Here is a 56,159-nt window from a genome sequence, read left to right as displayed (position 1 = left end):
GCGCGGCTACCTCACGCTGAACCCGGCGAAGTACGCCAGCCCACTGCTGTCACTCGGCCTGCCCGCGCTGTTCATCGCCCTCGGCGGCATCGGCCTGCCCGGCGGCGCGGTGTACGTGCGCACCGAGTACATGACGCCGCGCCAGCGCACCCTGGTCAGCCTGGCCGGCCCGTTCGCGAACCTGGTGCTGGCCGTCGTCCTGCTGGTCGGCACCGCGGCGCTGTTCGACAGCGACCATCCGGTGTTCTGGGCGGGCCTGGCCTTCCTGGGGTTCTTGCAGGTCACGGCGCTGCTGCTGAACATGCTGCCGATCCCAGGCCTGGACGGCTACGGCGCGCTGGAACCGCACCTGAGCCCCGCCACGCAGCGCGCCCTGCTCCCCGCCCGGCAGTGGGGCTTCCTGCTGCTGATGCTGCTGCTGATCGTCCCGGAACTGAACCGGCTGTTCTTCAACGTCGTCTACTCCGCCGTCAGCCTGACCGGGGTGCCGCCGCGCCTTGCGATGATCGGCAGCGCGCTGACCAGGTTCTGGTCCGCCTGGTAGCACCCCCGCGAGGCATAGGCCTTGCGACATATGCGTAGTTCTGCATATATTTCTGGCATGGGTGCCGGACACGACCACAACCATGGCGCGAACACGCGTGCCAGTCGGATGATCATCGCCGCGGCAGTACTCGGCGTCTTCTTCGTCATCGAGCTGACCACCGCGTTGATGATCAACTCGATCGCGCTGCTGGCCGACGCCGGCCACATGCTCACCGACCTGGTCGCGATGTTCATGGGCCTGGGCGCCGTCCTGCTCGCCCGCCGCGGATCGACCTCAGCCGCCCGTACCTACGGCTGGCACCGCGCCGAAGTGTTCACCGCGGTGGCCAACGCAGCGCTGTTGATGGGCGTCGCGGCGTTCATCCTCTACGAGGCGTTCGAGCGCCTCGGGAACGCGCCGGAGATTCCCGGTGTGCCGATGATCGTCGTCGCGCTCGCGGGGCTGCTCGCCAACCTCGTCGTCGTCCTACTGCTGCGCTCCGATGCCGACAGCAGCCTCGCGGTCAGAGGCGCCTACATGGAGGTCGTCGCGGACACCGTCGGCAGCGTCGGCGTCCTGATCGCGGGCATCGTCAACGTCACCACCGGCTGGCCGTACGCCGACGTCGTCGTCGCCGTCCTGGTCGCGCTGTGGGTGCTGCCGCGGGCCATCGCGCTGGCCCGCGCCGCCCTGCGCATCCTGTCGGAGTCCTCACCCAGCCACATCGACGTCGACGAACTGCGCTCCGCGCTGGCCGCCGTCGACGGCGTCACCGATGTGCACGATCTGCACGTGTGGACCCTGGTGCCCGGCAAGGACATGGCCACCGCGCACCTGACATCCGCCGAGGATTCGGCGCGCGTCCTGGAGTCGGCCCGCGCCGTGCTGGCCGCCCGCGGGCTGGACCACGCCACCGTTCAGGTGGAACCGCCGGCTGACGGCGCCTGCCACTGCGAGATGGACTAGCTAGAGACCCAGCTCGCCACGGGCCGCCGGATCGCAGTCGTCCAGCAGGTCCAGGCAGCGCAGGTGCTCGTCCTGCTCACCGATCGCCCCCGCGGCCTTGGACAGCACGGCCACACACCGCAGGAAACCCTGGTTCGGTTCGTGCGCGAACGGCACCGGGCCGAAGCCCTTCCAGCCGTTGCGGCGGAGCTGGTCCAGGCCGCGGTGGTAGCCCGTGCGGGCGTAGGCGTACGCGGTGATGGTCTGGCCGTCGGCCAGCGCGGCCTCCGCCAGGGCGGCCCAGGCGATCGACGCGGTCGGGTGCGCCGCAGCAACGTCGGTCGCGGACGTACCCGCGGCCAGAGCGTCCTCAGCCTCGAAGTTGGCAGGCAGCAGCACCGGCTCCGGACCCAGCAGATCACCCATTCGCGTCATGGCGCCATTGTGCCGTGCGGCCGCTCGCTGAGATCCCGCAGGCGGGCGATTAAGCTCCAGGTAGGACGTCGCGGCCGGCAACGGGCGCATCGGCCCCAGTGCGCGACTTTGATCGGGAGGACAGACACCCCCATGTCGAACCCAGCCGCCATGTCGAATCCGACGGGACCGGACGACCGTCGTGACGCGAATCCGCGCGCTGCCTCGACAGCCGACGACGACGGCGCGGCGGCAACCGAAATCTTCGAGCCCGCCGATCCGGCGACCGACCCGACCATCCCGGTGCGGCGCTTCACCGCGCCGTCGAGCTTCGACGGCAAGACGCAGATCATCACCCCGCTTCCGGACCCGGAAACCGAGCTGATGCCGCCGGCCGCACCGCAGCTGATCCCCGGCGCCGTCAAGGCCCCGAAGGACCGGCGCAGCTGGGGCTGGGTCATCGCGCTCGTGCTGGTGATCGCGGCCATCGCGGCCGTGGCGGTGCTGGGGACGGTGCTCCTGACCCGCGGCCATTCGGCCATGAACGCCGAATGGCCAGCTATGACACGGAATCTCGCGATTTTCGTGTCGTAACTGGCCAGTCGGCGGTGTCGGTCTAGCTGGACAGGCCCGCCGAGACGCTGCGCCCGGTGCTGTGCAGGTCGTTGCACGCTTCGATGACGCGCTGGGTCATCGAGGCCTCGGCCTTTTTCAGGTAGCTGCGCGGGTCGTAGACCTTCTTGTTGCCGACCTCGCCGTCGATCTTCAGAACGCCGTCGTAGTTGGTGAACATGTGCGCCGCCACCGGACGGGTGAATGCGTACTGGGTGTCGGTGTCGACGTTCATCTTCACCACGCCGTAGCGCAGCGAGTCCTCGATCTCGGACTTCAGCGAGCCCGAACCACCGTGGAAGACGAAGTCGAACGGCTTGGAGCCCTCGGCCAGTCCGAGCTTGGCGGCGGCCACCCGCTGGCCCTCGGCCAGCACCTCGGGCTTGAGCTTGACGTTGCCCGGCTTGTAGACGCCGTGCACGTTGCCGAAGGTGGCGGCCAGCAGGTACTTGCCGTTCTCGCCGGAGCCCAGCGCGTCGAGGGTCTTCTCGAAGTCCTCGGAGCTGGTGTACAGCTTCTCGTTGATCTCGGCCTCGACGCCGTCCTCTTCACCGCCGACGACACCGATCTCGACCTCGAGGATGATGTTCGCGGCCGACGTCAGCTTCAGCAGTTCCTGCGCGATCTGCAGGTTCTCGTCGATGGGCACCGCGGAGCCGTCCCACATGTGCGACTGGAACAGTGGGTTCTCACCGCGGGCGACGCGCTCGGCCGAGATGGCCAGCAGCGGCCGGACGAAGCCGTCGAGCTTGTCCTTGGGGCAGTGGTCGGTGTGCAGCGCGACGGTGATGTCGTACTTGGCGGCGACGACGTGGGCGAACTCGGCCAGCGCCACCGACCCGGTGACCATGTCCTTGATCCCGAGTCCGGAGGCGAATTCGGCCCCGCCGGTGGAGAATTGGATGATGCCGTCGCTACCCGCGTCGGCGAAGCCCTTGATCGCCGCGTTGACGGTTTCCGACGACGTGCAGTTGATGGCCGGGAACGCAAAGGAGTGCTCCTTGGCGCGGGCCAGCATCTCCGCGTAGACCTCGGGGGTGGCGATGGGCATGTTTTTCCTCTCGGGCGAACCTGCAGTCTGGGCCAGTATGTCAGTCAATCTCAGCTCAAGTGCGACACCGGGTCAGGCAGCTGTCTAGGTCAAACAGTCAGGACCATCCGGTAGTGCGCGTGGCCGCTGTTCATGCGCTCGAAGGCCTCGGCGGCTTGCGAGAGAGGTCGTTCCTCGATGACGGCCCGTACGCCCGTGAGCGCGGCGAAGTGCAGCGTCTCCTCCACGTCGCGCGAGGTGCCCGACGGATGCCCGGTGATCGAGAAGCCGCCGTTGATCAGGTCGAGTGGACTGACCGGCAGGGGCTCGGGAGTGACGCCGACGGTCACGAGCTCCCCCTCGGGCCCGAGCCCTGCGACGGTGTCGGCCATCGCCTTCGAGCTCGCCGCGGTCGCGAGTACGACCGCCGCCCCGCCGAGCCGCTGCAGTTCGGCGGCGACATCCGAGGCGTTCGAATCGATGTAGTAATGGGCACCGAGTTCCTTCGCTGCGGCCTCCCGCTCGGGGCCGCGAGCGATCGCGACCGTCTCGAAACCCATCGCCCGGGAGAACTGCACCCCAAGGTGCCCGAGTCCGCCGATGCCGATCACCGCGACCAGATCACCGGCCTTGGCTCGCGTCTTGCGCAATCCGTTGAACGTCGTCACGCCCGCGCACCCCATCGGGGCAGCCTCGGCGAACGAGAATTCGTCCGGAATCCGAGCCAGCGCCGTTGTCGGCACGACGACCGATTCGGCGTAGCCGCCCGGGTAATGCCAGCTCGGCACCTCCATGCGGACGCACTGCATGAAGTAGCCCCGGCGGCACGGCACACAGCGGTTGCAATTGCCGCCGAACCAGCCGACCGCGACCCGATCGCCGACGAAGAAATCGTCGACACCGTCGCCGAGTTCGGCGATGGTGCCCGCGATCTCGTGACCGAGGGTGATCGGCCACGAAAGTCCGGGGAAGTGCCCCGCGTAGAACTCACGGTCGGTCCCGCACACGCCGCAGGCGGCGACGGCGATCCGAACGTGATCGCGCGGCGGAGAGACAGTGTCGACTTCTACGAGAGTGAGCGGCGCGTTGGCTTCCGCCACGTGAATTGCCTTGTGAGTCGCCATGGCCTTGACCCTATGAGGGATGAGCAGTTAATGGAACGGCCAGCAAGCACCGGTATGTTGACCCCATGATCAGCACCTTGTCCCTCATGCCGGACTTCATGGATCCGGTCAAGCTCATCGCCTATTTCGGCACCTGGGCCCTGGTCGGGTTGTTGGTCGTCATCTTCGTCGAGTCGGGCGTGCTGTTCCCGATCCTGCCCGGCGACACCCTGCTGTTCGTCGCGGGCATGCTGGCCGCCGGCACCGCCGCGCAGGCCGAGGTCGCCGCCGAGGCCAACTTCAACATCTGGCTGCTGATGGTGACCATTCCGCTCGCGGCCATCCTGGGCGGGCAGGCCGGGTATCTCATCGGACGCTTCCTCGGCACTTCGATGTTCAAGCCCGATGCGCGCGTCCTGAAGCAGAAGTACCTGGACGAGGCGCACACCTTCTTCGAAGAACGCGGGCCGTTCGCGATCCTGCTGGCCCGCTTCGTGCCGATCGTGCGCACCCTGGCCCCGATCACCGCCGGCGCCGCCAAGATGGGCTACGCCGCCTTCACGCTGTACAACGTCATCGGCGCGATCGTGTGGGGCTGCGGCATCACCCTGCTGGGCTACTGGCTGGGGGGGTTCCCCATCGTCCAGAAGCTGCTCGAGCCGATCTTCATCCTGATCCTGGTCGCGTCCATCACGCCGATGATCTGGCACTGGTACCAGCGCCGCAAGGCTGCCGCCGAGGGCTGAGCCTTGTGCGCGTTGATCGTGCGCTGACGCCGAAAACGCCCGAGTGCATCGCTGCGTAGACGCACACTCAACCGCAAGCCGGCGCGCGCGGGTTACAGCCCCAGGACTGCGGCCAACTCCCGCAGGCCTGGCCGCGGGTCGGCCGTCGGGTGCTCGCCGAGTACCTGCACGACCACGTGGTCGGCACCTGCCTCCAGATGCGCCTGCACCTTGGCCGCGGCGTTGTCGACGCTGCCCATGCCGACGACCGCACGCGCCAGCCGGTCGGAACCGCCGCGCACCAAGTCGCTCTCGTCGAAGCCCTGGCGCAGCCAAGAGTTCCGGTAGTTGGGCAGGCCGCTGTAGACGTTCAGATGATCGTGGGCGCGGCGCAGCTGTTCAGCGTCATCACCGCCGACGACCACGGCCTGCTCGGAGACGATCCACTTGTCCGGCCCGAGGATGTCCCGCGTCGTCTGCGTCGCGGCCGGCAACACCAGATACGGATGCGCGCCGTCGGCGTGACTGCCCGACAACTCGATCATCTTGGGACCCAACGCCGCGAGCAGTCGAGGCGGTCGGCCGACCCCAGGTTCGATGGCCTCCGGCACGGCGGCCATGCGCTCCAGGTAGCTCCGCATGGTGGCGAGCGGCTTTTCGTAGGTGCCGCCCATCCCGCGCTCCACCAGCGGGCCGTGACTGACACCGAGGCCCAGCACGAATCGTCCTGGGTACAGCGCGGTCAGTGTGCGAGCACCGGCTTCGGCGGCCGACGGAAGGCGCACGTGAATGTTGGCGATGCCCGTGCCGACCACCAGTCGCTGCGTCGCCGCCAAGAACGCGGCCGACTCGGTGAGGCACTCCTTGCCGACGGTCTCGGGCAGGAACAGCGATCCATAGCCCATGGCTTCGATGTCGCGGGCCACGGCCTGCGCGTCGGGCATGGCCCAGCTGTCGCTGGCCCACCAGACACCGATGCGGGACGGGAAGTCGATACGCGCGCGCTGAGTGGTCACCAGTCCACGATCTCCTACCGCCACCCGCACGGCGACGCGGGGTCACCCCTGCAGCCGGCCCGACAACTCGTGGGCCTGCTCGAGCAGCAACCGTCCCAGTTCGCGTCGGCGGCCGGCCCGGAACCGGGTTTCGACGCCGGTGAGGCTCAACGCCCACCCGGGTAGGCCACGCCGGTCGAACACCGCGGCCGCCATCCCCCAACTGCCTTCGACCAGCAACGCGGGATTGACCGCATAGCCCGCGCGCCTCGTCTGCTCGATGCGCTTGCGGATGGCCGCTTCGGAATGCGCAGGCCCCCAACTGGTTTCGGGCTGCTCGCGGGAGAAGTAGTCGTCGACGTCCGCGGCAGGCAGATGGCTGAGGATGGCCAGGCCTGCGCTGGCCACGCCGAGCGGAAACCGGATACCGACCTGCAACACGTGCGAGCGCAGCGGGAAGCTGCCCTCCTCACTGAGCACGCAGACGGTCTGATCGCCGCGGCGGGCGGAGAAGAACGCGCTCTCGCCCGTCTCGCGGGCCAGCCGGGTCACCACCGCCCGCGCCTGATCGGTGACGTCGTGGTGTTGGGCCGCACCGACGCCGAGCAGGTACAGCTCGGGGCCCAGCGACCAGCGCCCGGTCTTCTGATCCCGGCTGACCAGATGTTCGTCGGCGAGTGCGGTCAGCAGCCGGTGCGCCGTGGGCCGGGCCAGACCCGCCAACTTGCCGAGTTCGGTGGTGGAGGCGCCGTCGGGTTCGGCCGTCGCCACCGCCCGCAGCATCGCCCCCACGCGGGCGACGACATTCGGACCGGTCATCACCACATGGTAGGCGTTCATTGAATGAACGCCCATGGCATCACTGCTCATCCTGTGAACACTTTTGACCTGCTTCGAGCAGAGACTTGCCATGTCAGCGGCCTGGAGTGAAAAGTGGGTCCCGCGTTTACTGAATGAACGGCGCGTTTGACTGGATGGAGTGCCATGACCTCGAAGGTGTACGCCTCGGCCGCCGCAGCGGTCGCCGACATCGGTGACGGCGCCACGCTGGCCGTCGGTGGATTCGGCTTGTGCGGAATCCCCGACCAACTCATCGATGCCATCGCAGCGTCGAGTGCCACCGACCTCGAGGTGTTCTCGAACAACTGCGGTGTCGACGGTGTCGGCCTCGGTGTGCTGCTCGGCCTCGGCAAGGTCCGCCGGGTCACCGCGTCGTACGTCGGCGAGAACAAGGAGTTCGCCCGCCAGTACCTGTCCGGCGAACTGGAGGTGGAACTCACCCCACAGGGCACGCTGGCCGAGCGGATGCGCGCCGGCGGCGCCGGCATCCCGGCTTTCTACACCCCGGCCGGCGTCGGCACGCCCGTCTCCGACGGCGGTCTGCCGTGGCGGTACGCGGCCGACGGTTCGATCGCGGTGGCCTCGCCACCCAAGGAGATTCGCGAATTCGGCGGCAAGCGGTACGTGCTGGAGGAGTCGATCAACGCCGACTTCGCCCTGGTGCACGCACTGCGTGCCGACACCGCAGGCAACCTGGTCTTCAACAAGACCGCCCGCAACTTCAACCCGTTGGCCGCGATGGCCGGGCGGATCACCATCGTCCAGGTCGAGGAGCTGGTGCAGCCCGGCGAGATCGACCCCGACGATGTCCACCTCGCCGGCGTGTTCGTGCAGCGCATCGTGCACACCGGCCCGCAGGACAAGCAGATCGAGAAGCGCACCATCAGCGAGGGAGCCGCAAAGTGACCGCACCAGCCGGTTGGAATCGTGACCAGATGGCCGCCCGTGCCGCCGCCGACATGATCGACGGCGAGTACGTCAACCTCGGCATCGGCCTGCCCACCCTGATCCCCGGCTTCCTGACCGGCGACGTGCACGTCACGCTGCACTCGGAGAACGGCATCCTGGGCACCGGCCCCTACCCCACCGACGACGCCGTCGACCCCGACCTCATCAACGCCGGGAAGGAGACCGTGACGGTGAATCCCGGTGCGGCGTACTTCGATTCGTCGCTGTCGTTCGGGATGATCCGCGGTGGCCACATCGACACCGCGGTGCTGGGCGGCATGGAGGTGGCACGCAACGGCGACCTGGCCAACTGGATGGTGCCGGGCAAGATGGTCAAGGGCATGGGTGGCGCCATGGACCTGGTGCACGGCGCGTCGCGCGTCATCGTGCTGATGGAGCACACCGACAAGGCCGGCAACCCGAAGATCGTCGAGGCGTGCACGCTGCCGCTGACCGGTCAGGGTGTGGTCGATCGGATCATCACCAACCTGGCCGTCATCGACGTGCCCGGGGACGGCACCCTGATCCTGCGCGAGACCGCCCCCGGCGTCACCGTCGACGACGTCATCGCGGCCACCGGTGCCGAACTGACGGTGGCATTGAGCTAGCTCAGATTCACGGCGGGTTCAGCCCGGAACACCCGACGCCCGGCGGGACGGCGCGGCGTCCGTTCCCCACGCGTGAAGGTCCGGGCCAGCACGCCGCGCACCAACGGCACCGGCGACCACCAGAACCACCGGCCGAGCAGCCCGGCGATGCCCGGCACCACGAAGGTCCGCACGATCAGGGTGTCGATCAGCAGGCCGACGCCGATGGTGGTGCCGACCTGTTCGATGCTCAGCACGTCGCTGGAGAGCATCGCAAACATGGTGATGCCGAAGACAATTCCGGCGGTGGTGACCACGCCGCCGGTGCCGCCGAACGTCCGGATCATGCCGGTCTTCAAGCCCGCGTCCGGCCGGGTCACCTCCTCGCGCAGCCGCATGGTCAGCAGCAGGTTGTAGTCCGCGCCGACGGCCACCAACGCGATCAACGCGATCGACGGCACCGCCCAGTGCAGGTCCTTGCCCAACAGGTCCTGCCAGATGAAGGCACTCACCCCGAGCGCCGACGCGTACGACACCACGACGGTGCCGATCACCACCGCGGCCGCGACCGGACTACGCAGCATGACGAGGATGATCAGGAAAACCAGCGCCAGCGCTACCCCGGCGAGCAGCAGGAAGTCATCGGACACATAGCCACGAAGCTCTGCGGTGCCGGTGCCAAAGCCAGTGACATACACCGTATTTCGGACCAGCGTGCCCTCTTTCGTCGACTCCCGCACGGCAGCCAGAATCTCGGGTGACCGTAGCGCCCCGTCGGTGCCGAACACCTTGCCGTCGCCGTAGACCAGCAGCCGCGTCGACCGGCCGTCGGGCGCGAAGTACAAACCGGCCGCGCGCTGGAAGCGCGGGTCCTGCCACGCGCGTTGCGGCAGATAGAAGCCACCCGCGCCACTGTCCTGGAAATCCGCCCGCACCCCGCGCAGATAGTCGGTCAGCCCGGTGAACATGCCGCGGGTCTCGCCGACGGTCTTGGTCAATTGCGTTGTCACCGCACCGAGTTGGTCGACGGCAGCCCGCATCGAACGCACCGACGCCTGCGCACCGGTCAGTGACCGCGCCATCTCTGTGGTGCCCGCGCCGAAACCCACCGTGCTGTCGGTCAGCGTGCCGGTGGCCGCCACCACGGAATCCATCGGCTCGACGACCCTGAGTACCAGTGAGCAGATGGCGTCGCCCGCGCAATTCGGGTTGGCATTGGTGAAGCCGCGCAACGGATCCAGGTACTGCGACACCGAGGTGACGTTGTCCCGCAACTGCTGCATGCCGCCGTGCATCGCCTCGATTCCGGAGCCGAGCTGCCCGAGCCCGCGGACGCTGCCGCCGAGCCCGTTCTGCAATTGCGTTATCGCCGAAGAGAACTGGTCCAGCGTCGCGGACAGCTGATTGACGGAACCGAGCCGCTTGCTCAGCTGGGCCACCCCGTCATCGAGCTGGTCGGCGATGGTGCCGGCCTGATCGGTCAGCGCGGCCTGCTCGGGCAGCGAGCCCGACGGCCGCGACGCCGACTGCACCATACGAATACCGGGAATCTCCATGATCTTTCGGGTCATCCGTTCGACGGCGATGACGCCCGCCGGGTTGCGCAGATCGTGATCGGTCTCGATGGACACGATCTCGGGCAACAGCCGGTTGGGCGGGAAGTGCCGATCCATGGCCTGATACCCGCGGTTGGCATGCGTGGTATCCGGTTGCGCGGCAAGCTCATCGAAGCCCAGGCGCACGCCGGCCACCGGGATGGCGCACACCACCAGAACCAGCGCCGAGGCCACCAGCACCGGCCCCGGCCACCGCGCGACGACGGTCCCGACCCGGCGCCAGCTCCGCCCGGGCACCTTGGCGGCGGCGCGCGCTCGCGGCTGTGCCAGGCCATGCCGGCCGGCCAGCCCGATGAACGCCGGCAACAAGGTGAGCGATGCGAACATCCCGGTGAGAATGCCGATCGCACAGGGTAATCCGGCGCTGCGGAGCATGCCGACCTGAGCGAACAGCAGACAGGACAACGCCGCCGCGATGGTCAGACCGGATGCCGCGATCACCGGCGCCACGCTGTGGTTCGCGATGACCAGCGCGTCCTCGTGGTCGACACCGGCTCGCCGCTGTTCGTGGTAGCGCCCCAGCAGGAAGATGCCGTAATCGGTTGCCGCGCCGAGCACCATCGCGGCCAACAACGACACCGAGAAGATCGACACCTCGATCAGGTCCCGCTCCCCCAGGAACGCGACGAATCCCCGCGCCACCCCGAGCCCCAGGCCGACGGTCAGCAGCGGGATCGCCGCCGTGACCACCGACCGGTACACGACGAACAGCAGCACGGCGATCAGCACCACGGTCACCCCGGTGATCATCAGCATCTGCTTGTCGATGGCACTCAGCTCATCGGCGATGGTGGCGCCGGGACCGGTGACGTAGGCGTGCAGGCCCGGCGGTGCGGGCGCGGCCGCGACGATCCGCCGCACCGCATCCAGCGCGGCATTCGCCTTGGCTGCACCGAGTTCGCCGCGAATCCGCAGCATCGTGTAGACGGCCTTGCCGTCGGTGCTCTGTGCGCCGGATGCCGTCACCGGGTCGGACCACAGGTCCATCACCGAATCCACATCCGCGGTATCCGCGCGCAGCGTGCTCAGCAGGCGGTCATAGTAGGCCCGCTCCGGCGTGCCCAGCGGGTGATCGCCTTCCAGCACCAGATAATTGAGGTTGCCGCCCGATCCGTCGTGGAACTGCTGGTCCATCTGGACACCGGCGAGGTTCACCGGGGCATCGGCGGGCAGGAAGCCACGCGCGTGGTTGTGCGCGGTGGTTTCCACCTGCGGCACAAGGAGATTGCCCGCCGCCGCGGCCAGCACCCACAATCCGATGATCAGGACCGCGAAGCGGCTACAGAATCTTGCGATGGCGTCCCACATGGGATCTGAAACTACGAGCGACCGGGGTCCGGAAGCGTCGTGCTGCAGACGAGACCGGGCCTCCTACCGTGGTAGGAGAACCGGGCCGCCCCGCGAATGATGTGTAAATCCCGGCACCGGCTCTACGCTGGCGGTATGGCCTGGATCCGCGACTTCGCCCTGCGACGACGCGGCCTGATGTCCTACCAGTTCCCGTTCACCGTCCCGGTCGTCATGTACAGCGGGTCGCTGCTGGTTGCCGGCACTGCCGCGATGCAACGGGATTTCACTCAGCCGTGGCTGTTGGTCGTCGCCATCTCGCTGGTGTTCGCGCCGATCGTCGCGTTCATCGTGTTCGGCCACAAGCCGGCAACGTTGGCCACCGCGGCCTCCGTGCTGACGGGCGTGGCCCTGCTGCTGCTGTGCTGGCCGTCGGTCTTCCTCGACGCGGCGCCGTTCCTGCTGATGTTCATGCTCGGTGAGGTGTTCGCGCTGGGTTCGGTGCGGCACGGACTGCTGGCCGCCGCAGGAAGCGCCGTGCTCCTGGTCGGTGCCGCCCGGGCCGGTCATCTCACCACCTATGTGCCGTACCTACTGTTCTTCCTGGCCATCGCCGCGATGATCGGCCGCATCCTGCAGTTGCAGCAGCGTCTTGTCATCGAGGAGCGCGCACGCCAGGCCGCCCTCACCGAACAGGCGACCGCCGATGAACGACGGCGGATCGCCCGCGAGATACACGACGTGATCGCCCACTCGCTGTCGGTGACGATGCTGCATCTGACGGGCGCCCGGCGGGCGCTGCAGGAGGACAACGACGTCGACGAGGCGGTCGACGGCTTGCTGGACGCCGAGCGTCTCGGCCGGCAGGCCATGTCGGACATCCGGCAGACCGTCGGCCTGCTCGGCGCGCGCGACGCGGCTCCGCTGCGGCTGACTCCCGAGCCCGGGTTGTCCGACATACCCGACCTGGTGACGAGTTTCGCCGACGCGGGATTAGATGTGGAGTCGAGCATCGAGGTCGACCCGGCGTCGGTCACCGCGGGGATCGGCCTGGCGCTGTACCGGGTGGCCCAGGAATCGTTGGCGAACGTCGCGAAGCACGCCCCGGCATCCGCGGCAAGGCTGCGACTGTATGTGGAGAAGGGAACGGCCATCCTGTCGGTCAACAACGAGTTGCGGCGCCCGGTGACCAGCGGGCCGGCCGGCGCGGGACTGCCGGGCATGCGCCAGCGCATCGCGTTGCTCGACGGCGATTTCCAAGCCGGTCCCGGACCGGACGGGTGGACGGTCCAGGCTCGCGTGCCCGTCACCCCGACGGCAACCCAGCACTGCGCCATGCACCGAATCCGGATGTCACGCAACGAGACCCAGAATGACTGACGGCGCAATCCCGAAAGATGGTTCAACCGTCGACGTACTGCTGGTCGACGATCAGGAACTCGTCCGCTCAGGCCTGCGCCGGATCCTGCGGCGCAAGGACGGCTTCACCATCGTCGGCGAATGCGCCGACGGCGACGAGGTACCCCGCGAAGTGCTCCGGTGCCGCCCTGACGTCGTCGTGATGGACCTGCGGATGAAACGCGTCAGCGGCGTCGACGCCATCCGGGCCCTGCGCACCGGCGGCGGCCCACCGGCCTTGGCGCTCACCACTTTCGACGACGACGACCTGTTGTCCGCGGCACTGCGCGCCGGGGCGTCGGGCTTCGTCCTCAAGGACTCACCGGCCGAGGAACTGATCCGGGCCGTGCACGCCGTCGCCCGCGGCGAGGCGTACCTGGATCCCGCCGTGACCGCCCGCGTGCTGAACGGCTACCGGCGCGCCCCCGGCGTACCGTCCGACGATGTCGCCGACCGGCTGACCGCCCGCGAACTCGACGTGCTCGAGCTCATCGGATCGGGCGCGACCAACGCCGAGATCGCCGGCCGGCTGGTCATCTCGGAGGTGACGGTGAAGAGCCACATCGGGCGCATCTTCACCAAGCTGGACCTGCGGGACCGCGCGGCCGCGATCGTCTACGCCTACGACCACGGCGTGGTCGCGCCCAAATAGCGGCTACTCACCTACCCGGCGGCGAATTCCTTCAGCATCGCATTCAACTGGTCTTTGTCAGGGGCACCGTAGATTTTGGGACTTGAGCTGCGGTACGTGGCCATGATCGGGCAATGGTCCAAGAGGCCTTTCACCGAACCGAGACTCTTGATTCGCTTGCCGGTTTTGGCCTCGCGTATCTCCACGTCGTAGTCGACCGAGTAACGAGTCACGCGGTCCGTGTCGCCCCGGCTCTCATATTCACAGGTGCCCTCTTTCTTCTCGGTGGCAGACAGCCGCGACAGGCACGCGACGACATTGATCGACGAAGGCGGCGAATTGGCCCCGGAATACCCTCCGTCGGCGCCCACCATCGACACCGCTGTCCACTTACTGATGCTGCCCACCGACTCGTAGAACGCGACGATCTTGTAGGGCTTTTGGTAGTCGGCGGCATTGCTCACCGAACCGTTCTTACAAGCGGCATTGAAATCGTCCGCGGTGTTCGCGGTAGTAGGCGGTTCGCCCCGAACGCTCGAGGTAATACCGACTACCGCCGCGATGCCCACCGGTATGGCGAATATTGCAGCGACTACACCGAGCGCGCGACGGCCGCTCTTCGGCGGTGGTGGTGTGTACTGCGGCCACTGACTCTGCGGGGCCTGGCCGTACGGCGCCTGACCATACGGAGCTTGCCAATACTGTTGCGGCCCTTGACTACCGGCCCCGGGCTGCGCCGAATTCGGCCACGGCGGAGCCGGCGGCCCGTACTGCTGCGGAGCACCATGCCCTTGGTATCCAGGCCCTTGATAGCCGGGCGGCGGATATGGAGGCTGCGTCATTCATCGATCGTAAGCGCCGGCAACGCCTCGGTTTGGCGCCAAAATACTGACCACAAACCTCTGCGCAAGCGCCACGAACAGCCTCAGTCGGCGAACACCCCGCGCATGGCGTCGGCGCCGAACATCGGCCCCATCATGGCCGAGAAGTCGGGGCCGCGGCGCAGCTTCTGGCCGCCGTCGACGTTGATCAGCTGGCCGGTGATCCACTGCGATGCGTCGCTGAGCAGGAACAGCGCCAGGTTGGCGACGTCCTCCACCTCGCCGGCGCGGGGCAGCGGCGTGCACTCCCGGTAATCCTCCCGCAGCGGCTCGAATTCGAAGATGCTCGCCGCCACCAGATCGGTGCGGATCAGGCCGGGGCGGATGCTGTTGGCGCGCACCCACGAGGCGCCGAGTTCGTCGGCCGCCAGCTGGACCAGGTGATCGAGCGCGGACTTGGTGACGCCGTACGGCCCGAACCAGCGGTGGGTGTTGCTCGCCGCGATCGATGAGATGCCGACGAACGAGCCGCCGCCACCGCGCACCATTTCCCGCGCGGTGTGCTTGACGACGTACATGCTGCCGTTGACGTTCAGGTCGACGGTCTGGCGCCACATCTCCGAATCCAGGTGCGTGACGGGCCCGACGGTCAGCGAGCCACCGGCACAGTGCACGGCACCGGAGAGCTTGCCGTTCCACGCGGCTGCGGTCGCGACAGCGGCGGCGACGTCGTCCTCGTTGGTGACATCGGCGGTCTGGAAGCGGATGGCGCCCGGTCCCCCGGCCGCGGAGATCTCGTCGACGGCGGACTGCAACGTGGCCTCGGTACGGCCGACGATGAGCGCGTTGCCGCCGGCGGCCACGACGCCCTGCGCGATGGCCTTACCGATGCCGCTGCCACCGCCGGTGATCAACACCGTCCGGTCCGTCAGCCAACCCTGGACTGAAAATTGCACCGACGTACTCCTCTGGACAGATCGACGGGGACACGTCCTGTATACACTTTTCAAAAGTTGTACACAATGCTGGTCGGGCGGCCAATTTCCCCGTTCGCCACACAGCACCTGGGCGTACGCTGAAATTTTCCCCGACGAAAGCGGTGACGCCATGAGCATCCAGATCCATCGACGTCTCCTGGTCGCCGGCGGCTTCGCCGTCGCGACGGTCGCCGCACCCGCCATACTCGCGCTGAGCGGCCCCGCGTCCCCCGCACTACTCGGCGAAACCAACTGCCCGCCCGGTATGACGGCGAACCCTGTCAGCGGGTCCTGTTTCGCGAGCGGCAACGACCAGGCACCCGGCCCTGTCGAAGCGGCACCCAACCAGCTTGGCCAGGTCGACGGCATCCCGTGCACCGGCCACAACACCGGCGAATGCATCGGCCTCTCGGAAGAACAGGTGCCCGAGGTGCACCCACACTCGTCGGTGAGTTCCAGCCCGTAACAACAGTCGCCTAAGGTTGTGTAATGCCTGCAAAAACTGATCCCGCCGATATCGGCGACGTGGAGCCCCTGGCCGACAGCACCGCCCGTCAGGCCCGTCGTGTCGTGGCCGCGTACGCCAACGATGCCGACGAATGTCGCATGTTCCTGTCCATGCTGGGTATCGGGCCCACGAAGCTCGACGCGTGACGGCCCGCGGAGGCAACGACGCTTCTGCGGCGTCCACCGCGAGTCCCAAAACCTCCAAGGGCGGCAAGTCCGCCGCGAAACCCGTCGGCAACTCCGACTTCGTCGTGGTCGCCAACCGGCTGCCCGTCGACATGGAACGGCTCCCCGACGGTTCGGTCACCTGGAAACGCAGCCCCGGCGGCCTCGTCACCGCGCTGGAGCCGCTGCTGCGCAAGCAGCGCGGCGCCTGGATCGGCTGGCCCGGCGTCGCTGACAGCGACGAAGATCCGATCGTCCAGGACGAGCTCACGATGTGTCCGGTCAGCATGTCGGCCGACGAGATCGCCGACTACTACGAGGGCTTCTCCAACGCGACGCTGTGGCCGCTGTACCACGACGTCATCGTCAAACCCATCTACCACCGGCACTGGTGGGACGCCTACGTCGCGGTCAACCGGCGCTTCGCCGAGGCCACGGCCCGCACCGCGGCCAAGGGCGCGACCGTCTGGGTGCAGGACTACCAGCTGCAACTGGTCCCCAAGATGCTGCGGGAGCTGCGTCCCGACCTGACCATCGGGTTCTTCCTGCACATCCCGTTCCCGCCCGTCGAGCTGTTCATGCAGATGCCGTGGCGCACCGAAATCATCGAAGGCCTGCTCGGCGCCGACCTGGTGGGCTTCCACCTTCCCGGCGGTGCGCAGAACTTCCTGGTGCTGGCCCGTCGACTGCTCGATGCCAACACATCGCGCCACACCATCGGTGTCCGGTCCCGGCTCGGCGAGGTGAGCCACGACGGCCGCACGGTCAAGGTCGGCGCGTTCCCCATCTCGATCGACTCGGCGGCGTTGGACGCGCAGGCCCGCAGCCGCACCATCCGGCAGCGCGCCCGTCAAATCCGCGATGAGCTGGGCAACCCACGCAAGATCATGCTGGGCGTGGACCGGCTGGACTACACCAAGGGCATCGACGTGCGGCTGCGCGCGTTCTCGGAGCTGCTCGCCGAAGGCCGGGCCAACCGGCACGACACCGTACTGGTCCAGCTGGCCACTCCGAGCCGCGAGCGCGTGGACAGTTACAAGGTCATGCGCGAAGACATCGAGCGCCAGGTCGGGCATATCAACGGCGAGTACAGCGAGGTCGGTCACGCGGTGGTGCACTACATGCACCGGGCGATCGGCCGCGAGGAACTCATCGCGTTCTTCGTCGCGGCCGACGTCATGCTGGTGACGCCGCTGCGCGACGGCATGAACCTGGTGGCCAAGGAGTACGTGGCGTGCCGCAGCGACCTCGGCGGCGCCCTCGTGCTGAGCGAATTCACCGGCGCCGCAGAGGAATTGCGGCAGGCATACCTGACCAACCCGCACCACCTGGACGGGGTCAAGGACGCCATTGCCGACGCCCTGACCCAGTCCCCCGAAGAGGGACGACGTCGCATGCGCGCGCTGCGTCGGCAGGTTTTGGCCCACGACGTCGACCGCTGGGCCCGGGCGTTCCTCGACGCCCTGTCGCACACCCGCGACTGACGCACCAAGATTTCAGGCCCCGGAGCAACCGCTCCGGGGCCTGAATCATGTTGGGGTACTTAGAAGATCGGCGTCATCTCGTCGATCAACCACTTGCCGTCGATCTTGCGGTAGTCGACCTTCAGCCGGCTGCCCTCGTAGTTGGGCTGCTTGCGCTCGTCGGTGATGACCCGGTTCACGAAAGCGAGAACTGTGCCCGAGTCGCGGTGCGACGAGATCATGCCCGCGCCAACGACATTCACCTGACTGATGAGCTTGCGCTTCACCGCGTCGTTGAAGATGTTGTTCTTGGCCGTCAGTTCCTCGTACCGCTTCCGGAACGCCGGCGTCATCAGCGTCAGCGCCTGCGTCGTGGACCGCTGCACGCTGCTGTACTCATAGCCAAGGATCTGTGGGATCTGGGACCTGGCCAGGCTGGGCAACTCGTCGGCCGTCGCCTGTTCGCCGGAAAGCTCCACGTGATTCCAGAACGCCGACCCGCCGAGCGCCCCGAGCGCCACCACGGCGACCGCCAACAGTGCGCCGAGCGCCACCAGCAACCGGTTCATCAGTTGCCTCCGTCCGGGTACTTGATGTCATAGGCACTCATGTGGCCGCTGTCGTCCTCGCGGATGAACACCCGCTGCCGGTACGGCGTCGACGGCTGGTTCACCCCGTTCATGTCGGACAGCGTCACGCGGACCGTCACCAGCACCTTCGCGATGTTGGAGGTGTTGTCGATGCTCTCCAGCGCCGCCGCGGTGATGACGGCCTCCGAGTTGGCCTGCGTCTGCTTGAACAGGTACTTCAGATTGTCGGCGTTGTTGCTCTGGTTCATCATGTCGCGCAGCGGGCCGGGGCCGATGCCATTGACGAAGCGGTTCACGCTCTCGTCGACGGTGTTCTGCGTGTAACTGAACATGTTGACCACGGTCTGCTTCGCGGTGTCGACGAACCGCTGATCACGGTCCTGCGTCGCCTCGATCTGCCCGTTGCCGTGCCAGAGGAACCAGGTGCCGCTCGCCAGTGCCGCCACGAGCACGGCGACGACCGCCAGGCCGATGGTCATGACCAGCGACCGGTGCGGTTGCCGTCGCGGTGCCTGGATCGCGGGCCGCGCCTTGGTGGTCACCGATTCGGTTGATGATGTCTTGCTCGCGGTCGACGGAATCGCCACGTCGAGCACTGTTGCCTCTGCTGAACCGGCGGTGCCGGCGGGCCGTGAGGCCCGCCGCCGCGCGCGGCTCACCGGCGGCTTCGACGTCTCGTCCGTCGCAGCCGGTTCGTCACTCATTAAACCTGCCTTGGATCCTTCATCAGGTCGACCCAGGACTCGCCTGCGTCGCCGTTACTCGAGCCGGCGTTGAACACTCCCGTACCGCCGGCAGGGTCAGCGAAGACCCCGGTATTCGCATCGTACGTCGTGCTCTGCGGCCCCTTCGGCCCGCTTGCCTGCGGCTGGCCCTCGGGGCCGGGCGCCGGCGGGTTGTTGATCGCGTACGGCGGAGTCACCTGATCCGGCGGCGCGAAGAACGGCCAGGGCAGCGGCTGCGGACCCGGATCGCTCGGCGGGTACGGCAGCGGGAACGGCGCGTTGGGCGCAGGTCCCGGCCCGGCGGGCACCCCCGGCGGCAATTGCACCGACGGCGGGCCCGGGTCGTAGTCGGCGCCCGGCGGGATCATCGGGAACCGGTTCGGCGGGGTGATGTTCCGCGGGTCGTTGATCGGGGTGTCGTACGGCACTGGCGGACCGCGCCACGGGTTGCTGCCGAGCGGCACGTAACCACGCGGGTCACGGCAGATCTGCACCGTGGGGGCGCGCTTGCCCGGGTACTCCATGCACGGGTAGTTGCGGGCACCGCGGACGGTGCTCGGATCGCTCTGCGCGGTCTTGCAGTAGAGGTCCTTCGGCAGGTCGCGCACGGTGGTGTCGGCCGGTGTGCGGTTCTCCGGTGCCGGGATGAAGCCCGTCGAACATGCCGGCTGGCCGAGGCTGATCTTGAAGTCCAGCTTCGCACCTTCGTCGATGGGCACGCCACCGGCGTCGGTCAGTAGCGCCGCGATCAAGGCCGGGAAGATCACCAGCGCCTGCTCGATCGACTTGTGATAGATCACGCCGATCCGGCCGAAGTTGGCGAGGTTGGCCGCCAGCACCGGGAACGTCGGGCGGATGCCGTCGAACGTCTCGTTGACGGTGTCGACGGCGCCCGGGACGGTCTTGAGCACCGACCGAATCTGCGGGTCGGCCTGTGCGGCTTCACCGGTCAGCGTCGCGAGGCTGCTGGCCATGGTCTTGAGATCCGCGCCGGCGCGGATCTGCGCCTTCAGCAGCGGGCCGGCCTGATCGAGCAGCTTGTTGATCTCGTTGGTATTGGCGTTGGCCTCGTCCACCAGCAGCCGCGACGACTGGATCATCCGCGACAGCTCCGGACCCGATCCGTTGAACGCCTTGAACGACTCGCGCAGCAGGTCCTGCAACCGGGTGTTGCTGATGCTGCTGACCAGACTCTGGGCCTGGTTGAGCAGGTCCACGATGTCCTGTCCGACCGCGGTCCGGTCGACGCCGATGGTGGCGCCGTCCTTCAGCATGTTCTTCGAGGCGCTGGCGGGCGGCACCAGGTCGATGTACTGCTCACCGATCGCGGACACGCTCTTGACCGTGGCGGTGACGTTCTCCGGCACCGGGGTGTCGGTGTTGAGCCGCATCCGGGCCGTCACACCGTTGTCGGTCAGGCCGACGTTCGTCACGCGGCCGACCGTCACGCCGCGGTAGGTGACGTTGGCGTTCTGGTAGATGCCGCCACCGACGACGAACTTGGCGTCCACGTTGTAGACACCGAGACCGACAGCGGCCGGGAGGTGCAGGTAGGACGTCGTGATCAGGGCGAGGCAGATGACGGTGACGACACCGAAGATCGCCAGCTGGAAACGCGCAAGACGGGTCAACAACATTACGGCTTCGCCCCTCCATGTTGCGTCGCTGTGCCTGCTGGAATCTTGAACGGGTCGGCGGCCTGTCCGGACAGGTTCGCCAGCGCGCCCAGCAGGAAGTCCGGCGGGTTGATCACTTCGTCCAGGTGCCTCATGTTCGGGTCGAGACCCCCCGAGGTCGCAAAGATGGTCTCACCGAGGCGTCGCAGCGTCAGGTCGAACGTAACGTAGACGTTCAGGTAGTCACCGCGCACCGCGTTGCGGAAGTACTTGTTGGAGAACGGGAATGTGGGCAGCAGGTCCAGGTCGTGGATGAATTCGTCGGCGTTGTCGTTGAACGCCTTGATCACCGGGAAGATGTCCTTGAAGTCCGCGGCGAAGTCATCCTTGGTTGCGGACATGACCTTCGCGCCGACCACCGCGAGCTTCCGGAGCGCGGTGAACGCATCTACGATGTTCTTGCGGTTGTCGTTGAGGACCTTGATAGCACCGGGCAGCGTGTCCAGCGTGCGGCCAAGGCTGTCCGTGCTCTTCGCCAGGATCGAGGCGAAGCGGTTCAGCCCGTCCATGGCCCCGATGATGTCGGTGGTCTGCTTGTCCAGGGACTGGGTGAGCTCGGCCAACCGCGGGATGAAGTCGACGAACTGCCCCGCCCGGCCGGCGACCGCGGCATAGGCCTCATCGGTGATGTCCTGCAGCGCACCGAGATTGCCCTTGTTCACCACCAGGCCCAGCGACGACAGCACCTCTTCGGTGGTCGGATACCGGCCGGTGTGCGCCAGCGGAATCTCCGAGCCCTGCTTGAGCCGGCCCTGCGGCGCTTCCCCGACAGGTTCCGACAGCTGCACGTGCTGCGAGCCGAGCAGCGAGGTCTGGGCGACCTTCGCCCGCGCGTTCGCCGGCAGCTTCACATCGCCGTTGATCGACAGCTTCGCCGCGGCATAGAACGTGCCGTCCGCACGCTGGACCGCGTCCAGGCCCGACACGCTGCCGACGGTGACGTCGTTGACCATCACCGGCGAGTTCTGCGGCAACGTCGCGACGTCCGGCAGCTGCACCGTGACGGTGTAGGAACCGGCGCCGTGGCCCTGGGTACCCGGCATGTCCAGCGAGTTCAGGCCACCGAACTGGCAACCGGCGAGCACCACGGCACTCGATCCGAGTGCCAGGACTTTTCCAACCGTCTTCATCAGTTGCCTCCGGCTTCAGCGGGCAGCGGTGCGCCCACCGGGGCTGCGGGCGCCGGGGCGGGGCCGGGCAGCGGACCAGAACCGTTCAGCGGCGTCGAGCCCGGTCCCACCGGCGGCGTGGCCGGCGAAATCTGACCCGGAATGGCCGGCGGCGGCAGGATTAGGTCGCTGAGCGTCCCGTCCGGCTGGACCTTCGGCGGGACGACGCCAGGGGCGGCGTTCCACTGCAGGTACGGCACCGGAGTCTGCGCCTTGGCTTCAGTCTGCGGGGTGTCGTAGATGACCTGGCCCTTATATGCCGTGATGCTGTTGATCGGATGGAACAGCACGGGCGGGTAGTTCATCGCGATCCGGCGCAGCACCGGACCCATGCGCTGACGGCAGATTTCCGCCCGCTTGTAGTTGTCCGGAGAGGCACCGATGTCGAAGTTGCCGCCGCACAGGAATTGCACCGGGTTCGCGAAGTTTGGCAGCGACAGCAGACCGTCCAGCGAGCCCTGCGCCGGGTTGTAGATGTTGTAGAAGTTGGCCAGACCGTTCGGCGTGATATGCAGAACCTGCTCGATATTGTCGCTGTTGTCGGTCAGCACCTGGGTGAATTCGGCCAGCTTGCCGACCTGGTCGATCAGCGCCGCGTTGTTGTCCTTCAGCAGGCCCTTGACGTCACCCAGCGCCTGGTTCAGGGCGCCAAGGGTCTGGTCCAGACCGGCCGAGCTCTCCGCCAGCACCTGCGAGACGGACGCGACGTGGTCGGTGAACTGCACGATCTGCTCGTTGCTGCCGGACAGCGCGTTGACCAGAATCTGCAGGTTCTTGATGGTGCCGAACAGGTCGCCACGCGAATCACCAAGGCGCCCAGCGGTTTGCGACAGTTCACGCAAGGCGTTGCGGAACGAATCGCCCTTGCCATCGAGGGTGTCGGCGGCCTGGTTGATGAACGCACCGAGCGGACCCTGCGGGGCACCGTCCTGCGGGCCGAGCTGAGCGCTGAGCTGGGTCAATTGCTTCTTGACGTCGTCCCACTCGACCGGGACACCGGTCCGGGCCAGCGGCACCTCGGCGCCGTTGGCCAGCGCCGCTCCGCCGTTGTAGACGGGGGTGAACTGCACGAACCGCGCCGCCACCAGGTTCGGCGAGATGATGATCGCCCGCGCGTCGGCCGGGATCTTCACGCCGTCCTTGACGGTCATGCTGACCTTGACCGAATTAGCCTGCGGCTCAACCGAATCGATGGTGCCGACCGGAACCCCCAGCACTCGCACCTCGTCGCCGGCGTACAGGCCCACGGCGTTGGTGAAGTGAGCGACCACCTTGTGACCGCCATGTGACGGCCACAGCAGATAGGCGCCGGCAGCCACCAGCGCGACCACCACGGCTACGACCGCAAGGATCGCGCCCCGCGAGTTCATGTTCTTCATCATGGCGACTTCGGCCTCACGACGATCCGTTCAGAGATGTAGCCCTTCAGCATGTCGCCGAGGCTGGCCGGCAGCTTGCCCGGCTGGAAGTACGTGTCGAGCAGGACTTCCGACATCGTCGAGGGCGGTAGGCCGTACAGGTTGATGTTGAAGCCCGGGCCGTTACCGACCACCTCGCCGAGCGTGGTTGCGTAACCCGGCAGGCGCTTGAGCGCCTCACTGATGTGCTCTTTGCGTTTCAGCAGCTCGTCCAGCACCAGGTTCAGCTGCTTGAGCGCCGGCCCGAACTCGCGCTTGTTGTCCGCGACGAATCCGGAAAGCTGTTGCGACACACCGCGAATACCGGAGATCAGCGTGCTGATCGACTGGCGCCGCTCGTCCAGCGCGGCGAACAGCTGATTGCCGTCGATCACCAGTTTGTTCACCTGGTCGGCACGTTGCGCCAGGGTGTCGGACACCTTCTTGGCGTGGCCCAGCAGCTGCTCGAGCGCCTGGTCGCGCTTGTTGAGGCTCCGAGACAGGGCTGCCACCCCGTCCAGCGCGCCGCGCAACTGCGGCGTCGCGTCGTGCAGCGTGTCGGTCAGCACCTTGAGCGCCTGCTCCATCTGCGGCTTGTCCAGCTCGCTGCTGTTCTGGCCCAGGTCCTGCAGCGCGGTGTTGATCGTGTACGGAGTCGTGGTGCGGCCCAACGGGATAACCGTTGCTTCCTTCGTACCCTTCGGGGTCACCCAGAGGGACTTCTGACCCAGCACCGTGTCGGTCTTGATCGACACCAGCGACTGGTCACCGACCCGGATCTGGCGGTCGACGGTGAAGTTCACCTTCGCGGCCGTACCGGCGAGCTCCACGGTGCCCACCTTGCCGACCTTGATGCCCGACACCCGGACGTCGCTGCCCGGCGTGATGCCACCGGCGTCATTGAAGAACGCCGAGTAGTTCTTGCCCTGCGGAAAGAACGGCAGTCCGGTGTACCCGAACGAGATCAGCACGAGGCACGTCACGAGGAAGACGCCGAGTACGCCGGTGCGGACCGGATCCTTTTCCGGCTTAGCCATTTTCGGAGCACCTGCCCTTCGACGGATCCGCAGGACCACCGAACGGCACGATCAGGTCGCTGCCCGCGGGGCCGCTCATCTTGATCTTGACCGAGCAGTAGTAGATATTGAAGAACGCGCCGTACGCACCCAGGGCGTTGAGCCGCAGATAGTTCTCTGCGAGGTTCTCGATGACCGGGTTCACTTCGGCTCGGCGCTCGTACATGCGCTGCGCGAACGGGCGGGCGTTCTCGATGACGCCCTGCACCGGGCGCCGTGACTTCTGCAGCATCTCGGTCAGGTCGTTCTCGGCCGAGGCCAGCGGGCCGATGGCACCGGCGATCGGGTCACGCCCCTCGGCCAGGCCGCTGATGAGCTGCTGCAGCCGGTCGATGCTGGTGTTGAACTGGGAGCCCTTGGCGTCGACCGTCGTGAGCATCGTGTTGAGGTTGGTGATGGTGTCGCCGATCAGCTGGTCCCGCTCACCGAGCGTCTGGCCGAACGAACTGGTACTGGACAGCAGGTCGTTCAGCGCGCCGCCCTGCCCCTGCAGGGCCTCGATCATGGCGGCGGTGATCTCGTTGACCTTCTCGCCGTCCAGGCCCTTGACCACCGGGCGCAAACCACCGAGCAGCGCGTCGAGGTCAAGCGCCGGCTGGGTGTTGGCGAGGACGACGGTGCCGCCGGGGGGGAGCTTGCGCAGCTCGCCGGGGCCGGAGGCGATTTCCAGGTACCGGTCACCGACGAGGTTCTGGTAGCGGACGAGGGCACGGCTCGAGGTGTAGAGCTGGTACCGCTCGTTGAGGGTGAACTTGACGTCGACGGTGTTGTCGCTCTTGAGCTTGACGCTCTTCACCGAACCGACCTGCACGCCCGCGATGCGGACGTCCTCACCGGCCTTGAGCCGGGACGCGTCGGTGAAGTTGGCGTGGTAGGTGGACGTCGAGGCGAATCGGAACTGGCCGAACACCACTACCAGGCCGGCAGCGACCAGCAACATCACGACGGTGAACACCGTGACGTTGATCATTTCGCGCTTGTGTCTCATGGGCGGCCCCACTCACTCGCGGACATCAGTAGCGGTCCCTCTCTGCGTAGGCACCGGAGAACAGGAACTGCAGCGTCGAGGGAGCGTCGAACTGCAATTCGGTGTTCGGCTGGTATGGGATGTAGGCGTTGTCGGTCACCAGGAACGGCGTGTGGTACCACGAGCCGCCGTACTGTTTGGACGGGACGTCCGGAAGGCCACGGCAGTTCGGGCCACCGGAGGCGTTCACCATCGGCAGGCTCTCGGGGTAGGTGTAGTTGGGCGCACCCGGGAAGAAGTTCGAGGACACGAACAGACCCGGCTTGACGCCACCGAAGACCGGACCGAAGCGGTCCACTGCCTTCGACACACCTTGCAGCAGACACGGCAACTCGGGTGAATAGTCGCCCAGGACCTTCAGCGGCGCGCGCAGCCGCTGGATGGCGGCGATGTAGTCGTCGGCGGCCGGCGAGATGGTCGCGTACGCGTTGTTGGCGAACCCGGTGGATGCCAGCAGCGCCGCGTTCAGGTCGTCCTGCTCGTCGGTCAGTGTCTTGCTGACGGTCGGCGCGTTCTCGAAGACCTTGGCCAGGTCGGGCGCGGCGTCACCGTAGATGCCCGCGACCACGGCGGTGTCCTTGAAATCCTGCTGAAGGGTCGGCAGCTTCGGGTTGAAGTACTGCAGGTACTTGCTCAGCCCGGCAACCGCGGCGCCGGCGTCGTCGCCGTGGCCACGCAGGCCTTCACCGAGCGCGGTCACCGTGGCGTTCAGGTTGACGGGGTCGATCTTGTCGAGCAGGTCCGTCAGCGTCTGGAAGACGGTGTTCATCTCGATCTGGACATCCTTGGCCTGCACCTGCGCGCCGGGACGCATCGCATCTTTCGACGGATGCTCCGGCGGGAGGAACTCGACCGACTTGCCGCCGAACACCGTCGTGCTGCCGAGCCGGACCCGGGCGTTCGACGGGATGTACCGCATCTGGTCGCTCAGGACGGCGAGCTTCAGCTTCGCCTGGTCACCGGCGTACTCGATCGCCTCGACCTTGCCGACCTGGATGCCGCGGTACTTGACCTTGGCGTCGGGGTCCATGACCAGACCGGCGCGGGGCGCCATGACCGAAACGGTGTCGGTGGGGGTGAAGGCCGCGGTGTACGACAAATAGGTGAACACCACGGCGGCCAGGATGATGCTGATCAGCACCGCCGCCGCGAGCCTCACATGACTGCGTTTGGGACCACCGGAGGACATCGTCTACGCCCCCTATCCGGAGAGGTTGAAGTTGCCGGACGCGCCGTACACGGCCAGGGAGATGAGCAGGACGATGGTGACGACCACGATCAGCGAGGTGCGCACGGCCTGACCGACCGCGATACCCACGCCGACAGGTCCACCACTGGCGTTGTAGCCGTAGTAGGTGTGCACCAGCATGACCGCGATGGACATGACGATGGCCTGCAGGAATGACCACAACAGGTCGGTGGGCACCATGAAGGTGCTGAAGTAGTGGTCGTACAGACCGGCCGACTGACCGTTGATGTAGACCGTGGTGGCCCGCGCCGCGAAGAACGAGGCCAGGACCGCCAGGGCGTACAGCGGGATGACGGCGATCAGGCCCGCGATGATCCGGGTGGACACCAGGTACGACACCGAGTGCACGGCCATCGATTCGACGGCGTCGATCTCCTCGGCCACGCGCATGGCGCCCAGCTGCGCGGTACAACCGGCGCCGATGGTGGCGGCCAGCGCGATACCGGCGATGACAGGCGCGACGATGCGCACGTTGAGGAAGGCGGACAGGAAGCCGGTCAGGGCCTCGATACCGATGTTGCCCAGCGAGGAGTAGCCCTGGACTGCGATGACGCCGCCGGAGGCCAGCGTCATGAACGCCGCGACACCGACGGTGCCACCGATCATCACCAGCGCGCCGGTACCCATCGTCATCTCGGCGATGAGCCGGATGGTCTCGCGACGGTAGCGGGTCAGCGCGTTGGGGATGTACCGGAAGGACTCCCCGTAGAACAGCGCCTGCTCACCGATGCCGTCGACGATTCCGGGCAGAGCCCGGAACATTCGTTTGAAGCGGAGTGTTGCGTCGTAACTCATGCGCGATCCGTTTCCGCTACTCGCTGGGTGCTCATTCCCCGCATCACCGCACCAGTACCCGGACGCCGATGGCGGTCATGATCACGTTGATGACGAACAAGCAGATGAAGGCGTAGACCACGGTCTCGTTCACCGCGATGCCGACGCCCTTGGGTCCGCCCTTGACGGTCAGGCCGCGGTAGCAGCCGACCATGCCGGCGAGCAGGCCGAACAGCACGGCCTTGATCTCGGCGAGCATCAGCTCGCCCAGGCCGGTCAGCACCGTCAGGCCGTTGATGAACGAGCCCGGGTTGACGCCCTGCAGGAAGACGGAGAAGACGTAGCCACCGGCCAGGCCGATGAGGCACACCAGGTTGTTGAGCAGCACGGCGACGAAGGTCGAGGCCAGGACGCGCGGCACCACGAGGCGCTGAATCGGATCGATGCCGAGCACACGCATCGCGTCGATCTCTTCGCGGATGGTGCGGGCACCCAGGTCGGCGCAGATGGCGGTCGCACCGGCACCGGCGACCACCAGCACGGTGACGACGGGGCCCAGCTGGGTGATGGTGCCGAAGGCGGTACCTGCGCCGGAGAGGTCGGCGGCGCCGATCTCACGCAGCAGGATGTTCAGCGTGAAAGCCACCAGCACGGTGAATGGAATAGCGACGAGCAGGGTCGGCACGAGCGATACGCGGGCGATCATCCAGGTTTGTTCGAAGAACTCCCGGAACTGAAACGGGCGACGCCACATCTTCGTGAATGTGTCGAGGGCCATTTCGAAGAACCCGCCAACGGCCCGGGCCGGAGCCGCAAGCTGTTCGATCAACCTTCGACTCCATTCTCGGTCGTGGTCGAGCAGTCACGGCGAAGAGTGGGAATTCCCACGTTCGCTGCGGCCTGATCACCACTTCGTAATGAGTAGCTCTTGTGAGCCGGCTCATAGTAGCTAGAACATGTTCGCAGTGGCAAAAGAACAGCAAAATCACTGGGAAACGACATATAATCGCAGCTCAGGAGATATTTTGACGTTGCCGTTACTGTAACAAGTTCTAGTGCTGACGCGGCGCTTCCTGCGCCGCGTCAGCACTAGATCCGGGACGTTCAGTCCCTCGACTCCATCAAGGCAGTCGCAGAGAAATTCCGCTCCGGATCGCGGTCAGCAAAATATCCGTGCAACGTGGAACTCAGTTGTGTCATGTCCCACTCAGCGGACGACGCTGTGAAGTGGCTCTCCACGGTCGGGGCTGCTACCAGGGTCACAGTCGGACCATAAACGATGAAGAGCTGGCCATTCACGTTTTCCGACGCCGGCGAGGAAAGGAAATGGACCAATTTCACGACATGCTCAGGCGACAGCGGATCAACCTCACCCTCAACAGGAGCCGCACCGAACACATCTGCCGTCATCGCGGTACGGGCCCGCGGGGCGATCGCGTTGGCACGGACGCCGTAGCGCTCCAGGCCGCGGGCCGCGGTCAGCGTCAGCGCCGTGATGCCGGCCTTGGCGGCGCCGTAGTTCGCCTGCCCCACCGGACCGGCCAGGCCGGCCTCGGACGAGGTGTTGACGATCCGGCCGTACACCTTGCCGTCGGCCGACTCCTTCGCCTTGGCACGCCAGTAGGTCGCGGCGTTGCGGGTCAGCAGGAAGTGACCGCGCAGGTGGACCGCGATGACCGCGTCCCAGTCCTCGTCGGTCATGTTGAACAGCATCTTGTCGCGAGTGATACCCGCGTTGTTGACGACGATGTTCAGCCCGCCCAGGCCGTCCGCGGTGGCGACGAGTTCGTCGGCGGTGCTGCGGGCGCTGATATCCCCCGCCACGGCAACACCTTTCGAGCCGGCGGCGGCGATCTCGGCGAGCACGTCCGACTTGTCGAGCGCGCCGGCCATGTCGTTCACCACGACGGTGGCACCGGCGCGCGCCAGCCCGATGGCCTCGGCACGGCCCAGTCCCGCGGCGGCACCGGTGACCACAGCCACCTTGCCGGACAGGTCGGTGGAGTCGTTTTCGCTAGTCAATTTATGAATACCTCTAGTCTTTGCGGAGCAGGGCGGCGCGGGGGCATTCGGCGATGGACTGCTCAGCCAGTTCTTCCTGGTCGGCAGGCACCGGATCGGCCTTGACTACCGCATAGTCGTTGTCGTCCAGATCGAAAAGGTCCGGCGCAATTCCCACGCAAACCGCGTTTCCTTCACAGCGGTCGTGATCAACTTCAACCCGCATGACACCCTCCTGACGGCCCGGATTTCGACGGTGAGGCCAACATAACGACCCCGCCATGGCGATGCCAGTGTGGCACGCTCTGGACCCCAAGACTAGAACGTGTTACAAGTTTGAGTAGGCACGGGTCGCCGAAAGCGGCCCCCGCAAAGTGACTGACAGACCAAAGACGTACCCCAATTCGACTGATAAAGGATGAATTCGATGCGGATCGGCTACACGCCCGAGCAGGAGGAGTTGCGGCGCGAACTGCGCTCGTACTTCGCCAAACTCATGACCCCCGAGCGCGCCGAGGCCCTGGCGTCCAATGACGGCGAGATGGGACGCGGCAATGTGTACCGCGAGACCGTCGAGCAGATGGGCAAGGACGGCTGGCTGACGCTGAGCTGGCCGAAGGAGTACGGCGGCCAGGCCCGGCCCCCGATGGACGGCCTGATCTTCAACGACGAGGCCGCCATCGCCAACGTGCCGGTGCCGTTCCTGACGATCAACTCGGTCGCGCCGACGATCATGCACTTCGGCACCGAGGAGCAGAAGAAGTTCTTCCTGCCCAAGATCGCCGCGGGCCAGCTGCACTTCGCCATCGGCTACTCCGAGCCCGGCGCCGGTACCGACCTGGCCTCGCTGCGCACCACCGCGGTCCGCGACGGCGACGACTACGTCATCAACGGCCAGAAGATGTGGACGTCACTGATCGCCTACGCCGACTACGTCTGGCTGGCGGCCCGCACCAACCCCGAGGCCAAGAAGCACCGCGGCATCTCGATGCTGATCGTGCCGACCACCGCCGAGGGCTTCTCCTGGACCCCGGTGCACACCATGTCGGGTGTCGACACCAGTGCCACCTACTACCAGGACGTCCGCGTCCCGACCTCCAGCCTCGTCGGCGAGGAGCACGGCGGCTGGAAGCTGGTCACCAACCAGCTCAACCACGAGCGCGTGGCCCTGGTGTCGGCGCAGCCGATTTTTGTTGCGCTGGACGGGGTTCGGGAATGGGCCCAGAACACCAAGGACCACCACGGCAAGCGGCTGATCGACTCGGAGTGGGTGCAGCTGAACCTGGCCCGGGTGCACGCCAAGGCCGAAGTGCTGAAGCTGATCAACTGGGAGCTGGCCTCGGCCACCGATTCGGCCCCCTCCCCCGCCGACGCGTCGGCGGCCAAGGTGTACGGCACCGAGCTGGCCACCGAGGCCTACCGGTTGCTCATGGAGGTGCTCGGCACCTCGGCGACCCTGCGCCGGGACACCCCGGGTGCGCTGCTGCGCGGCCGGATCGAACGCTGGCACCGGTCCTGCCTGATCCTGACCTTCGGCGGCGGCACCAACGAGATTCAGCGCGACATCATCGGCATGGTCGCGCTCGGCCTGCCCCGAGTGAATCGCTAAGAGAGAGCGGCGAGAAATGGACTTCAAGACAACCGAAGCATCTGACGACCTCGGCGGCCTGGTCCGGTCCATCACCGAATCGGTGGTGACCCCGGAGCGCCAGAGGGAACTCGACAAGCTCGATGAGCGGTTCGACCGCGAGCTGTGGGCCAAGCTGATCGACTCCGACATCCTGTCCACCACCGCACCGGAATCGGTGGGCGGCGGCGGTTTCGGCGCGCTGGAGCAGGGTGCCGTGCTGGTCGCACTGGGCCGTCAGCTCGCGGCGGTGCCGTACCTCGAGTCGACCATCCTGGCCGCCGGCGCCATCGCCGAATTCGGTTCGGCCCAGCTGCAATCCGAGTGGGCCGCCCCGGCCGTCGCCGGCAGCAAGATCGTCGTTCCGGCACTGGACGGCGAGATGGGCCAAGGCCCGGTGCAGGCCACCGGCTCCGACGAGGCCGGCTACACCCTGACCGGTACCCGCACCCAGGTCGCGTACGGCCCGGTTGCCGACGCCTTCCTGGTCCCCGCCGAAACCGATTCCGGCGTCAAGGTTTTCCTGGTCGCCGCAACTGATTCCGGCGTCACCGTCACCTCGCTGGACACCACCGGACACGGCAGCATCGCGCACCTGGATCTGCAGGGCGTGGCCGTCGCCGCCGACCGCGTCGTCGGTGGTTCGGAGGTCGCGTCCTGGCTGCAGCTGCACAACGTCCTGGGCCGCAGCGCATTCCAGCTCGGGGTGGTGGAGCGCGCGTTGGAGCTCACCGCTCTGTACGCCCGCGAACGCGAGCAGTTCGACCGCCCGATCGGCAGCTTCCAGGCCGTGTCGTCCCGGTTGGCCGACGGCTACATCGACGTCAAGGCACTGCGCCTGACGCTGACCCAGGCCTCGTGGCGCGTGGCCGAGGGACTGCCCGCCGAGATCGACGTGAACACCGCGGCATTCTGGGCCGCCGAGGCCGGACACCGGGTGGCGCACACCGCGGTGCACGTGCACGGCGGTGTCGGCATCGACATGGATCACCCGGTGCACCGGTACTTCCTGGCGGCCAAGCAGACCGAGTTCGCCATCGGCAGCGCCACCGGGCAGCTGCTGCGCATCGGGCGCGAGCTGGCGGACACGCCGGCCTGATTCACGTCTCCGACATGGGAAGCCTGATGTCCGACCGGCCCACCGTCAGCGACCTGCTGCGCCCGCTGGTCGATGTCACCGACCGCGGGTTGTACGACTGCACTGCGGCGCCGGACGATTCCTCACAAGAAGATGATGGCGGCCCGGCTGATCTGATCAGCTGGGCCGACCACATCGCCGCGGGCGCACAGTTGGCCGCGGCGCTCAAAGCTCGACTGGACCCGGCCAAACCGCCGCATATCGGTGTGCTGCTGAGCAATACGACGTTCTTCTCGTCGCTGTTGGTGGCCGCCGCACTGGCGGGGCTGGTGCCCGTCGGCCTGAACCCGACCCGCCGCGGGGCCGCGCTGGCCGGCGACGTCGAGCGCTCCGACTGCCAGTTGGTGCTGGCCGACAACCTCGATCTGGTCCCCGCCGGTCTCGACGCCGCGGGCATCGACGTCATCGACGTCGAATCTGCCTCATGGGCAACCGAACTCGCAGGATTCGCCGGCGCGCCGGTGCAGTTCGCCGACGTCGACCCCGACGACCTGTTCATGCTGATCTTCACCTCGGGCACCAGCGGTGACCCCAAGGCCGTCCGGGTCACCCACGACAAGGTGGCGTTCCCCGGTCAGATGCTGGCCGACCGCTTCGGCCTCGGGCGCGATGACACGTTCTATCTGTCCATGCCGCTGTTCCACTCCAACGCGGTGATGGCCGGCTGGGCGGTGGCGCTGGCGGCTCAGGGGTCGATCGCGTTGCGCCGCAAGTTCTCCGCCTCCGGATTCCTCCGGGATGTGCGCCGCTACGGCGCCACCTACGCCAACTACGTCGGCAAGCCGTTGTCGTACATCCTGGCCACGCCGGCGCAGCCGGACGACACCGACAATCCGCTGAAATTCATGTACGGCAACGAGGGTGCCCCGCGCGACCTGAACCGGTTCGCACAGCGTTTCGGCGTCATCGTCGTCGACGGTTTCGGTTCCACCGAAGGCGGCGTCGCAGTCGCCCGCACGCCGGACACCCCGGCCGGCGCGCTGGGCCCACTGACCGCCGAGGTGGCCATCGTCGACGTGGAGACCGGGCTGCCGTGCCCGCCCGGCGTCGTCGGCGAACTGGTGAACCCGACCGGCCGTGGCTGGTTCCGCGGCTACTACAACAACGCGGCCGCCGAGGCCGAGCGCATGGCCGGCGGCATCTACCACACCGGCGACCTGGCCTACCGGGACGCGGCTGGATTCATCTATTTCGCTGGGCGCCTTGGTGATTGGATGCGGGTCGACGGCGAGAACCTCGGCACCGCACCCATCGAGCAGGTGCTGCTGCGGCACCCCGACGTCGTCGAGGCGGCCGTCTACCCGATACCCGATCCCGCCGTCGGCGACCAGGTGATGTCGGCCCTCGTCCTCCTCGACGACGCGACATTCTCCGCGGACGACTTCAGCGCTTTCCTGGCCGCCCAGGAGGATCTGGGCCCCAAGCAGTGGCCCCGGTTCATCCGCGTCGCGACGACGCTGCCCCGCACCGAGACCTTCAAGGTCATCAAGCGGCAGCTGTCGGCCGAGGGCACCGACTGCGCCGACCCGGTTTTCGCGATCGCCCGCTAGTCGTGTACCGGGACGGCCTCGACGAGCGACATCGGCCCGGCCGTCGGGACCACGCGGGTCTGCCGAAGTCCGGCGCGCGCCAACAACTCTGCGTACTGCGAGGCCGTGCGTTCCCGCCCGCCTGCCGTGACCAGCATCTCGAGGTCCACGAGCATGCCGGGGTGATTCGGCATGCCTTCGGGCAGCACGAGTTCGATCAACGCGACGGTGCCCGTCGGTGCCATCACCGACCGGATGTTGCGCAGGATCGCCAACGCACTGTCCTCGTCCCAGTCATGGATGATCGTCTTCAGCAGATAGGCATCGCCGCCTGCGGGGACCGACTCGAAGAACGAGCCACCGGTGACGGTGATGCGGTCGGACACCCCGGCCGAGTCGAGCACCGGACCCGCACCCGCCACGACGGACGGCAGGTCGAACAGCACGCCGCGGGCGTCTGTGGCCTGCTGCAGGACTGCCGACAGCAGTGCGCCGTGCCCGCCACCCACGTCGACGATGGTGCCGAAGCTGCGGAAATCGTATGCCGGCAAAAGGGTTTCGATCACCATGCCGGACAGTCCGGTCATCGCGTTGTTGAACGCCGCGGCCAGGTCAGGATCAGTCTCGAAGTAGTCAAAGGGCGCCATGCCGCGCAACATCTCTATCGACGTCTTGCCGGTCTGTACCGAGTACAGCAACTGGCCCCAGTGTTCCCAATGCTTGGGGTGGCCGATGAACTGGAGCATCGGCGCCATCGATCCCGGCACATCCGACCGCAGCGCCTGGCCGAGCCGCGTGAGCGCGAACCGTCCGCCACGCTCCTGCTTGAGGACTCCGTTGCTGGCCAGCGCCCGCAGCAACCGGAATGTGGCCGCGGGATCGGAGCCCACGCGTCGAGCGACGTCTTCGGCGGTCGCCGGAGCAGCGGCGAGCATGTCGATGATGCCGAGTTTGGACGCCACATACATGGCCTGGGTGAGCCAGCTGCCCAACACCATCTCGAACATGGTGAGGTTGGCCGGCGCAACGGCCTGGCGTAGTTGGCTCAAGCCTTCGCGGACCCGGCCGATGCCGTCGATGAGCCAGCCGGGCGGTGGTTTCTGCGCGTTTGCCACGCGCTCACAGTAGTGCCACAGCTAATCCACACGCTAGAGCCGGTTTCGCGCCGGCTCGATCCCGGCTCACAGGATCACTGCGAGCTTGGTCCATTAGTCTCGCCACATGAGAACGTCCGCGATCACCGGCCTCGTCGCGGCAGCGACCGCACTGTCTGTGGTGCTGGCCGGCTGCGACTCCGGAAAAGATGCGAGCGCGGCGTCCGACAGCCCGGCCAGCGCCGCGCCGACGACAGCGGCCGCCGCTGCCGATGCGGGCAACAGCAAGGCAAGTGACGGCCCCAACCCGACGATCGCCAGCTACATCAAAGACCACAAGATCACCGAACAGCAGGTGCACCGCACCGACAACGGCGAGCCGAAGGTCGACCTGCCGAAGCCGGACGGCTGGAAGGCCACCGGCGACGACAATCCGCCATGGGCGTACGACTCGATCATCTACAACGGACCCGTCGACTCGGCGAACTACGCGCCCAGCGTCATCGCGCTGCTGTCGAAGCTGACCGGCGATGTCGATGCCAAGGCGCTGATGGCCACCGCGCCCGGGGAGATTCAGAACCTGCCGGGCTTCACGCCGTCGGGTCCCGGGACGGAGACCAAGGTGCGCAACTACCCCGCCTACCGCATCGCCGGCACCTGGGTGTCCGACGGCAAGACGAAGTTCGTCGCGCAGCAGACGGTGATCTTCCCATCGGGCGGGGCAACCTATGTCCTGCAACTGAATTCAGACGGTGCGGTGGACCAGACGCCGATCATCCAGGCCGCCACCGACACCGTCGCGCAGCAGGTGAAGATCACGCCCTAGCGCTCGCGCTTCTCTTTCGCGAGCAGACGCAAAACTGTCATTTTGCCGCACAAAACGACAGTTTTGTGTCTGCTCGCGCAGGGAAATCAGTTGTCGCGGATGGCATCCAGGCGCTTGGTGGCTGCCTCGAACTCGGCGACCAGATCAGCGATGATGGCCTCGACCGGGCGGATCTCGTTCATCCGGCCGACGATCTGACCGACCGGCATGGCGACCGCGGTCGGATCACCGGACTCGTTCATGCGCTGATGAGCCTCGCTGACCAGGATGTTCTGCAACGGCATCGGCAGCGGATCGGGCGCACCGTCGGCGTCCCAGGCGTCGGTCCAGCGGCTCTTGAGCAACCGGGCCGGCTTGCCGGTGTAGATCTTGCGGCGGACGGTGTCAGCCGAGGTTGCGTTCAGCATCGCTTGCTGCACAACGGAAACACCCGACTCCAGCCGCACGCCCAGGTCGTATTCGGCCGACGTCAGAAACGCCGAGCCCATCCAGACACCCTGCGCGCCGAGCGCCAGCGCGGCGGCCAGCTGCCGGCCGGTGCCGATGCCACCGGCGGCGAGCACCGGGGCCGAACCATCAAGGGCATCAACGATTTCCGGCCAGAGCACCACGGAACCGATCTCGCCGGTGTGGCCACCGGCCTCGTGCCCCTGTGCGACGACGATGTCGACGCCGTTCTCCACGTGCCGCGCCGCGTGCTTGGCCGAGCCCGCCAGCGCGGCCACCGGAACACCCGCGGCATGCGCCTGGTCGATGACGTCCTTGGGCGGCGAGCCGAGTGCGTTGGCGATCAGTTTGATCGGGTGCTTGAGCGCCACCTCGACGTGGCTGCGCGCCACCGAGTGCAGCCAGCCCAGCACACCCTCGTTCTTCTCTTCGTCCTCCGGCAGCGGTGGCACGCCGAGATCGGCGAGGGTCTTCGCGACAAAGTCCTTGTGTCCCTGCGGGATCAGCTTGTTGATGTCGACGCTGGTGCCCTCGGTGGGCACCTTGGCCGGCATCACGATGTCGACGCCGTACGGCTTGCCGTCGGTGTTGGCGTCCATCCACTGCAGGACGTTCTCGAGATCGTCGGCGTCGTTGAACCGGACGCAACCGAGCACACCCATGCCGCCCGCGCGGGTCACCGCCGCCGCCACCTTCTCCGACGGGGTGAAGACGAAGATCGGGTACTCGATGCCGAAGCGATCGCAGAGTTCGGTTTTCATGTCTGTTTCCTAACTAGGCTTGCACGCCTGCGTGTTTGGCGTGCACCTCATCGGCCGGGCGGGCCTCGGTCTGGTCCTTGGCCCAGCGGTAGTCGGGCTTGCCCGCCGGGGACCGCTTGACCTCGTCGACCAGCCACAGGCTGCGCGGCACCTTGTAGCCGGCGATCTCGCTGCGGACGAACGCGTCCAGGTCGGCCAGCGCGGGCTTGGTGCCCTCGCGGGGCTGCACGACGGCCGCGACGTGCTGACCGAAGCGCGGGTCCGGCACACCGACCACCAAGGCGTCGAACACATCTGGGTGACCCTTGAGCGCGGCCTCGACCTCTTCGGGGTAGATCTTCTCGCCACCGGAGTTGATCGACACCGAGCCGCGGCCCAGCATCGTCACGCTGCCATCGGCCTCGACCTCGGCGAAGTCGCCCGGGATGGCGTAGCGCACCCCGTTGAACGTCCGGAAGGTCTCGGCAGTCTTCTTCTCATCCTTGAAGTAACCGACCGGGATGTGGCCGCACTTGGCGATGATGCCGCGCACGCCCGAACCCGGAACCACCTCGTTGCCGTCCTCGTCGAGGACCTTGGTGTTCTTGTCGATGGTGACGCGTGGGCCGCCGGTGTGCGACTGCCCCTTGGCGACGATGCTGGTACCGCCGAAACCGGTCTCCGAGGAGCCGATCGAGTCGGTGATGATCCGATTCGGCAGCAGCTCGAGGAACTTCTCCTTGAGGCTGGTGGAGAACAGCGCGGCGGTACTGGCCAGCAGGAACAGCGAGGACAGGTCGTAGGTGTTGCCCTCCTCCTGGTGCGCCAGCAGGGCGTCCAGGAGCGGGCGGGCCATCGCGTCGCCGGTGAAGAAGAGCAGATTCACCTTGTGCTCGTGGATCATTCGCCACGCGGCGTCGGCGTCGAACTCCGGCATCAGCACCACGGTGTGGCCGGTGAACATGGCCATCCAGGTGGCCGACTGGGTCGCGCCGTGGATCATCGGCGGGATGGGAAGCCGGATCATCGGCGGGTTCGCGGCGGCCTGCTTGGACAGGTCGTATTCGTCGGCGATCGGCTCGCCGGTGGCGAAGTCGGTGCCGCCGAACAGCACTCGGTAGATGTCCTCGTGCCGCCACATGACGCCCTTGGGGAATCCGGTGGTGCCGCCGGTGTACAGCAGGTAGATGTCGTCTTCGCTGCGCGGGCCGAAGTCGCGCTCGGGTGAGTGCTCGGCGATGGCGGAGTAGAACTCGACGCCACCGTAGCGCTGGAAGTCACCGTCGGAACCGTCCTCGACGACCAGGATGGTCTTGAGCAGCGGCAGCTCGGGCAGCACGTTGGCAACCCGGTCGGAGTACTGGCGCTCGTGGATCAGCGCGACCATGTCCGAGTTGTCGAACAGGTACTTCAGCTCGCCCTCGACGTAGCGGAAGTTGACGTTGACCAGGATCGCGCCGGCTTTGATGATGCCGAGCATGCCGATCACGATCTCGATGCGGTTGCGGCAGTACAGCCCAACCTTGTCGTCCTTCTTGACGCCCTGCGACTGGAGGTAGTGAGCCAGGCGGTTGGCCTTCTCCTCCAACTCGGCGTAGGTCAGCTTTTCGTCGCCACAAATCAGGGCGACACGGTCCGGCACAGCATCGATGGCGTGCTCGGCAAGATCTGCGATATTCAGAGCCACGGTACATAAACTAGAACGTGTTACATTTTGTGACAAGTCTAACGTTCTCGAGCCCGGAGGAAGGCACCTGTGAGCGAGCCCGAAAAAGGCCCCGACGCCCTCATTGAGCAGCGCGGACACACCCTGATCGTCACTTTGAACCGGCCCGAGGCCCGCAACGCCCTTTCTGGCGAGATGCTCTCGATAATGGTCGAGGCCTGGGACCGCGTCGACAACGATCCCGAGATTCGCACCTGCATCCTGACCGGCGCCGGCGGCTACTTCTGCGCGGGCATGGACCTCAAGGGCGCCGCCAAAAAGCCGCCGGGCGACTCGTTCAAGGACGGCAGCTACGACCCGTCGCGCATCGACGGTCTGCTCAAGGGCCGCCGCCTGACCAAGCCGCTGATCGCCGCGGTCGAGGGCCCGGCCATCGCCGGCGGCACCGAGATCCTGCAGGGCACCGACATCCGCATCGCCGGTGAGAGCGCCAAGTTCGGCATCTCCGAAGCGAAGTGGAGCCTGTACCCGATGGGCGGCTCGGCGGTGCGCCTGGTGCGCCAGATTCCGTACACCATCGCGTGCGACATGCTGCTGACCGGACGGCACATCACCGCGGCCCAGGCGCTGGAATACGGGCTGATCGGGCACGTGGTTCCGGACGGCACCGCGCTGGAGAAGGCCCTGGAGATCGCCGAGGTGATCAACAACAACGGCCCGCTGGCCGTGCAGGCCATCCTCAAGACCATCCGCGAGACCGAGGGCATGCACGAACTGGACGCCTTCAAGCCCGACACCGCCAACGGCATCCCGGTCTTCCTGTCCGAGGACGCCAAGGAAGGCCCGCTGGCATTCAAGGAGAAGCGCGCACCGCAGTTCAAGATGCGCTGATGCACATCGCCGTGACGGGCGGCACCGGCTACGTCGGTGCCCACACCGTCCGCGCCCTGCTGGCAGCCGGGCATACGGTCCGGCTGCTGGTGGTCCCCGGCGGCAACGACGACGCGGCGCTCGATGCACTGTGCCAGCTGGGTCCGCTTGAAGTCCTGGCCGGCGATATCCGCAATCCCGCAACGGTTTCCGAGCTACTGGCCGAATGCGACGCCGTGCTGCACGCGGCCGGTGTCGTCGGCACCGACAGCCGCCGCACCCAGCTCATGTGGGAGATCAATGCCTACGCCACCGAGGCCCTGCTGACGCAGGCCGCCGAGTTGGGGCTCGACCCCATCGTGTCGGTGTCGTCCTACAGTTCATTGTTCCCGCCGCCAAACGGCATCATCGGGCCCGACACTCCCCCGGCACCCGGCCGCAGCGACTACGCCCGCACCAAGGCCTACGCCGATCTCGCGGCCCGGCGGCTACAGGCCGAGGGCGCTCCCGTCGTCGTTACCTACCCGTCGTCGGTGGTCGGGCCGGCCTTCCACACGGCAGTCGGTGTGACGCAACGTGGTTGGGATCCGATCGTGCGGTACCGCGTCGCCCCGCGACTGCGCGGCGGCATGCAGATGATCGATGTCGGCGACGTGGCCCGCGTTCACACGGCGCTGATGCAGCCCGGCCGTGGACCGAAGCGCTATGTCTGCGGCGGCGTGCTGCTGACGTTCGACCAGATGGTCGACGCACTGCAGTCGGCCCTGGGCCGGCCGATCCGCCGGCTTCCCCTGTCGCCCAGCCTGTTTCGCGGCGTCGGCCGAGTTTCGGATTTCGCCGGGCGCTGGCTGCCCCTGGCCGAGGGCCTGAGCCACGAAGCCGCCGTGCTGCTGACGGCGGCCGTGCCCACTGACGACAGCCTGACCTTGGCCGACCTGAGCCTGACCTGGCGCGACCCCCGAGAGTCCATCGTCGAATCATTTGCGTGATTCGTGCACGATTTTCCGCGGCCATCACGGAAAATCGTGCACATGTCTGAACCCAGTAGGCCTCTGCTGCGCGGCCTGCTACTGCAACTCGCCCTGCGGGCGCTGTTGGCGGTGTTCATCGGGTTCGGCTTGCTGTTCGAGCCCCCGAACGCCAACGTGCGGTTGCACTGGGGCATCTTCGCCTGCTACGTCGCGATGGTCGCGGTGTGGGGATTGTGGGCGCGACGCTCGGCCGATCAATCCGACCAGCGAACCAAGCGGGTGGCGGCACTGTTCCTGTTGTGCGCGGATCTGACTGTGGTGGCGGTCATTTCAGTGGACAGCGGGCTCAGTTCGCCCGAAACCTGGACGTCCGACGTCCTGCAGCATGGGCTGTTCCTGATCCCGCTGATCGCGGCGGCGCAGCTCGATCCCGCCGTCAGCGCCATGATCGCGATCCCGACCGTCGCCACGTTCTTCGTCGTGAACTGGATCGACCGGGAAGCCAACGGTCACGAGCCCTGGGGCTCGATCCTGTTGCGCACCGCCATCGTGTTCGGCCTGGCCGCCGGGTCGGTCGCGCTGTCGTGGATTCAGCAAGCCAAGACGCGGACCATCGCCGATCTGGCCCAGGAGCGGACCCGGCTGCTCGAAGAGGTGATCAGCCTGGAGAAGCGGGAGCGTCAATCGCTCTCGGAGCGTCTGCACGACGGCGCGCTGCAGTACGTCCTGGTGGCCCGGCACGACATGGAGGACGTCCGCGACGGGTCGGTCGAGGGCATGGACCGCGTCGACTTCGCGCTCGCGGAATCCTCCCGGCTGCTGCGCGACGTGGTGCGTGAACTGCATCCCGAGGTGCTGGCCCGTTCCGGCCTCAAGGCCGCGATCACCTCACTGGCCGACGGTATCGCCGCACGGACCAGCATCACGGTTCACCTGGACGCCGACGGCTGGCCAGAGAGCCTGCGCACCAACGTCGACCATCTGCTCTACAGCGCGGCCCGGGAGTTCTCGACCAACGCGATCAAGCATGCGCATGCCGACAACCTGCGATTCAGGCTGGCGCACAACGGCAGTCGGGCCGAACTGAGCATCGCCGACGACGGCGTCGGCATTCCGGCGGACCGGCTGGCGCAGAGCGTCGAGGACGGTCACATCGGGTTCGCCTCGATCTGCACGAAAGTGCTTGCCACGGGCGGCCAATTCACGGTCACGGGTTCCCCCGGCACCGTCATCACGATGGCGGTGCCTGCGGCCCCCAGCTAGAACGCCGCGCCCTGCTCGCGGTCGAGGTAGGTGGTGGTCTTGTTCTTCAGGAACACCAGGTACACGACCAACGACACCGCGATGCACACGGTGACGTAGCCGATGAACAGCGGCACCTGGTCGCGCGCCTTGAGCGCTTGATAGATCAGCGGCGCGGTACCGCCGAAGATCGAATTGGCCAGTGCGTAGCCGACTCCCACGCCCAACGCCCGCACATGCGCGGGGAACAGTTCGGACTTCACCAACGCGTTGATCGACGTGTAGCCGGTCAGGATGACGTAACCGACCGCGAGCAACGTGAACGTCGCGATCGGCGAATGTGTCTGCGGCAGATAGGTGATCAGCACATAGGTGTAGACCAGGCCACCGAAACCGAACCACAGCAGCAGGGGTTTGCGGCCCACCCGGTCACTGATGATCCCGCCGATCGGCTGCAACAGCATCAGGAAGATCAGGCCGGCCAGGTTGATCCACGTCGCTGTCATCGCCTCGGTCTTGTACGTGGTCTTGACGATGGCGGGGGCGTTCACGCTGTAGGTGTAGAACGCGACCGTGCCGCCGAGCGTGATCAGGAAGCACAGCAGCAGCGGCCGCCAGTACTTGGTGAGCAGTTCGCGCAGCGAGCCCGCACCGGTGTCTTTGCCCGCTTTGATCGCCGCCAGCTGCTCCTCGGACAGCGACTCGTCCATGGACCGGCGCAGCCAGAACACCACCACCGCTGCCACGCCACCGATGGCAAATGCGATGCGCCAACCGAATTCGTGTACCTGATCCTTGGTGAGCGCGGTCAGGATGATCAGCAGGGTGAACTGGGCGAGCACATGCCCGCCGACCAGCGTGACGTACTGGAACGACGAGAAGAAGCCGCGCCGTTCCCGCGTGGCCGCCTCCGACATGTACGTCGCGGAGGTGCCGTATTCGCCACCGGTGGCGAAACCTTGCACCAGCCGGCACAAGATCAGCACCACCGGCGCGGCCGCCCCGATCGTCGCCTGCCCGGGCACCAGCGCGATCACCATGGAGCACATCGCCATCAGCGACACGCTGAAGGTCAGGGCGGCGCGCCGGCCGCGACGGTCGGCGTACCGCCCGAAGAACCATGAGCCCACCGGCCGGGTCAGGAACGTGACGGCGAAGATCGCGTAGACGTAGATCGTCGAATTCTGGTCCGCCTCATCGAAGAATTGCTTCTCGAAGTAGGTGGCGAACACGGTGTAGACGTAGACGTCGTACCACTCCACCAGGTTGCCGGAGGAGCCCCGGATGGTATTCCAGATCGCGCGGCGGTTTTCGGCTTTGGTCGATGAGATCATCGATGTGGTCATGCCGCCCATCATTGACGGCGGGCGCTACCCCGTGCGACGGAACCTGCCGATTCCTTGCATTCCTTGCACAGTTCTCACATTGGCCGGCGCCTCGGCGCGCTACAGCACCCGCGCTGTCGGGGTGAACACCACCGGCATGGCCTCGGGGCCGCTGACGAAGTTGGCGGCGCGCAGCGGGATCTCCGCGCCATCGGCCAGGCGGAGGTCCGGCAGCCGCTGCATCAACCGCTCCGTCATCAGGCGCAGCTCCAACCGGGCCAGCTGGTTACCCATGCAGAAGTGGGTGCCGAAGCCGAAAGCCAAGTGGCTGTTGGGGGTCCGGTCGATGTGGAACTCGCCGGGGTTCTCGAACTGGTCACCATCGAAGTTCGCCGCCTCGAACATCAGCATGACCTTCTCGTCCTTCTTCAGCTCGGTGCCGTAGAAGACGGTGTCCGCGGTCAGGACGCGACACATGTTCTTGATGGGCGAGGTCCAGCGCAGCATCTCCTCGATGGCACCGGGCATCAGCGATGGATCGGCGACCAAGCGGTCCCACTGATCGCGGTGCCGCATCAGCTGCTCGGTGCCGCCGGACAAGGTGTGGCGCGTGGTCTCGTCGCCGCCGATCAGGATCAGCAGCGTCTCCATGACGATCTCGTCATCGCTCAGCCGCTGACCCTCGACCTCGGAGTTGATGAACACCGAGAACAGGTCGTCGGTCGGGTTGGCGCGCCGGTCCTTGATGACGTCCATGGTGAAAGCGGTATATGCCGCAAACGTTTCCATCAGTTTCTGGATCGAGGACTCGTCCAGGTGTGAGGACAGCCCGGACACCAGCTCGTCGGACCAGTCGAGCAGCATCTCGCGCTCTTCCGGCACGACACCGAGCATGTCGCCGATGACGGCCATGGGCAGCGGGGACGCCAGGTCGCGGACGAAGTCGGCCTCGCCCTTCTCACAGATGTTGTCGATCAGGGCGTCGCACAGCCGCCCGATGGACGGCACCTTGTCCATGACGCGCTTGCGGGTGAAGCCGGCGTTGACCAGCTTGCGCCGCACCAGGTGCGCCGGATCATCCATGTCGATCATGTAGGGCATGCCCGGCTGATCGGGGCGGATGCCGCCGGCGTTGGAGAACAGCTCGGCATTGCGCTCGGCGTCGAGCACGGACTGGTACGTGGTCACCGCGGCCTGCCCCGTGCGGTCCCGGAACACCGGCTCGTTGGCCCGCATCCAGCGGTAGGCCTCATGCGCGGCCTGCCGGTCGGCATAGAACCGGCCGTCGGCCAGGTCAACGTCGGGGCGGGTCAGAACACTGGTCACTTGATCTCCTGAGCGTCGGCGAAAGTCATGTCTACGTTGTCTGCGGAACCGGAAAGCATGGCGCGTTTCGGCAATCCGAGCGCCGCCAGTTCCTGGGCATAGGGGTGGTCACCAAGTCGCACCGTCACGCCACCGGGCCGGTAGCGCACGCCGGCCGGCCGCATCACGCCGATGGTCTCCCGGGTGACACCATCGAGGTGCGAATACGTCGGGGGCGCTTGCGGTTTGGACGGTGCGGGCACCGGGAATCCTCGGTGGAAGTCCATCCCGACGGCGAACCGGCCGTCGATGGAGACGTCAAAGCCGAAGCTCTTGTCCGCTGCGCGAATGGCGAAGTCCGCCATCACCTTGGGGTAGCCCCAGATGTTCCGGCCGGCCTCCAGGGTGAAGGGCTGGTCGACGGGCAGGTGGTGGATGAAGGCGCCGGCCGATTGCAGGGCGCGCAGGCCCGAGGCGTTCGTGCCGGGCGGGTTCACCATGATGTTGGTGCCGTACTCGTAGTACTGGCCGAGGTCGCTGTCGACGTAGTGCATCAGCATCAGCACGGCCACCGCGCGGCGTGGGCGGAACCGGCACACCTGCAGGCCGCTGTAGTCGATCATGCGTTGCGCGGCATCGGCGTCGACCGAGAACATCGCCATGCGCTGCGTCGCCTTGCGGACGCGCACCGGCATGGTCAGCACGGTGCCCGCGATGGTGTGCTGCGAGGGCGCGGGCCCGGTGGCGTCTGTCACACCACAAATCTAGAACACGTTATAGACACTTCGCAATAAGTGTCTACTATCGCATTTGCGAGCAGACGTAAAACTGCACTTCGGCGGGCCAAAAGGACAGTTTTACGTCTGCTCGCGGGACTGACTAGACCAAGTCAGCCAATTGCTTGATCTGCTCGACCGACTTGGCCCCGACGACCATCATGGTGACGCCGGAGGCCTCCCAGGCCTTGATCTGTTCCTTCACGTAGTCGAGGTTCCCGACGATCGCGGAGTCATCGACCAGCTCGTCCGGAATGACCTTGGCGGCCTCGTCCTTGCGGTCACTGCGGAACAGCTTGGTGACGTCGTCGACGACCTCGGAGTAGCCCATGCGGCGGTACACCTCGGCGTGGAAGTTGGTGTCCTCCGAGCCCATGCCGCCCATGTAGAGCGCGAGGTGCGGCTTCATCATCTCCATGACCATGGGCCGGTCGTCGGTGACGACGATCTGCGCGGTGGCACAGATTTCGAACGTCTCGCGGGTTCGACGGGCACCGGCACGGGCGAAGCCCTCGTCGAGCCACTCGTTGTACATGCCGGAGATCCGCGGCGAGTAGAAGATCGGCAGCCAGCCGTCGGCGATCTCGGCGGCCAGCGCGACGTTCTTGGGGCCTTCGGCGCCGAGCATCACCGGGATGTCCGCGCGCAGCGGATGGGTGATGGGCTTGAGCGGCTTGCCCAGACCCGTGGTGCCCGCACCCGACAACGGCAGCGGGTAGTGCGGGCCGGCGCTGGTCACCGGGGCTTCGCGGGCCCAGACCTGGCGCAGGATGTCGACGTATTCGCGGGTGCGGGCCAACGGCTTCGGGAACTTCTGCCCGTACCAGCCCTCGACGACCTGCGGCCCCGAGACGCCCAGGCCCAGGATGTGGCGGCCACCCGAGAGGTGGTCGAGGGTCAGCGCCGCCATGGCACACGCGGTGGGCGTGCGGGCCGACATCTGGATGACCGAGGTGCCCAGGCGCATCCGCGTGGTTTCCCGGCCCCACCAGGCCAGCGGGGTGTACGCGTCCGAGCCCCAGGCCTCCGCGGTGAAGACGGTGTCGAACCCGGCTTCCTCCGCTGCCGCCACGAGCGTCGCGTGATCGGTCGGCGCCTTGGCGCCCCAGTATCCGAGCTGCAAACCGAGTTTCATAGCGCTGCCTTCCCGCACATGCTTGCCACGATTGTTAGAACCTGTTCTACTCGATGCCGTGAGCGCTAGCCAAAGCAGCCCAGCCCAGATGGCAGGCCATGAGCCGCCCCTTTCAGCTCCGCTGAGACTGTCATTCGACTACACCCGTTCAGTGGGTCCGGTCCTGAGTCAGTTCTTCACCGCGCTGCGCGGACGACGCGTCGTCGGCACCCGCGGTTCGGACGGCCGGGTCCACGTACCTCCAGCCGAGTATGACCCTGTCACCTACGAGGCCCTGACCGAGGTCGTTCCGGTTGCCAGCGTCGGCACCGTGGTGTCGTGGACCTGGCAGCCCGAACCCCTGGAAGGGCAGCCCCTGCAGAAGCCGTTCGCCTGGGCGCTGATCAAGCTCGACGGCGCCGACACCCCGCTGCTGCACGCGGTCGACGCTCCGGAGGGCTCTCTGAAGTCCGGCGACCGCGTCCGCGCGCACTGGGTCGATGAGCCCGTCGGTGCCATCACCGACATCGCGTACTTCGTGCCCGGTGAGGACGCAGAAGAACCGCTGCCGACCGACGATCGCGACCCCGTGACCATGCTGGTCGTGCCGTCGTCCATCGAAATCCAGCACACCGCTTCGCATCCCGAGACCGTGTTCTTGCGTGGTCTGCAGGAGGGCAAGCTGCTCGGTGCCCGCACCAAGGCCGGCCGCGACGGCAAGCCCGGCGCGGTGCTGTTCCCGCCGAAGGAGGCCGACCCGGCCACCGGCTTGGAACTCGACGAATTCGTCGAGCTGGTCGACCGCGGCACCGTCACCACCTTCGCGATCATCAACATCCCGTTCGCCGGGCAGCGCATCAAGCCGCCGTATGTGGCCGCCTACGTGCTGCTCGACGGCGCCGACATCCCGTTCCTGCACCTGGTCACCGAGATCGATGCGGCTGACGTCCGGATGGGCATGCGGGTGGAAGCGGTGTGGAAGCCCCGCGAGGAGTGGGGTCTGGGCATCGACAACATCTCGCACTTCAAACCGTCCGGCGAACCCGACGCCGACTACGACTCGTACAAGCACCACCTGTAAAGGGCCACAATGACTTCCAGTGAAGTAGCGGTCGTCGGGTTCGCACATGCCCCGCATGTGCGCCGCACCGATGGCACCACGAACGGCGTCGAGATGCTGATGCCGTGTTTTGCAAAGCTGTACGCCGAGTTGGGTCTGAAGCAGGCCGATATCGGCTTCTGGTGCTCCGGTTCTTCGGATTACCTTGCCGGCCGGGCATTTTCGTTCATCTCGGCGATCGACTCGATCGGCGCCATCCCGCCGATCAACGAATCGCACGTGGAGATGGACGCGGCCTGGGCGCTGTATGAGGCCTACATCAAGATCCTGACCGGCGAGGTCGACACCGCGTTGGTCTACGGCTTCGGCAAGGGCAGCGCCGGCACCCTGCGCCGGGTGCTGGCCCTGCAGACCGACCCGTACACCGTCTCGCCGCTGTGGCCGGACGCCGTCTCGATGGCAGGTCTGCAGGCCCGATTCGGCCTGGACGCCGGGAAGTGGACCGCCGAGCAGATGGCTCAGGTGGCGCTGGATTCGTTCGCCGTCGCCGAGCGCGTCGACCGGCTCGAGTCCGCGGCCACCGTGAGTGAGCTGCTGGACCGTCCGTTCTTTGCCGACCCGCTGCGCCGCCACGACATCGCGCCGATCACCGACGGCGCCTCCGCGATCGTGCTGGCCTCGGCAGACAAGGCGCGGGAACTGCGCGAAAACCCCGCGTGGATCACCGGTTTCGAGCACCGCATCGAAACCCCGATCCTGGGCGCCCGTGACCTGACGGTCTCGACCTCGACCGCCGCATCGGCCGCCGCCGCCACCGGTGGGGACGTCGGCTCGATCGACATCGCCGAGTTGCACGCACCGTTCAGCCACCAGCAGCTGATCCTCGCCGAGGCGATCGGGCTGAAGGACTCGACGAAGGTCAACCCGTCCGGTGGCGCCCTGGCCGCCAACCCGATGTTCTCCGCCGGCCTGGAGCGCATCGGCTTCGCCGCCGAGCACATCTTCAACGGATCGGCGAACCGGGTGCTCGCCCACGCCACGAGTGGTCCTGCGCTGCAACAGAATCTGATTGCCGTCCTGGAGGGCAAATAATGTCCAAGAACCTCGCCGCCGTCCTCGGCACCGGACAGACCAAGTACGTCGCCAAGCGACTCGACGTGTCGATGAACGGCCTGGTGCGCGAAGCCATCGATAGAGCGCTCGCGGATTCCGGGTGCACCATGGCCGACATCGACGCCGTCGTGGTCGGCAAGGCACCGGACTTCTTCGAGGGCGTCATGATGCCCGAGCTGTTCATGGCCGACGCCACCGGCGCCACCAACAAGCCGCTGATCCGCGTGCACACCGCGGGTTCGGTGGGTGGCTCGACCGCAATCGTCGCCGCCAGTCTGGTCAAGTCCGGCAAGTACCGCCGCGTGTTGACCATGGCCTGGGAGAAGCAGTCGGAGTCGAATGCCATGTGGGCGCTGTCGATTCCAGTGCCGTTCACCAAGCCGGTGGGCGCCGGCGCGGGCGGTTACTTCGCCCCGCACGTGCGGGCCTACATCCGCCGCTCGGGCGCGCCGGAGAACATCGGTGCCATTGTGGCGGTCAAGGACCGGCTCAACGGCGCCAAGAACCCGCTGGCCCACCTGCACCAGCCCGATATCACCGTCGAGAAGGTGATGGCCTCCCAGATGCTGTGGGACCCAATCCGTTTCGACGAGACGTGCCCGTCCTCCGACGGTGCTGCCGCACTGGTCATCGGCAACGAGGAAGTCGCCGACGCCCGCGTCGCCGAGGGACATCCGGTCGCCTGGATTCACGCCACCGCGCTGCGCACCGAACCGCTGGCCTACTCGGGTCGCGACCAGGTGAACCCGCAGGCCGGCCGCGATGCGGCCGCTGCCCTGTGGCGCGACGCCGGCATCACGAGCCCGATCGATGAGATCGACGTGGCCGAGGTGTACGTGCCGTTCTCGTGGTTCGAACCGATGTGGTTGGAGAACTTGGGCTTTGCCGCGGAAGGCGAAGGCTGGAAGCTCACCGAGGCCGGCGAGACGGCCATCGGCGGCAAGATTCCGTTCAACGCCTCCGGCGGTGTGCTGAGCTCCAATCCCATTGGCGCATCCGGCATGATCCGGTTCGCCGAGTCGGCCATCCAGGTCATGGGCAAGGCCGGTGACCACCAGGTCGAGGGCGCCCGAAAGGCGCTGGGCCACGCGTATGGCGGTGGCGCACAGTACTACTCGATGTGGGTGGTCTCGAGCGACAAGCCCGGAAAGGACTGACATGGCAGTTTCCGATCCGAATCATCCCGCGCACCTCGCCGGCAAGCGTTCCCGCGATGCCGTCGCCGCCCGCGACAAGGAAGCCTGGCTGGCCAATTTCGCCGACGACGCCATCGTGCAAGACCCGATCGGACCGTCGTTCCTCGATCCCGAGGGCAAGGGACACCGCGGCAAGGAAGCCATTTCGGCCTTCTGGGACAAGGCGATCGCTCCCGCCGACAAGCTGGTGTTCAACTTCGAGACCACCTACCAGTGCGGTGACGAGGAAGCCAACGTCGGCAACATCGTGACCACCATCGCCGGGCGCGACTTCACGACTCCAGGCGTCTTCACCTATCGGGCGAACGAAGCCGGGCAGCTGCTGGCGCTGCGCGCCTTCTGGGAGGCTCCGCGCTCGTCGTAGCTAGAACGTCCACGACCCTGAGGGTTGCAGGACGAAGCCGTGGCCGCCGGCGGTGCTGTCGATGCACGCGGTGACACCGCCCGGGGCGACGCCGCACGTGGCCGTCCCCAGAGACACCTTCTGCGTGGGCGCAAGCAGTGCGCCGGCGGCCAGATCGGTCGGGCAGTCACCGCGGTAGCGGCTGATCGTCCCCTCATTGGCTCCGTGCAACTGCGCCATCCCGAAATCGCACGGCGCCTTCGCGGAGGGGTCAACAGTGACAGCCACACCCGCGGCTCCAGGCACCGGCCCATAACAGCGGACCGTCGTCCCGGCCCCGGCCAGTGCGCCGATGTCGCACGACAGACCGTCGGGGGTGGCGAACTTCACCACCTGCTGCGTGGTGCTCCGGTAGGGGGCCAGGTGAGTGTTGGTGACGATGTCGAAGTTCGCGAAGTCGGGAAAGTTGGGTGGCGGCGCGGCGTGCGCGAGCGGGGCCGTGAGCACCACTGCGGCACCGGCCAAGACAAAGAGCGGCAACTTCATGGGCCCAGTCTTGGCCGAACCGCGGCCCGAATGTCAGATTTCCGTGAAATCCGGCACGCAACCGCCCTACAGCTCTTGCAGCCCCGCCAGGTAGCGCTCGGCCAGCTCGCGGTAGGCCTGCGGGTTGGTGTTGATCCACGTCTCGGCGCCGGTCCCGGCAATTGGGCCGCGAATCTTGGCCGGCGACCCCATGACCAGCACTTCGTCGGGAATCTTGGTTCCGGCGGACACCAGCGAGTGTGCCGCGACGAGGCTGCGCCGACCGATCACCGCACCGTCGAGCACCGTGCTGTTGTTGGCGATCAGCGCCTCGGCACCGACATGCACGCCGTGCACGACGCACAGGTGGGCAATGGTCGCGCCCGGCCCAATATCGACCGGAATACCGGGAGGGGCGTGCAGCACGGACCCGTCCTGCACGTTGGCGCCGTTGCGGATGACGACGGGCGCGTAGTCGGCGCGCAGTACCGCGTTGAACCACACAGATGCCCCGGCCTCGACGCGGACATCGCCGATCAGGACGGCGGTGGGGGCGATGAAGGCCGTGGGGTCGACGACCGGGCTACGGCCCTCGAAGGAGTAAAGCGGCATGACATAGATATACCGCAGGTCGGGACGCTTGCATTGCGCTGCACCAAGGAAAAACTGTAACGTGTTCTAGTTACTCGGCACAGATTGGGAGGCCAAGGTGAGCACCGAAACCGCGGGGGTTCGCGAGATCGATACCGGCGCGCTGCCGGACCGCTTTGCCCGTGGATGGCACTGCGTGGGTCCTGTGAAGGATTTCCAGGACGGCAAGCCGCACTCATTCGAGGCATTCGGCACCAAGTTGGTGGTGTTCGCGGACTCGAACGGTGACCTGAAAATCCTGGACGGCTACTGCCGCCACATGGGCGGAGACCTGTCACAGGGCACCATCAAGGGCGACGCGGTCGCGTGCCCGTTCCACGACTGGCGCTGGGGCGGCGACGGTAAGTGCCAGCTGGTGCCCTACGCCAAGCGCACGCCGCGCCTGGCCCGCACCCGCGCTTGGCACACCGACGTCCGTGGTGGCCTGCTCTTCGTCTGGCACGACCACGAGGGCAACGCGCCGACCGATGAGGTCCGGATCCCGGAGATCCCCGAGGCGGCCAGCGACGAGTGGACCGAGTGGCAGTGGAACTCGATGCTGATCGAGGGCAGCAACTGCCGCGAGATCATCGACAACGTCACTGACATGGCGCACTTCTTCTACATCCACTACGGCCTGCCGACGTACTTCAAGAACGTCTTCGAGGGCCACATCGCCAGCCAGTACCTGCACAACGTGGGCCGGCCGGATATCGGTGGCATGGGCACCCAATACGGCGAGGCGCACCTCGACTCGGAGGCCTCGTACTTCGGGCCGTCGTTCATGATCAACTGGCTGCACAACAACTACAGCGGCTACAAGGCCGAGTCGATCCTGATCAACTGCCACTACCCGGTCAGCCAGGACGCATTCGTGCTGCAGTGGGGCGTCATCGTCGAAAAGCCCAAGGGCATGGACGAGAAGACCACCCAGAAGCTGGCCGACGCCATGACCGACGGTGTCAGCAAGGGCTTCATGCAGGACGTCGAGATCTGGAAGCACAAGACCCGCATCGACAACCCGCTGCTGGTCGAGGAAGACGGCGCGGTCTACCAGATGCGTCGTTGGTACCAGCAGTTCTACGTCGACGTCGCCGACATCACGCCGGACATGGTCGACCGCTTCGAGCTGGAGATCGACACCACCGTTGCCAACGAGAAGTGGCAGGGCGAGGTCGCCGAAAACCTCCGCATCCAGGCCGAGGCCAAGGAAGCCGCGGAGCAGTCCAGCTGATGACCCAGCACGACGAACGGACCCAGGCTCCCGATGCCGAGAGCCTGGCCCGTTCGATGCTGCAGCTGATGGGTCACGGCGACGAGGATGACCACGCACATCCGGCGTCCGACTCACCCGCGAGCGGATCCTGGTCCAAGGCACCAGATTTCGCCGACGACCCGGTGCGCTTGGCCGCCGTTCGCGAGGCCACGGCGGCCGATCGCCAGCGCTACCTGACCGCGGGCCTGGTTCCGGTGGACTGCCGGTTCTGCCACTCGACGGTGGCGGTCAAGAAGCTGGGACCCGAACACACTGCGGTGCAGTGGAATTCGGGAGCGACGCAGCGGTGCGCGTATTTCAGCGAGATCCGCGCCGGAGGCGGCGACCCCAGTCGCAGCCGCTCGTGCCCGAAGATGTCCGACAGCATCAAGCATGCCGTCGCCGAGGGGTGCCTGGAGGAGTTCTCCACCGCCCCCTCCCCCGGCGACGGCTGAGTTCTCTCGCGAGGTTCTCCCGCGAGCAGACATAAAACTGCCCCTTTTCGGTTGAAAAGGGGCAGTTTTACGTCTGGTCGGCAACTACAGGTTGGCGAAGCGCTCCTTGACCTGTTCCTCGGTCAGCCCGTAGTCGGACAGCGAGTAGGTGTGCTTAGGGGCCCGCGGGCCCTGCTGACTCTGGGCGTGGCTGTCGGTCATCGCCTGCCGTGCCGCATCGGTGAACTCGATGTCGAAGGTGCGGTAGATGCCCTCGACGGCGCCCACCGGATCCTTGATGAACTCGAAGTAGTCGACATCGCAGAACTGCTTGGGATCATGCTTCGCCCGCTCGGCATTGAACAGTTCCAGCCCACGCGACCAGGTTTCCAGCGAGTCGTCACCAATCACCTTGCCGGTGAAGGAGTTCGACCAGCCGGCGGTCGTGTGCTGCGACAGCGAACACATCGACGCCATGATGGTCTCGGCGGGCCGGTGGCACTGTACGACGAGCGCGTCGGGGTACACCTTGAACAGTGCCTCGAGGGCGAACAGGTGGCTGGGATTCTTGAGTACCCAACGCTTCTCGGGCTCATTGAGTCCGATCAACTGCAGATTCTGGCGGTGCCGCTGGTAAGACTTGGTCCAGTCCTGACGGGCCAGCCACTGGGCGTAGCTCGGGACGTGCGCCAGCGTCTCGTACGACACCGAATGCAACGACTGCCGCAGCAACTGCCAGCATTCCTCGACCTCGTCAGCGGTCATGAAATGCAACCCGGTGTAGTCCGGGTTCTCCTCGTGCGCTTGCTTGAATCGGGCATCCAGCGCACTGAACACCGGGTTTTCCGACCATGTTTCACGCGGCGGCCGCGGCTGCGGGAACTCCGCCAGCCACATCTCCAGCCCTTGGTGTGCCGGGTCGGCAGTCAGCAGCCGGTGGATCACCGTGGTGCCGGTGCGCGGCAGGCCCGTGACGAAGATGGGCCGTTCGATCGGCACATCGGCGTGCTGCGGGTACTGCTTGAACGCGGCGTTGGACACCAGCCGCGCCACCAAGGCGTTGCGGGTGAAGAACCGCTGCATCTTGCTGCCGAGCTCGGTCAGGTCGGCTTCGCGCTGGTACGCATCCAGCAGCACGCCAAGGGCTTCCAGGTAGTTGTCGTCGTCGCCGCCGAAATCCTCCAGCCCACAGGCCTTCACGGCCGAGGCGTGCAGGTCCTCGATGGTGCCCACGTTGGTGCGTGTCATGCCTTGTACTCCCCGCAGTTCACATCCAGGGCCTGGCCGGTGATGCCGCTGGACAGGTCGCTGGCCATGAACAGGATGGCAGAGGCCACCTCGTCCTCGGTCGGCAGCCGCTTGAGATCGGAGCCGGCGGCCGATGCCGCGTAGATCTGCTCGACGGTGGTGCCGTACTTCTGCGCCTGGTGGCCGAAGTAACCCTCCAGGGTCTCGCCCCAGATGTAGCCGGGCAGCACCGAGTTGACCCGGATGCCCTTCTCGCCCAGCTCGGTCGAGAGGGTCTGGGACATGGCCAGCAGCGCCGACTTCGCCATCTTGTAGGCGCCGTACTTGGCCTGCGAATGCCGCACGACCATCGAGTTCACGTTCACCACAGAGCCTTTGGCAGTCTCCAGTGCCGGGGTGAAGCCCTGGGTCATGCGCAGCGCGCCGAACACCGTCAGTTCGATCGCATCCCGCATGTGCTCGAACGTGGTGTTGGCGAACGGCTTCATGGACGGCACCCGGAACGCGTTGTTGATCAACACGTCTGCCTTGCCGAACTCCTCCAGGGTGCGAGCCACCACGTTGGCGACCTGCTCGTCGTCGGTGATGTCGGTGCCCACAACCAGTGCGCGACGACCCAGCGCCGTCACCTGCTTGGCGACGAGCTCCAGCCGCTCCACCGTGCGGGCGGCCAACACGAGGTCGGCACCGTTCTCCGCACATCGGCGGGCCAGCGTCGTCCCGAGCCCGGGCCCGACACCGCTGATCACCACTACCTTGCCATCGAGCAGTCCGCTCACGGTCAGCCCACCATCCTATCGCCAATAAGCTTCTGCCGCAGCGCAATCCGCGCGCGCCAATCTTCGTCGGAAATCTTGTTGCTCTCGTAGAAGGGCAGCTTCGACGCCACCTCATCCAGGGTGACGACCTCGCACGTCGGGCCGTCCTCGGCCGTCAGCTCGCGGGACACCCGCTGCCAGCGGAACTGCAGGTAGCCCTTGGCGTGGCCCAGCGTCTCGCACCAGTTGGTCACGCCGGGATTGTTCTCGGACACCACGATCCGGATCTTGCCGTCCGGATCCGCCTGCGCCTGAGTGCCGTTCAGCGACGTCTGGTGGTTGATGTAATCCAGCGAGATGTACCAGAGGCTGCCCAGCTGGAAGCCCAGGTACGGCGCGTCCGTCACCGGAAGCGTGATGACCATCGCCTGGTCAGGAGTCATGTCGTAGTGCCCGACGGCCGAGTACTGCGTGGCCAATCCACCAGGAGTCAGTCGCGGCGCGGTCAGGGTGTTGACCGGCAGGTTGTCGTAGAACCACTTCGGGAACTGCAGCCAGGTCTTGACCCGCTGCACCAGCTGCTTACCGGCTACGGCGTACCGCTTCTCGATCAGCTCACGGGTCAACGGGTCCGGCGCGGTCCCCGCGGTGTCCGTCCGGGCGATGGCGAACGAACCGCGCTGCGCCGACCAGTCGTTGTAGACCTCGCGGATCACCAACTGCGCCGGGGTGGCCGGCGTGAACCGCCACTCGAACGTGCCGTCGGCGGCGATGTCGAGCTTGCGGTCGTCGAACGCCGTCTCGCTATCCGGCACGTTGGCGTCGGTGTATTCACCGCCGAGCAGCTGGAAGCTGACGTCGGTGGTGGTGCCGCGACGCCCGGTGACGACGTATTCATGTCCGGGCTGCACGCGGGTGCCGAAGTACATGGTGTCGGGGTTGTCGAGGCCCATCTTCTCGAAGGGGCCCGTGCCGCTGTGCAGGAACGGGTGGTCCTTGTCGAAGTCGAACGCGACATGCGTGCACGACGCGATACAGCCGGCGAGGTACTGCAGGCCTTCGAGCAGGTCGGCCTCGGTTTCGATGAACGGCGCGGCGGCGACGAGGCGCTCCGCCTCGGCGACGGCGTCGATGAACGACTGCGTGAACATTCGGTAGCACCCTTCCGTTCCAATATTGGAACGTATCGGTAGATATTCCGAATGAAGAGTAGAACGCGTTGCAGTTGTCGTCAATGCCGCGCAGGTCAACAGGCCGGCCAAACTCCCTGACACCGGTCCATATTTGGACCGGTGTCGTACATTCCTTGCCATGACCGACATCGGCCGCGCGTCGCCGCCCACCGCCCGCGTCGTGGCGGTGCTGGATTTCCTGGCCAGTCATCCCCAGGAACAATTCGGGCTGTCCGAATTGGCGCGCCGGCTCGACCTCAGCAAGCCCACCTGTCTGGGCATCGTCACCACGCTGGCCGAGGCCGGCTATCTGGTGCGCGACGCGGCCGAGAAGACCTACCGACTGGGCCCGCGGTTGATCACCCTTGGCCATACCGCGCAGGAGTCCATGCGGATCAGCCCGGCCGCGCGGGCCGAACTGCGCCGGCTGTCGGAGACGTTCAATGCCACAGCGGCGCTGTCAGCGGTGATCGACGACCGC

Annotated in this window: 57 protein-coding genes (2 of these 57 cut by a window edge); 25 read left to right on the top strand and 32 right to left on the bottom strand. The window is 66.6% G+C overall.

Annotated features, from left to right (window positions below):
• On the top strand, positions 1–544 hold the 3' portion of the coding sequence (locus TL10_RS04270) for a site-2 protease family protein (RefSeq protein ID WP_043984628.1). It extends 230 nt beyond the left edge of the window; 544 of the gene's 774 nt are visible here — the last part of the coding sequence; its start codon lies beyond the left edge, outside the window; it ends in the stop codon at positions 542–544.
• A 57-nt stretch (positions 545–601) separates the two neighbouring features.
• On the top strand, positions 602–1,492 hold the full coding sequence (locus TL10_RS04265) for a cation diffusion facilitator family transporter (protein ID WP_043984627.1): 891 nt from the start codon (positions 602–604) through the stop codon (positions 1,490–1,492).
• On the opposite strand, the gene TL10_RS04260 is transcribed toward TL10_RS04265, so the two are convergent.
• Positions 1,493–1,906 carry a DUF3151 domain-containing protein gene (locus TL10_RS04260; RefSeq protein ID WP_043984625.1) on the bottom strand — a complete coding sequence of 138 codons (414 nt, stop codon included), beginning with the start codon at positions 1,904–1,906 and terminating at the stop codon, positions 1,493–1,495.
• A 132-nt stretch (positions 1,907–2,038) separates the two neighbouring features.
• Here TL10_RS04260 and TL10_RS31410 point away from each other — a divergent pair, with 132 nt between their 5' ends.
• Positions 2,039–2,479, top strand: coding sequence for a hypothetical protein (locus tag TL10_RS31410; protein ID WP_052506297.1), 441 nt, complete (start codon positions 2,039–2,041; stop codon positions 2,477–2,479).
• Positions 2,480–2,501: 22 nt separating this feature from the next.
• Here TL10_RS31410 and fbaA read toward each other — a convergent pair whose 3' ends face one another.
• Both fbaA and TL10_RS04245 read right to left on the bottom strand, forming a co-directional pair.
• Entirely contained in the window at positions 2,502–3,548 is a 1,047-nt protein-coding gene (gene fbaA / locus TL10_RS04250; protein ID WP_043984624.1) for a class II fructose-bisphosphate aldolase, read from the bottom strand.
• An 89-nt stretch (positions 3,549–3,637) separates the two neighbouring features.
• Positions 3,638–4,651 (bottom strand): alcohol dehydrogenase catalytic domain-containing protein, encoded by a 1,014-nt coding sequence (locus TL10_RS04245; RefSeq protein ID WP_043984623.1) that lies wholly within the window; start codon positions 4,649–4,651, stop codon positions 3,638–3,640.
• 65 nt (positions 4,652–4,716) lie between these two features.
• Between TL10_RS04245 and TL10_RS04240 the strand changes: the two genes are divergently transcribed.
• On the top strand, positions 4,717–5,376 hold the full coding sequence (locus TL10_RS04240; protein ID WP_043398234.1) for a VTT domain-containing protein: 660 nt from the start codon (positions 4,717–4,719) through the stop codon (positions 5,374–5,376).
• A gap of 92 nt (positions 5,377–5,468) precedes the next feature.
• Here the strand turns inward: TL10_RS04240 and TL10_RS04235 are convergent, their stop codons facing one another.
• Together TL10_RS04235 and TL10_RS04230 are read right to left on the bottom strand one after the other, a co-directional pair.
• Entirely contained in the window at positions 5,469–6,371 is a 903-nt protein-coding gene (locus tag TL10_RS04235) for an LLM class F420-dependent oxidoreductase (protein ID WP_234711362.1), read from the bottom strand.
• A gap of 42 nt (positions 6,372–6,413) precedes the next feature.
• Entirely contained in the window at positions 6,414–7,169 is a 756-nt protein-coding gene (locus tag TL10_RS04230) for an IclR family transcriptional regulator (RefSeq protein WP_043984681.1), read from the bottom strand.
• Between the two features lie 165 nt (positions 7,170–7,334).
• Here TL10_RS04230 and TL10_RS04225 point away from each other — a divergent pair, with 165 nt between their 5' ends.
• Both TL10_RS04225 and TL10_RS04220 read left to right on the top strand, forming a co-directional pair.
• Positions 7,335–8,096 (top strand): CoA transferase subunit A, encoded by a 762-nt coding sequence (locus TL10_RS04225; protein WP_043984622.1) that lies wholly within the window; start codon positions 7,335–7,337, stop codon positions 8,094–8,096.
• On the top strand, positions 8,093–8,746 hold the full coding sequence (locus tag TL10_RS04220) for a 3-oxoacid CoA-transferase subunit B (RefSeq protein ID WP_043984621.1): 654 nt from the start codon (positions 8,093–8,095) through the stop codon (positions 8,744–8,746). The genes TL10_RS04225 and TL10_RS04220 overlap by 4 nt, the downstream gene beginning before the upstream one ends.
• On the opposite strand, the gene TL10_RS04215 is transcribed toward TL10_RS04220, so the two are convergent.
• Entirely contained in the window at positions 8,743–11,649 is a 2,907-nt protein-coding gene (locus tag TL10_RS04215) for an MMPL/RND family transporter (protein ID WP_043984620.1), read from the bottom strand. The two genes, TL10_RS04220 and TL10_RS04215, sit on opposite strands and share 4 nt — an antisense overlap.
• 135 nt (positions 11,650–11,784) lie before the next feature.
• Here TL10_RS04215 and TL10_RS04210 point away from each other — a divergent pair, with 135 nt between their 5' ends.
• Both TL10_RS04210 and TL10_RS04205 read left to right on the top strand, forming a co-directional pair.
• On the top strand, positions 11,785–13,008 hold the full coding sequence (locus TL10_RS04210; protein ID WP_043984618.1) for a sensor histidine kinase: 1,224 nt from the start codon (positions 11,785–11,787) through the stop codon (positions 13,006–13,008).
• The gene (locus tag TL10_RS04205; protein ID WP_043984617.1) at positions 13,001–13,678 is read left to right on the top strand and encodes a response regulator; all 678 of its coding nucleotides are present in this window, start codon (positions 13,001–13,003) and stop codon (positions 13,676–13,678) included. The genes TL10_RS04210 and TL10_RS04205 overlap by 8 nt, the downstream gene beginning before the upstream one ends.
• An 11-nt stretch (positions 13,679–13,689) precedes the next feature.
• On the opposite strand, the gene TL10_RS04200 is transcribed toward TL10_RS04205, so the two are convergent.
• Positions 13,690–14,121, bottom strand: coding sequence for a hypothetical protein (locus TL10_RS04200; RefSeq protein ID WP_052506296.1), 432 nt, complete (start codon positions 14,119–14,121; stop codon positions 13,690–13,692).
• A gap of 461 nt (positions 14,122–14,582) precedes the next feature.
• Complete coding sequence (locus tag TL10_RS04195; RefSeq protein ID WP_043984616.1) at positions 14,583–15,434, bottom strand: SDR family oxidoreductase; 852 nt, start codon at positions 15,432–15,434, stop codon at positions 14,583–14,585.
• 151 nt (positions 15,435–15,585) lie between these two features.
• On the opposite strand from TL10_RS04195, the gene TL10_RS31620 reads away from it, so the two are divergent.
• From TL10_RS31620 to TL10_RS04185, 3 genes are all read left to right on the top strand, one after another.
• Positions 15,586–15,921: a hypothetical protein gene (locus TL10_RS31620; RefSeq protein ID WP_043984615.1), complete on the top strand. Its 336-nt coding sequence runs from the start codon at positions 15,586–15,588 to the stop codon at positions 15,919–15,921.
• A 23-nt stretch (positions 15,922–15,944) separates the two neighbouring features.
• Positions 15,945–16,109, top strand: a complete 165-nt coding sequence (locus TL10_RS30530; protein ID WP_090562895.1) for a hypothetical protein — start codon at positions 15,945–15,947, stop codon at positions 16,107–16,109.
• Positions 16,110–16,213: 104 nt separating this feature from the next.
• The gene (locus TL10_RS04185) at positions 16,214–17,611 is read left to right on the top strand and encodes an alpha,alpha-trehalose-phosphate synthase (UDP-forming) (RefSeq protein ID WP_110788959.1); all 1,398 of its coding nucleotides are present in this window, start codon (positions 16,214–16,216) and stop codon (positions 17,609–17,611) included.
• A 59-nt stretch (positions 17,612–17,670) separates the two neighbouring features.
• On the opposite strand, the gene TL10_RS04180 is transcribed toward TL10_RS04185, so the two are convergent.
• From TL10_RS04180 to TL10_RS04125, 12 genes are all read right to left on the bottom strand, one after another.
• Positions 17,671–18,159 carry a mammalian cell entry protein gene (locus tag TL10_RS04180; protein ID WP_043984613.1) on the bottom strand — a complete coding sequence of 163 codons (489 nt, stop codon included), beginning with the start codon at positions 18,157–18,159 and terminating at the stop codon, positions 17,671–17,673.
• Positions 18,159–18,884, bottom strand: a complete 726-nt coding sequence (locus TL10_RS04175) for an Rv1363c family protein (protein ID WP_043984612.1) — start codon at positions 18,882–18,884, stop codon at positions 18,159–18,161. Before TL10_RS04175 ends, TL10_RS04180 begins: the two co-directional genes overlap by 1 nt.
• Entirely contained in the window at positions 18,884–20,539 is a 1,656-nt protein-coding gene (locus tag TL10_RS04170; RefSeq protein WP_043984679.1) for an MCE family protein, read from the bottom strand. Before TL10_RS04170 ends, TL10_RS04175 begins: the two co-directional genes overlap by 1 nt.
• A gap of 2 nt (positions 20,540–20,541) precedes the next feature.
• Positions 20,542–21,711, bottom strand: a complete 1,170-nt coding sequence (locus TL10_RS04165; RefSeq protein ID WP_043984611.1) for an MCE family protein — start codon at positions 21,709–21,711, stop codon at positions 20,542–20,544.
• Complete coding sequence (locus tag TL10_RS04160) at positions 21,711–23,129, bottom strand: MCE family protein (RefSeq protein WP_043984610.1); 1,419 nt, start codon at positions 23,127–23,129, stop codon at positions 21,711–21,713. The genes TL10_RS04165 and TL10_RS04160 overlap by 1 nt, the downstream gene beginning before the upstream one ends.
• Positions 23,129–24,184 (bottom strand): MCE family protein, encoded by a 1,056-nt coding sequence (locus TL10_RS04155; RefSeq protein WP_043984609.1) that lies wholly within the window; start codon positions 24,182–24,184, stop codon positions 23,129–23,131. The genes TL10_RS04160 and TL10_RS04155 overlap by 1 nt, the downstream gene beginning before the upstream one ends.
• Positions 24,177–25,211 (bottom strand): MCE family protein, encoded by a 1,035-nt coding sequence (locus tag TL10_RS04150; RefSeq protein WP_043984608.1) that lies wholly within the window; start codon positions 25,209–25,211, stop codon positions 24,177–24,179. The genes TL10_RS04155 and TL10_RS04150 overlap by 8 nt, the downstream gene beginning before the upstream one ends.
• A gap of 25 nt (positions 25,212–25,236) precedes the next feature.
• A complete protein-coding gene (locus TL10_RS04145; RefSeq protein ID WP_043984607.1) occupies positions 25,237–26,439 on the bottom strand; it encodes an MCE family protein in 1,203 nt (400 codons plus the stop codon).
• Between the two features lie 12 nt (positions 26,440–26,451).
• Entirely contained in the window at positions 26,452–27,294 is an 843-nt protein-coding gene (locus TL10_RS04140) for an MlaE family ABC transporter permease (protein WP_043398190.1), read from the bottom strand.
• Positions 27,295–27,337: 43 nt separating this feature from the next.
• Positions 27,338–28,102, bottom strand: coding sequence for an MlaE family ABC transporter permease (locus TL10_RS04135; RefSeq protein ID WP_043398187.1), 765 nt, complete (start codon positions 28,100–28,102; stop codon positions 27,338–27,340).
• A 275-nt stretch (positions 28,103–28,377) separates the two neighbouring features.
• Complete coding sequence (locus TL10_RS04130) at positions 28,378–29,295, bottom strand: 3-oxoacyl-ACP reductase (RefSeq protein ID WP_043984606.1); 918 nt, start codon at positions 29,293–29,295, stop codon at positions 28,378–28,380.
• A gap of 13 nt (positions 29,296–29,308) precedes the next feature.
• Positions 29,309–29,500 (bottom strand): ferredoxin, encoded by a 192-nt coding sequence (locus tag TL10_RS04125; protein WP_043398182.1) that lies wholly within the window; start codon positions 29,498–29,500, stop codon positions 29,309–29,311.
• Between the two features lie 201 nt (positions 29,501–29,701).
• Between TL10_RS04125 and TL10_RS04120 the strand changes: the two genes are divergently transcribed.
• The 3 genes from TL10_RS04120 to fadD17 are packed head-to-tail and all read left to right on the top strand — an operon-like array spanning position 29,702 to position 33,589.
• On the top strand, positions 29,702–30,883 hold the full coding sequence (locus TL10_RS04120) for an acyl-CoA dehydrogenase family protein (RefSeq protein ID WP_043398336.1): 1,182 nt from the start codon (positions 29,702–29,704) through the stop codon (positions 30,881–30,883).
• A gap of 16 nt (positions 30,884–30,899) precedes the next feature.
• Positions 30,900–32,000 (top strand): acyl-CoA dehydrogenase family protein, encoded by a 1,101-nt coding sequence (locus TL10_RS04115; RefSeq protein ID WP_043984605.1) that lies wholly within the window; start codon positions 30,900–30,902, stop codon positions 31,998–32,000.
• A gap of 26 nt (positions 32,001–32,026) precedes the next feature.
• A complete protein-coding gene (fadD17, locus tag TL10_RS04110; protein WP_043984678.1) occupies positions 32,027–33,589 on the top strand; it encodes a long-chain-fatty-acid--CoA ligase FadD17 in 1,563 nt (520 codons plus the stop codon).
• On the opposite strand, the gene TL10_RS04105 is transcribed toward fadD17, so the two are convergent.
• Entirely contained in the window at positions 33,586–34,683 is a 1,098-nt protein-coding gene (locus TL10_RS04105; RefSeq protein ID WP_082067830.1) for a methyltransferase, read from the bottom strand. The genes fadD17 and TL10_RS04105 overlap by 4 nt on opposite strands.
• A gap of 106 nt (positions 34,684–34,789) precedes the next feature.
• Between TL10_RS04105 and TL10_RS04100 the strand changes: the two genes are divergently transcribed.
• On the top strand, positions 34,790–35,488 hold the full coding sequence (locus TL10_RS04100; RefSeq protein ID WP_043984603.1) for an LpqN/LpqT family lipoprotein: 699 nt from the start codon (positions 34,790–34,792) through the stop codon (positions 35,486–35,488).
• A gap of 86 nt (positions 35,489–35,574) precedes the next feature.
• Here TL10_RS04100 and TL10_RS04095 read toward each other — a convergent pair whose 3' ends face one another.
• Entirely contained in the window at positions 35,575–36,696 is a 1,122-nt protein-coding gene (locus tag TL10_RS04095; protein WP_043398171.1) for an NAD(P)H-dependent flavin oxidoreductase, read from the bottom strand.
• A gap of 13 nt (positions 36,697–36,709) precedes the next feature.
• The gene (locus TL10_RS04090) at positions 36,710–38,362 is read right to left on the bottom strand and encodes a medium/long-chain-fatty-acid--CoA/3-oxocholest-4-en-26-oate--CoA ligase (RefSeq protein ID WP_043984602.1); all 1,653 of its coding nucleotides are present in this window, start codon (positions 38,360–38,362) and stop codon (positions 36,710–36,712) included.
• A 69-nt stretch (positions 38,363–38,431) separates the two neighbouring features.
• Between TL10_RS04090 and TL10_RS04085 the strand changes: the two genes are divergently transcribed.
• From TL10_RS04085 to TL10_RS04075, 3 genes are read left to right on the top strand one after another with little or no spacing between them, the layout of a single operon-like run.
• Positions 38,432–39,232: a crotonase/enoyl-CoA hydratase family protein gene (locus TL10_RS04085; protein ID WP_043398165.1), complete on the top strand. Its 801-nt coding sequence runs from the start codon at positions 38,432–38,434 to the stop codon at positions 39,230–39,232.
• Positions 39,232–40,200, top strand: coding sequence for an NAD-dependent epimerase/dehydratase family protein (locus tag TL10_RS04080; protein WP_043984601.1), 969 nt, complete (start codon positions 39,232–39,234; stop codon positions 40,198–40,200). The genes TL10_RS04085 and TL10_RS04080 overlap by 1 nt, the downstream gene beginning before the upstream one ends.
• Positions 40,201–40,242: 42 nt before the next feature.
• Positions 40,243–41,445: a sensor histidine kinase gene (locus tag TL10_RS04075; protein WP_043984677.1), complete on the top strand. Its 1,203-nt coding sequence runs from the start codon at positions 40,243–40,245 to the stop codon at positions 41,443–41,445.
• Here the strand turns inward: TL10_RS04075 and TL10_RS04070 are convergent.
• The 4 genes from TL10_RS04070 to TL10_RS04055 form a co-directional block, all read right to left on the bottom strand.
• The gene (locus tag TL10_RS04070) at positions 41,442–42,770 is read right to left on the bottom strand and encodes an MFS transporter (protein WP_043984676.1); all 1,329 of its coding nucleotides are present in this window, start codon (positions 42,768–42,770) and stop codon (positions 41,442–41,444) included. The two genes, TL10_RS04075 and TL10_RS04070, sit on opposite strands and share 4 nt — an antisense overlap.
• 99 nt (positions 42,771–42,869) lie before the next feature.
• On the bottom strand, positions 42,870–44,075 hold the full coding sequence (locus tag TL10_RS04065) for a cytochrome P450 (RefSeq protein WP_043398160.1): 1,206 nt from the start codon (positions 44,073–44,075) through the stop codon (positions 42,870–42,872).
• Complete coding sequence (locus TL10_RS04060) at positions 44,072–44,749, bottom strand: acetoacetate decarboxylase family protein (protein WP_043984675.1); 678 nt, start codon at positions 44,747–44,749, stop codon at positions 44,072–44,074. The genes TL10_RS04065 and TL10_RS04060 overlap by 4 nt, the downstream gene beginning before the upstream one ends.
• A gap of 184 nt (positions 44,750–44,933) precedes the next feature.
• Positions 44,934–45,965: an LLM class F420-dependent oxidoreductase gene (locus TL10_RS04055; RefSeq protein ID WP_043398154.1), complete on the bottom strand. Its 1,032-nt coding sequence runs from the start codon at positions 45,963–45,965 to the stop codon at positions 44,934–44,936.
• A 58-nt stretch (positions 45,966–46,023) separates the two neighbouring features.
• Here TL10_RS04055 and TL10_RS04050 point away from each other — a divergent pair, with 58 nt between their 5' ends.
• Genes TL10_RS04050 through TL10_RS04035 form a run of 4 tightly spaced genes read left to right on the top strand, consistent with a single transcriptional unit; the run spans position 46,024 to position 49,677 of the window.
• Positions 46,024–47,025 carry a Zn-ribbon domain-containing OB-fold protein gene (locus tag TL10_RS04050; RefSeq protein ID WP_043984600.1) on the top strand — a complete coding sequence of 334 codons (1,002 nt, stop codon included), beginning with the start codon at positions 46,024–46,026 and terminating at the stop codon, positions 47,023–47,025.
• 9 nt (positions 47,026–47,034) lie between these two features.
• Complete coding sequence (locus TL10_RS04045) at positions 47,035–48,096, top strand: thiolase family protein (RefSeq protein ID WP_043984599.1); 1,062 nt, start codon at positions 47,035–47,037, stop codon at positions 48,094–48,096.
• Entirely contained in the window at positions 48,096–49,274 is a 1,179-nt protein-coding gene (locus TL10_RS04040; protein ID WP_043398146.1) for a thiolase family protein, read from the top strand. The genes TL10_RS04045 and TL10_RS04040 overlap by 1 nt, the downstream gene beginning before the upstream one ends.
• A 1-nt stretch (position 49,275) precedes the next feature.
• Positions 49,276–49,677, top strand: coding sequence for a nuclear transport factor 2 family protein (locus tag TL10_RS04035; protein ID WP_043984598.1), 402 nt, complete (start codon positions 49,276–49,278; stop codon positions 49,675–49,677).
• Here TL10_RS04035 and TL10_RS04030 read toward each other — a convergent pair whose 3' ends face one another.
• Entirely contained in the window at positions 49,678–50,202 is a 525-nt protein-coding gene (locus TL10_RS04030; RefSeq protein ID WP_043984597.1) for a hypothetical protein, read from the bottom strand.
• Positions 50,203–50,268: 66 nt separating this feature from the next.
• A complete protein-coding gene (locus TL10_RS04025; RefSeq protein ID WP_043398138.1) occupies positions 50,269–50,793 on the bottom strand; it encodes a gamma carbonic anhydrase family protein in 525 nt (174 codons plus the stop codon).
• 97 nt (positions 50,794–50,890) lie between these two features.
• On the opposite strand from TL10_RS04025, the gene TL10_RS04020 reads away from it, so the two are divergent.
• Both TL10_RS04020 and TL10_RS04015 read left to right on the top strand, forming a co-directional pair.
• Positions 50,891–52,045, top strand: coding sequence for a 3-ketosteroid-9-alpha-monooxygenase, oxygenase component (locus TL10_RS04020; protein ID WP_043984596.1), 1,155 nt, complete (start codon positions 50,891–50,893; stop codon positions 52,043–52,045).
• Complete coding sequence (locus tag TL10_RS04015; protein WP_043398133.1) at positions 52,045–52,521, top strand: hypothetical protein; 477 nt, start codon at positions 52,045–52,047, stop codon at positions 52,519–52,521. The genes TL10_RS04020 and TL10_RS04015 overlap by 1 nt, the downstream gene beginning before the upstream one ends.
• Before the next feature lie 84 nt (positions 52,522–52,605).
• Here TL10_RS04015 and TL10_RS04010 read toward each other — a convergent pair whose 3' ends face one another.
• The 3 genes from TL10_RS04010 to TL10_RS04000 are packed head-to-tail and all read right to left on the bottom strand — an operon-like array spanning position 52,606 to position 55,657.
• Positions 52,606–53,748 carry a sulfotransferase family protein gene (locus TL10_RS04010; RefSeq protein WP_043984595.1) on the bottom strand — a complete coding sequence of 381 codons (1,143 nt, stop codon included), beginning with the start codon at positions 53,746–53,748 and terminating at the stop codon, positions 52,606–52,608.
• Positions 53,745–54,527 carry an SDR family oxidoreductase gene (locus TL10_RS04005; protein WP_043984594.1) on the bottom strand — a complete coding sequence of 261 codons (783 nt, stop codon included), beginning with the start codon at positions 54,525–54,527 and terminating at the stop codon, positions 53,745–53,747. The genes TL10_RS04010 and TL10_RS04005 overlap by 4 nt, the downstream gene beginning before the upstream one ends.
• A 2-nt stretch (positions 54,528–54,529) precedes the next feature.
• A complete protein-coding gene (locus TL10_RS04000) occupies positions 54,530–55,657 on the bottom strand; it encodes a hypothetical protein (protein WP_043984593.1) in 1,128 nt (375 codons plus the stop codon).
• Between the two features lie 160 nt (positions 55,658–55,817).
• On the opposite strand from TL10_RS04000, the gene TL10_RS03995 reads away from it, so the two are divergent.
• On the top strand, positions 55,818–56,159 hold the beginning of the coding sequence (locus TL10_RS03995; RefSeq protein WP_043984592.1) for an IclR family transcriptional regulator. The gene runs 555 nt beyond the window's last position; only the first 342 of its 897 coding nucleotides appear in the window; its start codon is at positions 55,818–55,820; its stop codon lies beyond the right edge, outside the window.

The organism is Mycolicibacterium llatzerense, assembly GCF_000878195.1.
Taxonomy (GTDB): domain Bacteria; phylum Actinomycetota; class Actinomycetes; order Mycobacteriales; family Mycobacteriaceae; genus Mycobacterium; species Mycobacterium llatzerense.
Note: the sequence above shows the minus strand (reverse complement) of the source record. Positions and strands in the feature narration are given on the sequence as shown.

Bases quoted from the DNA above. Each gene is read 5' to 3' on its own strand.
- TL10_RS04265 (WP_043984627.1), top strand. From the start codon at position 602: ATGGGTGCCGGACACGACCACAACCATGGCGCGAACACGCGTGCCAGT.
- TL10_RS04260 (WP_043984625.1), bottom strand. From the start codon at position 1,906: ATGACGCGAATGGGTGATCTGCTGGGTCCGGAGCCGGTGCTGCTGCCT.
- TL10_RS31410 (WP_052506297.1), top strand. From the start codon at position 2,039: ATGTCGAACCCAGCCGCCATGTCGAATCCGACGGGACCGGACGACCGT.
- fbaA (WP_043984624.1), bottom strand. From the start codon at position 3,548: ATGCCCATCGCCACCCCCGAGGTCTACGCGGAGATGCTGGCCCGCGCC.
- TL10_RS04245 (WP_043984623.1), bottom strand. From the start codon at position 4,651: ATGGCGACTCACAAGGCAATTCACGTGGCGGAAGCCAACGCGCCGCTC.
- TL10_RS04240 (WP_043398234.1), top strand. From the start codon at position 4,717: ATGATCAGCACCTTGTCCCTCATGCCGGACTTCATGGATCCGGTCAAG.
- TL10_RS04230 (WP_043984681.1), bottom strand. From the start codon at position 7,169: ATGACCGGTCCGAATGTCGTCGCCCGCGTGGGGGCGATGCTGCGGGCG.
- TL10_RS04225 (WP_043984622.1), top strand. From the start codon at position 7,335: ATGACCTCGAAGGTGTACGCCTCGGCCGCCGCAGCGGTCGCCGACATC.
- TL10_RS04215 (WP_043984620.1), bottom strand. From the start codon at position 11,649: ATGTGGGACGCCATCGCAAGATTCTGTAGCCGCTTCGCGGTCCTGATC.
- TL10_RS04210 (WP_043984618.1), top strand. From the start codon at position 11,785: ATGGCCTGGATCCGCGACTTCGCCCTGCGACGACGCGGCCTGATGTCC.
- TL10_RS04205 (WP_043984617.1), top strand. From the start codon at position 13,001: ATGACTGACGGCGCAATCCCGAAAGATGGTTCAACCGTCGACGTACTG.
- TL10_RS31620 (WP_043984615.1), top strand. From the start codon at position 15,586: ATGAGCATCCAGATCCATCGACGTCTCCTGGTCGCCGGCGGCTTCGCC.
- TL10_RS30530 (WP_090562895.1), top strand. From the start codon at position 15,945: ATGCCTGCAAAAACTGATCCCGCCGATATCGGCGACGTGGAGCCCCTG.
- TL10_RS04180 (WP_043984613.1), bottom strand. From the start codon at position 18,159: ATGAACCGGTTGCTGGTGGCGCTCGGCGCACTGTTGGCGGTCGCCGTG.
- TL10_RS04175 (WP_043984612.1), bottom strand. From the start codon at position 18,884: ATGAGTGACGAACCGGCTGCGACGGACGAGACGTCGAAGCCGCCGGTG.
- TL10_RS04165 (WP_043984611.1), bottom strand. From the start codon at position 21,711: ATGAAGACGGTTGGAAAAGTCCTGGCACTCGGATCGAGTGCCGTGGTG.
- TL10_RS04160 (WP_043984610.1), bottom strand. From the start codon at position 23,129: ATGAAGAACATGAACTCGCGGGGCGCGATCCTTGCGGTCGTAGCCGTG.
- TL10_RS04155 (WP_043984609.1), bottom strand. From the start codon at position 24,184: ATGGCTAAGCCGGAAAAGGATCCGGTCCGCACCGGCGTACTCGGCGTC.
- TL10_RS04150 (WP_043984608.1), bottom strand. From the start codon at position 25,211: ATGAGACACAAGCGCGAAATGATCAACGTCACGGTGTTCACCGTCGTG.
- TL10_RS04145 (WP_043984607.1), bottom strand. From the start codon at position 26,439: ATGTCCTCCGGTGGTCCCAAACGCAGTCATGTGAGGCTCGCGGCGGCG.
- TL10_RS04140 (WP_043398190.1), bottom strand. From the start codon at position 27,294: ATGAGTTACGACGCAACACTCCGCTTCAAACGAATGTTCCGGGCTCTG.
- TL10_RS04125 (WP_043398182.1), bottom strand. From the start codon at position 29,500: ATGCGGGTTGAAGTTGATCACGACCGCTGTGAAGGAAACGCGGTTTGC.
- TL10_RS04120 (WP_043398336.1), top strand. From the start codon at position 29,702: ATGCGGATCGGCTACACGCCCGAGCAGGAGGAGTTGCGGCGCGAACTG.
- TL10_RS04115 (WP_043984605.1), top strand. From the start codon at position 30,900: ATGGACTTCAAGACAACCGAAGCATCTGACGACCTCGGCGGCCTGGTC.
- fadD17 (WP_043984678.1), top strand. From the start codon at position 32,027: ATGTCCGACCGGCCCACCGTCAGCGACCTGCTGCGCCCGCTGGTCGAT.
- TL10_RS04100 (WP_043984603.1), top strand. From the start codon at position 34,790: ATGAGAACGTCCGCGATCACCGGCCTCGTCGCGGCAGCGACCGCACTG.
- TL10_RS04095 (WP_043398171.1), bottom strand. From the start codon at position 36,696: ATGAAAACCGAACTCTGCGATCGCTTCGGCATCGAGTACCCGATCTTC.
- TL10_RS04080 (WP_043984601.1), top strand. From the start codon at position 39,232: ATGCACATCGCCGTGACGGGCGGCACCGGCTACGTCGGTGCCCACACC.
- TL10_RS04075 (WP_043984677.1), top strand. From the start codon at position 40,243: ATGTCTGAACCCAGTAGGCCTCTGCTGCGCGGCCTGCTACTGCAACTC.
- TL10_RS04070 (WP_043984676.1), bottom strand. From the start codon at position 42,770: ATGACCACATCGATGATCTCATCGACCAAAGCCGAAAACCGCCGCGCG.
- TL10_RS04060 (WP_043984675.1), bottom strand. From the start codon at position 44,749: ATGCCGGTGCGCGTCCGCAAGGCGACGCAGCGCATGGCGATGTTCTCG.
- TL10_RS04055 (WP_043398154.1), bottom strand. From the start codon at position 45,965: ATGAAACTCGGTTTGCAGCTCGGATACTGGGGCGCCAAGGCGCCGACC.
- TL10_RS04045 (WP_043984599.1), top strand. From the start codon at position 47,035: ATGACTTCCAGTGAAGTAGCGGTCGTCGGGTTCGCACATGCCCCGCAT.
- TL10_RS04040 (WP_043398146.1), top strand. From the start codon at position 48,096: ATGTCCAAGAACCTCGCCGCCGTCCTCGGCACCGGACAGACCAAGTAC.
- TL10_RS04035 (WP_043984598.1), top strand. From the start codon at position 49,276: ATGGCAGTTTCCGATCCGAATCATCCCGCGCACCTCGCCGGCAAGCGT.
- TL10_RS04030 (WP_043984597.1), bottom strand. From the start codon at position 50,202: ATGAAGTTGCCGCTCTTTGTCTTGGCCGGTGCCGCAGTGGTGCTCACG.
- TL10_RS04025 (WP_043398138.1), bottom strand. From the start codon at position 50,793: ATGCCGCTTTACTCCTTCGAGGGCCGTAGCCCGGTCGTCGACCCCACG.
- TL10_RS04015 (WP_043398133.1), top strand. From the start codon at position 52,045: ATGACCCAGCACGACGAACGGACCCAGGCTCCCGATGCCGAGAGCCTG.
- TL10_RS04010 (WP_043984595.1), bottom strand. From the start codon at position 53,748: ATGACACGCACCAACGTGGGCACCATCGAGGACCTGCACGCCTCGGCC.
- TL10_RS04000 (WP_043984593.1), bottom strand. From the start codon at position 55,657: ATGTTCACGCAGTCGTTCATCGACGCCGTCGCCGAGGCGGAGCGCCTC.